The organism is Candidatus Nitrosacidococcus tergens (assembly GCF_902810445.1).
Lineage (GTDB): Bacteria > Pseudomonadota > Gammaproteobacteria > Nitrosococcales > Nitrosococcaceae > Nitrosacidococcus > Nitrosacidococcus tergens.
Genome location: NZ_LR778175.1, coordinates 1,538,173 through 1,595,843, shown reverse-complemented (window position 1 = coordinate 1,595,843; position 57,671 = coordinate 1,538,173). Strand labels below are relative to the sequence as shown.

Genomic DNA, 57,671 nt, shown 5'->3' with positions numbered 1-57,671 from the left:
AGTAGTCATTCGGACAGAAATTGAGGAAGTACTTAGTTAATTAGAATGACTAGCTTTATTTATTTCAGGTATGGAAAGGTGGGCAAAATAAAGAAAAATTTATTTTGCCCTTAGATAGAATAGTGATTATCTATTTATTATGCTCTGCACTATGGGTGTAATACCATAAGGTAGAGTTAAAAATAACCGCACCTAATATATTACCGATCGTCACTGGAATTTCATTCCATAGCCACCATTGAGCAACGGTTACTTTTGCACCTGAAAGAATACCCATGGGGAAGGCAAAGAGGTTGACCACTGCGTGTTCAAAACCTAACGCAAAAAAGGTACCAATAGCAATCCACATCATCACTACTTTACCAATCATACTATGGGATGTTTTAGCCATAATAGGTCCTAAACTCACCAACCAATTACATAGGATTCCCATACCAATAGCAGAACACCATCCAACTACTGGACCGTAATTCATATAGGCAGCTTTATGCTCAGCTACTTTGACGATTGCGGTAAGTAACAGAGGTGGCTCTTCAGATCCAAATTTTGTTAGAGATCCCCAAAGAAGCACAGCAAAAAATAGACCTCCTAAGATATTGCCTATATAAGTTAATCCCCAGTTGCGAGCTAAGCCTCTTAGGCTAACAGTACCCGCATATACCCCAATAGGCATTACTGAGAAGCTTCCTGTTGCCATTTCAAGACCTAAAACAGAAAGCATGACATAACCTACTGGAAACATAAATCCAGCAATAGTACTTGGTGCTCCTTGAGCAGTAAGTAAATAGGCAAAACAAGCACCATAGGCTAAAAAGGGTGTACATAAAAACCCACGTATTAAGATATGATGATTTGCTAGCTTATCTTTTACTGCCGCATCGGCTGCCAAATCCCGACCCATCTGAGCAGGATACACAATATCGTTAATATCTTGATGCGAGTGAGAAGCATGGTGATGCTTGTGTTTATGATGGTCGTTGTTATGACTATTATGATGTTCTTCATGATAATCGCTACTTTTGGTAGGATTATTGCCATGTATATCATCTACAGTAGTGCTCATAAACTTTTAATCTCCTTATTATTTCCTAGTAAATTAATTTTTTAAGTAGTGTAAGGTATAGTCTAGAATATGGAAAATTCCAAGAAAGAATAGGTAGAGAAAAAATTCTACTAATAAAGTCTCATTTAAAATTCAGAGATTATTTATAGAAAAGCACAATAAAAAAAGGGAGGTTAGAAAATATCTATCCCCCCTTTTTATTTAGATTAAGTAGAAATCTATTTAAATTACTGCATATTGATAGTTTCTCCTAACTTTTCTCGCTTTTCTATTTCTTGTACATGTATCCATGCTTTAATGCTAGCAATGACTAAAGGAAAGGCACCAAAAACAATAAATACTATGTCTCCGGGCAATCTCAGCCATTCTAGTAAGCGAGCACCTTCACTAGCGGTATAATCAAGACTACGAGCATGCCAATAACCATTCTCAAGTACATCCCATATTTGTAGCGCACCTCCGGGAAATAGGCTCATGATAATCATCATGGCAAGCCCTATATTACATCCCCAGAATGAAATTCTAAAATAATTTTCAAGATGCTTATCCCAAAAATCATCATCTACAGTATGACGGATTGAAAATGTCATTAAGGCAATAGCAAGCATTCCAAATACGCCCATCATTGCAGGATGACCATGGGTAGGAGTCATGATTGTGCCTACTTCATAGTAACTTATAATAGGTAAGTTTACTAAGAAGCCGAAAACTCCTGCTCCTAAGAAATTCCAAAAACCTACTGCCATCAAAAAATGAAAAGTTCGAATATGATGCACTGTAGGGGAGGTAAATTCAAATAAGGGCTCAAAGGCATCTTCACGGCGAGTAGTCTTTATAAACTTCCATGCATCTAGCGTAAGTAATGTAAGGGGTACCACCTCAAGCACAGAGAATAATCCAGAGAGTGCCATATTAAAATGAGTTTGACCATTAAAGTACCAATGGTGGCCTGTACCGATTAATCCACCAAGGAAAAATAAAATAGCGTCTAAATAAATAACCCTCAGTGCAGTATTGCGAGTTGTTAAATTCAGTCTATAGAAAATAAAAGCAACAATTGTAGTAGCAAAAAATTCAAAAAAACCTTCTACCCATAGATGAATAATCCAAAAACGCCAAGTATCTACTACAGTAAAATGGCTTCTTTCATCATAAAAAAGAGCAGGTACATAAAATACAGGAATGGCAAGAGAGGCAACTAAAAACATCCTTGCTAAAGGGCGAGCATCTGGATTATCTACATTTTTAGGACGGGCAATCCAAAAAAGTAACCCAAACCATGCAAATAACCCAATCACCATTAAATATTGCCAAATTCGTCCTAGCTCCAAGAACTCCCAACCTTGATTACCAAGTAAAAACCACCAATCTCCTAGTTGATTTTCTATCCCTAGCCACTCGCCTAACAGGCTTCCTCCAATCACAATAGCAAAAGCCACAAATAATATATTAATCATTGTGGCTAATCCTTGAGGCTCATGAATCCTTAAGGTTCTTGCTAAAAAGAGAGCTGCAGCAACAAAAGAAGTTGCAATCCAAAAAATAGCCGTTTGTAAGTGCCAGGTACGCATTAAATTACTAGGGAAAATGCTTTCTAATTGAAACCCATAGAAATCCCCAGGTTCAGCACGATAATGGGCAGTTACACCTCCTACTAAGGTTTGCATTAAAAAAAGTAATGCCACTACCACGAAAAACTTTACCAACGCTCTTTGACCAGGACTATCTTGGCTAGGCAAATAAGGAGGGCGTACTGTGGTTTTTAATCCAGTCCACCCCAGTAGATCTTCATACCGACCTGCTGCGAATAATACACAACCCGTACCGATAATAATGACAATTAAACTCATAGCACTCCATAACAGTGCACCAGAAGTGGGTATATTACCTACACTAGGATCATAGGGAAAATTATTGGTATAAGAAAAGTTTTTACCTGGCCGATTAGCTACTGATGCCCAAGCAGACCAATAAATAAAAGAGGTAAATTGACGAATCTCTTCAGTGTCAGTAATTAAATTTGGTTTAAGCCCTCCATTATCTTTAGGATCTTTAAAATAATTTGCCCAAAACTCAATTTGATGGCGATACGCTACTATCTCAGCAGCAGTTAATATGAGGACATCTTTAGCTGCATCATAAGCGTTTGTCTTTAGTACAGTAGCAGTTTCTGCTTGTATACCACTACGCTCAACATTTTCTAATTCATCGATATTTTTATCGTAGTACTCTTTAGCAAGTTCTGCGGCTACTTCCTCACCAATATGGTGTAACGCAGCAGCAGAATAGTCTGGACCAAGATAGCCTCCATGGCCCCACACACTGCCATTATCCATTAAGCCGTATTTTAAAAAAATAGTTTGGCCGTCTTTAATATCATCGCCTGTAAAAATCACCTCTCCTTGAGAGTTAACTACCTTTCCTGGGATAGGCGGAGCATTACGGTAAGCCAACCCAGTAATGATAAATAGCATTGTAAAGCCAAAAATAACTATAATAAGTAAACTGCGCATCCACCACGGAGATAAGGATGCACTTCCTTTATTTATTGTATTCATTGTTTTTAATTGCTCCTATGCTAAAAAGCAGTTTTTATAACTAATAGTCACTTATTTTGATTTAAAAAATTTTGTTAGAGAATAAGAATAAATATATATATAAAGATATATTATAAATACATTTTTATAAATGTATACTAATTCCTGAGATTTGGTACTCAAGTGATTTCATTTCGTATTTTTCTATATAGATATCATTCTGGTATTCTCATTATGAATAATATCTAAGCTATACTAATGGCATACAGAATAATAGCAATTTTAGATAGTCTTAAATAAAAATGATTGATCCCAAGCTACTTAGAAATGATCTAGAAAATACTGCTGCCCAGCTTCTAAGACGCAATTTTATTTTGGATACTGTCACCTTTTCTACACTAGAGGCTAAACGCAAACATATTCAAGCACATACTCAGGAATTACAAGCAGAACGTAATCTGAGGTCTAAAGAAATAGGTCTAGCAAAAAATCAAGGTCAAGATATTGCTCCACTTCTTGCTGAAATTGCAAATTTAGGAGATCAATTAGATCATACTAAAGCAGAGTTAGAGCAAATCCAATCACAATTAGATGTTGCAGCTATAGGTATTCCAAATATCCCAGATTCAAGTGTCCCTGAAGGGAGAAATGATCAAGATAATGTAGAAGTAAGATGTTGGGGTGGTTCACCCACCTTCCATTTCCCCCCTAAAGATCATGTGGATTTAGGTGAACATTTGGGTATGAATTTTGAAACTGCAGCAAAAATTAGTGGAGCTCGATTTTCTACACTTATTGGTCCCTTGGCTTCTCTGCATCGGGCCTTAATTCAAATGATGCTAGATACCCATATTGATGAGCATGGCTATCGTGAAGTTTATGTACCTTATATGGTAAATCAAGATTCACTATATGGCACGGGACAGTTACCTAAATTTGAAGAAGACTTATTTAAAATTGAAGGTAGTAAATATTATTTAATTCCTACTGCTGAAGTTCCTATAACCAACCTTGCGCGTGATGAAATTATCCCAGCAGAAAAGTTACCCTTAAAGTATGTAGCCCATACCCCATGTTTTCGCAGTGAAGCAGGATCCTATGGAAAAGATACTCGAGGGATGATTCGCCAACATCAATTTGAAAAAGTTGAACTAGTACAAATAGTACGTCCTGAAGATTCTTGGAAAGCCCATAAGGAACTTACTTCCCATGCAGAAGCTATTTTGCAAAAACTTGAATTGCCCTATCGGGTTATGAATCTTTGCACTGGAGATCTTGGTTTTGCCAGTAGCAAAACCTATGACTTAGAAGTCTGGCTACCTGGGCAACATGCCTATCGAGAAATTTCCTCCTGTAGTAATTTTTTAGACTTTCAAGCGCGTAGAATGCAAATTCGTTGGCGAGATCCAGAAACTCAAAAACCTACATTAGCTCATACCCTTAATGGCTCAGGTCTTGCGATTGGGCGTACTCTCGTAGCAGTTATGGAAAATTATCAACTCGCTGATGGATCTATTGAGATTCCAAAAGCGTTACGTCCTTATATGAAGGGTATTTCTAAAATTCATCCTTCTTTCTAAAAAATATATACACAGGTATTAGGATATTTCTTAGCAAAAATAGCGACTAGGTAGGATAAGTGACTGAATTATCTACAATACAATACATTGCAGTTTGGGTATTACCAGTACTTTTCGCAGTGACTGTTCATGAAGTGGCTCACGGCTGGGTAGCACTTCAGCTCGGAGATCATACCGCTCAATCCATGGGGCGCTTAACTTTAAATCCTTTACAGCATATTGATCCTGTAGGCACTTTAATTGTCCCTGGTATTTTACTTTTTCTAGGGGGGATAGCTTTTGGTTGGGCTAAACCAGTACCCGTATCATGGGATAGGTTACGTCGTCCAAAACAAGATATGGCAATTGTAGCTATCGCCGGGCCTATCGCTAATTTAATTATGGCTATTTTATGGGCTTTAATAACTCGCTTAGGAATGAGTGTAACCGAAAGCCTACCAATACTTGGTATTCCCCTTGCTTACATGGGTACTGCAGGTGTATTTATTAATACAATTTTAATGATAGTTAATTTAGTTCCGTTACCTCCTTTAGATGGTGGAAGAGTATTGGTAGGATTACTTCCAAACTCACTTGCCTATAGGGTAAGCCGAATTGAACCCTATGGTATTTTATTACTGCTAGTTCTACTCCTTACAGGAACATTATGGTTTATTCTTTGGCCTTTAGTCAGTCAATTCGTATCTATATTAGTATCTCTAGTTGGTATTCCAGAGTGGGAATTCACTAGAGGATTAGCAGCTTTACTTGGATCACATTAATTTTAATTTAAAGGAAATACTTTTGAATCCACTCCAATCTCAACGTGTTCTTTCAGGTATGCGTCCTACAGGTCAGCTACACTTAGGTCATTATCATGGAGTGCTTAAAAATTGGGTTCAATTACAACATCAATACCACTGTTTTTTCTTTGTTGCTGATTGGCATGCACTCACTACAGAATATGAAAATCCCCAAACAATTGCCCCTAATATCTGGGATATGGTAATCGATTGGCTTGCAGTAGGTATTGATCCTGAAGTAGCAACTTTATTTATTCAATCAAGAGTACCAGAACATGCAGAATTGCACTTACTCCTTTCTATGATCACTCCTTTAAGCTGGTTAGAGCGTGTACCTACTTATAAGGATCAGCAACAAAAATTAAAAGATAAGAATTTATCGACTTATGGGTTCCTAGGTTATCCTTTGTTACAAAGTGCAGATATTCTAATTTATAAAGCAACTCAAGTACCCGTAGGAGAAGATCAAGTACCTCATGTGGAGATTACTCGAGAAGTCGCTCGTCACTTTAATCATCTCTATGGTTATGAATCTAACTACGAATCACTTGTAGATTTAGCCATTAAAAAAATGGGTAAAAAAAATGCAAAAACCTATCAGCAGTTACGAAATAAATTTCAAGAGCAAGGAGATAATGCTGCGTTGGTAGGTGCAAAATATTTAGTAGAAACGCAGCAGAATCTTGCTGTTCAGGATCAAGAGCGATTAATAGATTATCTAGAGGGTACTGGTAAAACTATTCTCCCTGAACCTCAAGCCTTACTTACGCCTGCTGCTCGTATGCCTGGATTAGATGGGCAAAAAATGTCTAAATCCTATGGTAATACTATTACCTTAAGAGATTCACCGGATCAAATTTCAAGAAAAATAAAAACTATGCCTACAGATCCTGCTCGGATACGGCGAACCGATCCAGGTAATCCAGATAAATGCCCTGTATGGCAATTTCATCTTATATATTCTAACGATGAAATTAAGCAGTGGGTGCAAACTGGCTGCAGATCTGCACATATTGGTTGTATTGACTGTAAGCAGCCTGTAATTGAAGCAATGCAAGCTGAATTACAGCCTATTCGAGAACGAGGAGAAGAATACACTCGTAAAAATACAGTTCGCGAAATTATTGATGAAGGAAGTATCAGAGCACAAAAAGTTGCATACCAAACTATCTCAGAGGTTCGAGAAGCAATGGGGCTAAATAAATAGTATTCTTTTTAATACTATTTACTCTATTACTACGCCATAAAAGAGATGCATGCTCTCGAGATTCATCAGCTTTCTACAAAGATACAAGCATTTGCAATTATTCAGGGATGCCCTGTTACAGAACTTCCTAAGGATCTCTATATTCCCCCTGATGCATTAGAGATATTTCTTGAAAGTTTTGAAGGACCATTAGATTTATTACTTTACTTAATAAAAAAGCAAAATCTAAATATCTTAGATATTCCTATTGCTACTATTACTCATCAATACGTAGAATACATAGAGATTCTTCAGGGATTACGTTTAGAGCTTGCTGCAGAGTATTTAGTCATGTCCGCTTGGCTTGCAGAGATAAAATCCCAAATGTTACTCCCTCAACCCCAAAAAGATACAGAAGAAGAGATAGATCCTCGAGCAGAATTAATACGTAGACTCCAAGAATACGAACAATATAAACAGGCAGCTGAAGATTTAGATTCCTTACCTAGAGTAGGGCGGGATTTATTTGAGACTACCGCTTACTTTTCCTCAAAATATATTCCTAGACCTGAAGTAAAGCTTGAACTAAATGATCTGCTTGTTGCTTTTAAAGAAATGTTTACGCGAGTGGAAAAGTTTACCCATCACCATATTACTCAAGAATCTTTATCAGTAAGAGCACGGATGGTAGAAATTCTTGATAGAGTAAGAGTAACTCCCGATTCTTTCTGCACATTTATGGATTTATTTCACTTAAATGAAGGACGATTAGGAATCGTAGTGACTTTTCTTGCTATTTTAGAGCTTATTAAAGAATCTTTAATTGAAGTAACACAGACTGAAATTTATAGCGTAATTCATGTAAGAGCTATTGCTGCATAATAGTGATTATGGATAGAGGGTTTTTAAAAAAAATTATTGAAGCAGCCTTACTAACTGCAAATAGGCCGCTATCTATCTTTCAAATACATAGTTTATTTTATGAAGACATTTGTCCTAGTTTCGAGGAAATTCAAAGTATAATTCAAGAACTAATTACAGATTGGGAATCTCGATCTGTTGAATTAAAAGAAATAAATAGTGGGTATCGTTTCCAAGTTCGCCAAGAATTTGCTCCATGGATAGCTCGTCTTTGGGAGGAGAAACCTCCTCGTTATTCAAGAGCATTTTTAGAAACTCTTGCCTTAATTGCCTATCGCCAGCCTATTACTCGAGGAGAAATAGAGCAGATTCGAGGGGTTGCAACCAGTAGTGGAATTATAAGAGCTTTACATGAACAAGAGTGGATTAAAATCCTAGGCCATAAAGAAGTGCCGGGTAGACCTGCCCTATATGGCACTACCTCTAAGTTTTTAGATCAATTAAATCTTAAAAATTTAGATGAACTCCCTCCTTTAAAAGAAATAACAAATGTTAATGAAATTAAGACAGAACAAAAGTTATAGAGCTCATAATCCTATCTTCAAAAAAGAGAAAGATAATACTAAAGCTAAATCTAAGAGTAGGAGAGTGCAGTACTGTGACCCCTCAGAAATGGAGCGGCTTCAAAAAGTGCTTGCTCGAGGCGGAATAGCTTCTCGTCGCAGAATTGAATCGTGGATTGAAATGGGCAGGATTCGTGTAAATGGTACGATTGCTAAGTTGGGAGATAGAGTCTCAAAAAACGACTCAATTACCTTAGATGGAGAAAAAGTATCTTCTAGGCAGTTAAAACCATTTAAAGATATTCAGGTTATTCTTTATCATAAACCTCCTGGAGAAGTGTGCACTCGAAGAGATGAAAAAGAACGCCCAACGGTTTTTAGAGCATTGCCACGACCTAAACAAGGTCGCTGGATCAACGTAGGTCGTTTAGATTTAAACACTTCTGGGTTACTTTTATTTACTAACGATGGGGAATTAGCTCATCAACTCATGCATCCTAGTATGGCAGTAGAACGAGAGTACGCAGTTCGTATTTTAGGAAATGTAACCGAATCGGCACTGAACAATATGCTTAAAGGTGTTCAGCTGGAGGATGGCTTTGCTCAATTTAATAACATTTTAGATGCAGGTGGGGTAGGTGCCAATCACTGGTACCACGTTACTGTGCAGGAAGGAAGAAATCGAGAAGTACGCCGTATTTGGGAATCCCAACAAGTACAAGTGAGTCGACTCATTCGGATTCGCTTTGGATCAATTAAATTACCCTCTAGACTTAAAGTAGGTCATTGGCAATCGCTTACTTCTTCAGAGATTCAATCCTTATTAGAGATGGTTAAAGAGAAATCAATTAGCACTTTGGCGCCAACCCCCATTTTGCCCGCTTTGAAGTAAGCCAAGAAAGCCATAGTTTATGAAGAGGAGTCAAGGAGGTTTTTTTTTCTAATAATAAGTAGCCATCGTCCTTAATAGCATTTAGAGTTGCTAAACTTAGACTTATTTGGATAAGTCCTATCTGCTGAGAAATATAATCATCCTTATTTAGATGAGATAAAGAATTGCAGAAATACTGGCGAATCAAATTTACTTGGTAAGTAAAAAGATTTACTTGCCCTGTAGGATTATGTCCATTAAAAATATCCTTAGTAGATATTTTAAAAGACATAAGCTGGTCTTGTGGAACATAAAGAAACCCCTTATCAACATACTGCCTAGTATTACGTAATAGGTAGTATAGATGTAATGCAATACCTAGAGTGTTTGCATATTCTTTAGTTTCTGTATGGGTATAGCCACAGATTTTGGCTATTAACACACTAATACTGCTAGAGATACCTTCGCAGTAAGAAATAAGAGAGTCAAATGTTGGATAGAGAGACTGTGCTAGATCTAAATCATTGATAGCTGCTTCGATTACGCTAAGAAATAAAGATTGAGATAATTGATATTGTTTAGTAGCGGTTACTAGATATAGAGTAATAGGATGTCTAGGATTCCCCGAGAATAATCGATCTATTTCTTCTCGCCACCATTGGAGTTTTGTATGTGCTACTAATACTTCTGAACATTCTAAGGGAATATTAATAATTTCTCTTTGATAAGCATAGAGTGCCGTAACCACTTCCTGCTTCTCCTTAGGCAGGAATAAAAGGCTATAGTATAAATTGGTTCCAGGCTTGGCTACTCTAGCTAGGTAATCTACTTCTAGATTCACACCAATCTATACTAAGAGAAATTAAATTCGTAAACGCTCAACAGCCCGTCCATGAATGAGATGTTCATTGATAATCTCATCTATATCCTGTCGGCTATTATAAGTGTACCATACTCCTTCTGGGTATACCACAATAATAGGACCTTCAGCACATCGATTAAGGCAACCAGAAATATTAATTCGGGCTTGTCTTTGCTTTGCTAATCCTAAGTTTTTTACCTGCTCTTTAGCATAGTTGCGTAAAGTTAAAGAATTGTGATTTTGACAGCAGATCCGCTCATTACCCCTTTGATTAGTGCAAAAAAATACATGATAGCGATAATAGGGCATATTCATGAGCTAGACTTACCTAGAGAGGAAGTGAGGTACCACAGGCACAAGTACTCGTATCATTAAGATTATGGATGATAAATTTAGCTTCTTTTGAGTTATTAATATAATCTATTTCTGCCCCCTGGAGATAAGGGTAATTTGAAGGATCAAAAATAAGCTTTACCCCTTTACTTTCTATTTGCATATCCTCCTGATGGAGGTGATCATCTAGAGTAAAGCTATATTTTAAATCTGAACAGCCATGACTAGTAATCAGTACCCGAAGCATAAGATCTTTGTTATTTGCCTCTGCGATTAGATCTTTCATCTTATCAACAACAGCATCAGAGAGTTTTATATTTGAAACTGATAAATCCATAGTTTTTAGTAATCTAGTTTTTAATTCCAATAAATTATTAACTACGGCATTAAACTGATGCCAGTCAATCCAGTAGTTTCCGGTAAATCAAACATTAAATTCATATTTTGAACGGCTTGTCCTGAAGCACCTTTTACTAAATTGTCGGTTACAGATAGAATTACGATTCTATTATCTTCCTTTGAAGGGCGATGTACTGCAATACGACACATATTACTACCTCGTACACTACGAGTTTCCGGGTGGCTATTAGGAGGTAGTATATCTACAAAAGGGCTATTTGTATAACGCAGTTCAAAAAGAGCCTGCACATCTACTTCTTTCTTAAGCTGAGCATATAACGTAGCATGAATACCCCTAATCATAGGCACTAAGTGAGGTACAAAAGTTAGATTAATTGCAGTATCGCAGACTTGAGAAAGTCCTTGAACAATTTCTGGATGATGCCGATGACCTGCTACGCTATAAGCCTTAAAGTTTTCACTGGCTTCACAAAGAGAAGTTCCTATCGCTGCTTTGCGCCCTGCACCACTGACTCCTGATTTAGCATCTGCAATCAGTGTGGTTAGTTCAATAATATTTTCTTCTAATAAGGGCAAAAACCCAAGTTGGACAGTGGTAGGATAACAACCGGGACAGGCAACTAATCGTGCTTTAGATATTTTGTTTTTATTAATTTCAGGCAATCCATATACTGCTTCTGACAATAGATCTGGAGCAGTATGTGGCTGACCATACCAGCGCTCCCATAAAGCAGGATCTGAGAGTCGAAAATCGGCAGAAAGATCAATAACTCGAGTACCGTAGGATAGTAATTCTGCTACAGTATCCATAGCTACTCCATGGGGAGTTGCAAAAAATACTACTTCGCACTGATCAGCTAATAATTTAGGGGTTAGATTTGTAAAAGATAACTCTAGATGACCACGTAGATTCGAGAAGAGATCGCTTACTTTAGTACCAGTCTGACTACGAGAGGTAATTACTGTGATCTCTACCTGAGGGTGAAAAGCAAGAATTCGCAATAACTCGATACCAGTATACCCAGTTCCACCAACAATTCCTACTTTAATCATAAAATTATATTTTATAATCCTCTTATGTAATGAGAAATATTCTACTTCTATCTAAGATAATACCTAATGGCGAAAATGACGAATCCCAGTGAATATCATCGCAATATCATGCTCATTGGCTGCAGCAATAACTTCATCGTCTCGTTTAGAGCCACCTGGCTGAATTACGGCACGAATACCTAATTCTGCAGCTGTATCTAGTCCGTCTCGAAATGGAAAAAAAGCATCCGACGCTAATATAGATCCTGATATGGTAAAACCTGATTCTTTTGCTTTAAGCCCTGCAATTTGACTACTCATCACTCGGCTAGTTTGTCCTGCACCTATACCAATCGTTTGGCCTTCTTTAGCATAGACAATAGCATTGGATTTAACAAATTTCACTACTTTCCAAGCAAATAATAAATCTTTAACTTCATTAGGAGTAGGTATACGGTTTGTAACTGTATGACAGTTTTCTAAAGAAATTGAGACAATATCTTGGTTTTGGATAAGTAAACCACCCATAACTCGCTTAAAATCTAAAGAAATACTTTGATGTGACCAGTTCCCACTCGCTAATATCCGTATATTAGATTTAGCTGCTAATACTCTTTGAGCACTTTCTTCAACAGTTGGAGCAATAATTACTTCAACAAATTGCTGCTCTGTAATAGTTCTTGCTGTATCCCCATCTAAGGATTGGTTAAATGCAATAATTCCCCCAAAAGCAGAAACGGGATCTGCATGATAAGCTCTTTCATAAGCTTCTTTTAAAGAAGATCCAGTAGCTACTCCACAGGGGTTAGCATGCTTTACAATCACACAGGTAGGTTGATCGTTAAATGATTTTACACACTCTAAAGCAGTATCTGTATCTGTGATATTATTAAAGGACAATTCTTTTCCTTGCAACTGCTGAGCAGAAGCGATTATTCCTTTTGCAAGAGAGGATTCTATATAAAACCCTGCCCGCTGATGAGGATTTTCTCCATAGCGTAGATCTTGCTTCTTTTTTAATTGAATCGTGTAGCATGAGGGGAGATCTACCAGCTTTTCTTCTTCTTTTCTATTTAAAGATCCTAAATAGTTTGAAATAACGGCATCATAATTTGCAGTATGCGCAAAACCCTTTATTGCAAGATCAAATCGGGTAGTAGCAGACACAATATTATTGTTTTGATTCATTTCAGTTAATATCCTGTCATAATCTGCTGAATCTGAAATAACAGTCACTGATTCATAATTTTTGGCAGCTGCCCTCAACATGGCTGGACCACCAATATCAATATTTTCAATAATTGTAGTAAGCATAGCATTAGGATCAGCAGCCACTTGGGTAAAAGGGTATAAATTTACTACTACTAAATCAATAGGCTGAATTTCGTGCTGTGCCATGACTGCATCATCTAAAGATCTACGACCTAAAATTCCTCCATAAATCCTAGGATGCAGTGTTTTTACTCTCCCATCCATAATTTCAGGAAAATGAGTATAGTCTGAAATTTCAGTTACTGAAATATCATGTTTTCTAAGTAATGCAGCTGTTCCTCCAGTAGATAGAATATCAATTCCTTTGTTATGTAGCTGACGTACAAATTCAACAACGCCTGATTTATCTGAAACGCTAATGAGTGCACGCTTAATTGGTAACTCCATTTATTTTCCTACTTAGATTTAATATATTTTAATTACAAACGATGTCCTACCAATAAAGCCCAATCTTCCTTAAGAGAAGGGGGATCAAATGAAAACCAAGTATTATAAGTTTGAACGATAGATTTTATTTGAGATTGGAGAATTCCCGATAAGATAAGTGTACCTTTAGGAACAATAAGTTGAGCAAATTTAGGGGCAAGTTCTACGAGAGGAGCAAGCAATATATTTGCTATTAAAAAATCAGTTTTGATTGTTATTGATTCCGAAGGTAATAGAACTTGTAAGTGAGTATCTGCACCATTGCGAGTAGCATTTTCTTGAGCAGCTAGTAATGCTTGTGGATCATGATCTATACCAATTGCAGTAGTTACTCCTAGTTTTAAAGCAGCAATTGCTAAAATTCCCGATCCACATCCGTAATCAATTATATTTTTCTGATTAATATCTGTAGAAGCTAGCCATTCTAAGCAAAGTGCTGTAGTAGGATGGGATCCTGTACCAAAAGCAAGTCCTGGATCTAGTATAATATTAATAGCCTCTGGTTCTGGAATAGGCAGCCAACTTGGGCAGACCCAAAGCTGTTGCCCAAAGCGTAAAGGTTTAAAATTCTCCCTCCATACTTGATCCCAATTTTGATCCTCTAAGATTTTAGATTGATATACAGGTAAGGGGAAAGAGATAATTTGTTTTAAATGGGTTAATACTAAATTCAGATCAGTACCAATAGGGAATAGAGCATTAATATAAGTTAGTGCCCATAAAGGTATATCCCCAAGTGGGGGCTCAAATATAGGCTGCTCTATCGCATCTGTTAGAGTAACTGCTACAGCACCTACCTCGCTTAAAGCATCTGCTAATTGCTGTGCCTTATGGGAATCCTCTCTAAATTGAATTTCCAGCCATGGCATAAAAACACTTACATTCCAAGCATATTCTCTAAATAGTGAATATTAGTACCACCTACTTTAAAATTTCCATTTTTTAAAATTTCTTGATGGAGTGGTGCATTACATTTTATCCCTTCAATAATCAATTCTATAAAAGCCATTTGCATTCTGCTAATTGCTATTTCTCTTGTTTCACCGTGGGCAATTAGCTTACCAATCAGCGAATCATAATATGGAGGGACGGTATAGCCTGTATATAAGTGAGAATCTACTCTAATTCCAGGTCCGCCGGGAGCATGATACATAGTGACTTCGCCTGGGCTAGGAATAAAACTTCTTGGATCCTCTGCATTAATACGGCATTCAATAGCATGACCATGGATTTTGATATCTTTTTGGGAATAGTTTAACTTCTCTCCTGCTGCTATTCTAAGTTGTTCTCGAACAATATCTACGCCAGTAATCATTTCAGTGATTGGGTGTTCAACCTGTACCCGGGTATTCATCTCTATAAAATAAAACTGTCCATCTTGGTAGAGGAATTCAAAAGTGCCTGCACCTCGATAACCAATTCTTAAACAAGCCTCTACACAAATTGCTCCCATTTGTTGTCGTTGTTCTTCGGTAATACCAGGGGCTGGTGCTTCTTCAATAACTTTTTGATGACGGCGTTGCATAGAGCAATCCCGTTCCCCAAGATGGATTACATTTCCATAGGAGTCAGCGAGTACTTGAAATTCCACATGACGAGGATTTTCTAAATACTTCTCCATATAGACCATATCATTGCCAAAAGCAGCCCCTGCTTCAGCTTTGGTTAAAGAAATAGCACTGAGTAAATGTGCTTCTGAATGAACAACGCGCATTCCTCGACCCCCACCGCCACCAGAGGCCTTAATAATAACTGGATAACCAATTTCTCTGGCAAAGGTAAGATTTTCTTTATTATCATCTCTGAGCGGTCCTTCAGATCCAGGTACACAGGGCACTCCAGAAGATTTCATCGCTTTTATTGCAGAAACCTTATCTCCCATGAGCCGGATAGTTTCAGGACGAGGACCAATGAAGACAAAACCACTTTGTTCAACCCGCTCGGCAAAATCAGCATTTTCAGAAAGAAACCCATAACCGGGATGAATAGCAGTAGTGTCTGTAACTTCCGCTGCACTGATAACAGCTGGTATATTTAGGTAACTTTGAGCAGAAGCTGCTGGTCCAATACATACAGTCTCATCAGCAAGTAATACATGAGTAAGCTCTCGATCTGCCTCAGAGTGAACTGCAACTGTTTTAATGCCTAACTCTCGACAAGCCCGGAGTACTCGCAACGCAATCTCACCACGATTAGCAATAACAACCTTATCAATCATTAGGCTATTTTATAATAAATAAGGGTTGACCATACTCGATAGGCTGACCATTTTCTACAAGGATAGCAACTACTGTACCTGATTTATCTGCTTCGATCTGATTAAACATCTTCATCGCTTCAATGATACATAACACATCACCGGATGAAACTTGATAACCTATTTCTACAAAAGGATTTGCTCCAGGAGTTGCAGAACGATATAGTGTACCTACCATGGGAGATTTAATGACATGCCCTTCAGGTAAGCTTTCCTCTTTTTTCGAACTTATTTCTTCATTTAAATGAGACGCTTCTAAAGCAGGAGGGTGAGCTGATACAACAGGCGGTAGTGCAGAAGGGATTACCGCACTATGTTTACTAATCCGAACTGACTCTTCTCCTTCATGAATTTCTAGCTCACTAATATTAGAAGAGTCAAATAACTCAATTAGCTTTCTCAGCTTCTTTATATCCATAATCTTTTCTTAGTATGTAGAGGCATTAGTTTTTAGACTTTTGAGGAAATATAGGTTAATGCAGCCTGTAAAGCTAGCTCATAACTCATTGCTCCTAAACCACTGATCACTCCTTCTGCAATATCAGAAAAGTAAGAGTGGTGACGAAATTCTTCCCGTTTATAGATATTAGATATATGTACTTCAATGAAAGGTATGGCAGCTGCAAGTAATGAATCTCGTAATGCAACACTAGTGTGGGTAAATGCAGCAGGATTAATGATAATAAATTTTGTGTTTTTTTTAACTGCATTATGAATGTGCTCAATTAGCTCATGTTCTGCATTAGATTGAAAACACACTATATCTACACCTGCTTTAACTGCTTGATGGGCTAAAGAAGCATTAATCGTCTCTAATGTAACTACTCCATAGTGATCAGGTTCCCGAACACCTAATAAGTTAAGATTAGGTCCGTGAAGAATAAGTAATTGTGCCATCGATGGTTTAGTATTAAATGCTCAAAATATGAGGTGATTTTATGAATTAAGATTACTCATTATAATAAGGGTAATACAACACCTTCAATAGTTTTTTTATCTAACTCACCAGCATGGGTATATATTATTTTTCCATTTTGATCTATAACCACAGTATAGGGTACTACATCTAAACTATTACCGTAATTTTTAGATACGATTGCATCTGCTCCTTCATCTATAAGGATAGGGTAGTTAATATTATGTTCTTTAACAAAAGGTTTAACCGATTCTATTTTATCAATAGCTACGCCAATAAATTGGAGTCCCTTGTTTCCTAATGACTTTTGTAGTTCAATAAAATTAGGGATTTCTCGTAAACATGGAGGACACCAAGTTGCCCAGAAATTTACAATGATTACTTGCCGATCCCATTCACTAATATTATGTTGGATTCCATTTACATCGGGTAGCTGAAAATCAGGCCGGTAAGTGCCTATCATAACAGATTGTTCCTTGCCTTGATGTAGTTGGTTTACAATATAGCCACTAATTCCAGCGACCAAAGCGACTACTAAAAGTAACGGCCAACGTGCGATCTGATTCAAAACAAAACCTCTCTTTAGATTTTCTGATTAGTTTGATATATTACCTGTCGTAATTGAGATAAAAATTGTTTTGGAGATGCGATACCAATAATCCGATATTGTTTCAATTCAGTACCTGTAGGGGTGAAAAATAATATTGAGGGTGGCCCATAAAGCGAAAATTGTTTAAGTAGTGCCTTATCTTTATCATCATAATCAGTAACATCAGTTTGTAATAGCACTATATTTTTAAGTGCGGTAATTACTTTAGGGTCTTGAAAAGTAGTTACCTCCATACGCTTGCAGTCTACACACCAATCTGCATAAAAATCTAGTATAATATAGCGATCTTTATACTGATCTAGAGCCACTTGTAATTCATCAATACCCTTAACAGACTGAAATTGAATACTTTCTCTAGGGTTTGAGCTAATTACTGTTCCAGATATTCCGGCAGTAAGGCCTTTTAATGGCTGCCATTCGGTACCTTCACCACTTGCTGCACCTATAATTAGCAAAATACCATAAACTAAGGAAATTAGACCTATCCCTTTACGAAATTTACGCCAACCATTTACGTTAGCTTTTAGCACTTCTAACGCACCAAGATATACTGCACTAATTAAAAAGAGCGCACCCCAGAGTAACATAATGAGCGGGTGCGGGAGTATACGAGATAAAAGCCAAATAGCAACCACAAGTAGTAATACACCGAAAAAGTATTTAATTGGCTGCAACCAAGGTCCTGCTTTAGGCAGTAATTTTCCTCCTGAAGTACCTAAAATGAGCAAAGGTGTTCCCATTCCTATACTTAAAGAAAATAAAGCTGATCCCCCTAATAAGGCATTACCACTTTCTCCAATATAAATTAATGCCCCTGCAAGTGGTGGCGCAACACAAGGACCTACGATTAAGGCTGAAAATAACCCCATTAATCCAGACCCTAGTAGGGTTCCTCCTTTCTGTTTTTGGCTTAAGAGATTTAAGCGATTTTGAATGTATAGGGGCATTTGTAGCTGATATAAATCAAACATGGAAAGTGCTAGTAAGACAAAAACTAAGCTTGCACTCATAAGAATAGCTGGATGTTGAAATGTTGCTTGTAGATTATTACCTACCAATCCTGCAATAACACCAACAACCGTATAGGTTAATGCCATAGCAAGCACATAAGCTAGAGATAATATAAAGCTACGCTTGGTAGTAATATGCTTACCTTGGCCTACAATAATTCCAGATAAAATCGGAATCATAGGAAATACACAAGGAGTAAAGGATAGTAATAGACCAAATCCAAAAAAAGCTACTAATGTAAACCAACCCTGGTTATGAAATAGGGATTGAGCAATGCGATCTTGATCAGAAAAAGCAGAAGTAGGATCAAAAGTCTTTTCTATAGTTAAACTAGGATTTTCTGTATCGGTTGTCTTAATTTCTCTATTGGCACTGAGCGGAAGCTCTAAGAGTGTTTTTTCTGTGATCGGAGGGTAGCAAATACCATGGATTGCAGAACAGCCTTGAAATGAAGATTCCAAAGTAATTTCTTCTGCTTCTAAATTTTGACGATTTAGTTTAATTGGAATTTGAATTTCGATTTTACCAGGATAAACTTCTGCAACCCCCATAAAAGGGTCTTTTTTCGTTTTTCCCTCTGGAAGGGAAATATCAGTAATATCTATTCCTTGGGAATCTAAAATTTTAAAAGCAAATTTATCCCGATAAAGATAGTAACCCTCAACGATATTAATTTGAGCCATTAAGGTATGATCATCAATTACCTTAGGACTATAAATAAAAGCTTGTTCTGGCTTAAGTAGAGGGGGTTTTTCTGATTTTCCCAACCCTAATTGGTCCAACAAATTAGCTGTTGTCGAAGAAGTTGCTATTAGCAATAAAGCAAAAACAAGAGATAATTTTTTTATAACTACTGAGATAATGCTTTGTCTATCCATGCAAGATAACCATTTAACCCTACTTCAATAGGCACCGCAATAATCTCAGGGAGATCATAGGGGTGCTGCGTCCTAATCATTTCTTCAACTAATGAATAATAGTCTGATCTAGATTTAACCAAAAGCAAGCACTCTTCTTCGTATTTTATTTTTTCTTGCCACTTATATATTGAAATTAGTTTTGGAATAACATTCACACAAGCTGCATATTGTGCATTTACTAGGGAGATAGCCGTTTTTTTAGCTGTCTCACTATCAGGATACGTAGATAAAACTAATTGGTAACTTTTATTATTAATTACCATTTTATACTCTAGAGCGGTTGCTGAATATCTAGATACTAGGATTCAGGAGATTTACCTATTCCTGATGGCGTATGCTCCGGATTAGGCCAATCCATGTATGGGAAAGGTAATTCCTCAGTGTTATAGGTTAAATATAATAATACGTGATAAATGTAGGCAGATACCTGCCTTGCAAATTGAATCGCTCGTTCATTAGTTTTTCCAGTGACTAGATGATGAGCCAGAAGAAATGCAATGATAGTACATACTACTGCGGCAGCAAGGGTATAGGCAGCAGCAAATATAGCCATGAATAAAAAACGCTTCCAAAAGCCAGTGTTTTTTAAATTCTGTACCAAACTTTTGGTAAGATCACCTATTTTATCACTCTCATATGTCATAAATTATACTCCAAAGTTTCATACTACCAATAGTAATAGTATAACAATCCTATTAGTAAAATTTAGAAGGAAAAATAAAATATACCCCAATACTAGATTAAATATATATCAAACCGAATACTTTTACCTTGCAGGGTAAAACCCGGGCTAGGCCCTTTAATAGGAGGTGCTAATCGGGGTCGTTTCACAACTACTCGTTTTTGTGCATACTCTAATGCAACTTCTAAAAGTAAAGGATCATTTTGATCTACCCCCACTAAATCTTGTAATAGTTGCATTTCTTTTTTGACAAGTGCACTTTTACTTCGTTCCGGAAACATAGGATCCACATAGATAATTTCAGGATAATCTTGTTTATCCATATGATGCATATAATCTATAGAATCCTTATAAATATTAAAAATTCTACAGGTAATTTCAGATAATTCTGGTATTTGATTAGCACGTGTTAAACCATCTTCAAGTAGCAAGTGTACAATAGGGGATTTTTCCACCATAGAAACTTGGTATCCTAAAGATGCTAGGATAAATCCATCTTTTCCTAAGCCTGCAGTAATATCAAGTACTCTAGGATTTTTTATATTTTTAAGCTTAACAGCACGGGCTATAAGCTCTTTATTACTGCTATGTCTGCAACGATAGCCTATTATTCCATTTAAAAAATCTACTTTAATACTTGCTTTTAAGTAAGGAGAATAAAGGGTAATACCTTGAAAGCCAACAAGTAATGTTAGTGCTGTAGTTGATAGTTGCTGTGTAGAGGGTATAACTATGGAGGGATGTATTTGATTTGCTATCTTTTGAGCGAATACTATTTGTTCATGGTTTTCAGGCTGTATTTCGATAGGAAATTTACAGCCATGATTTGCCATGAATAGTGATTATTTATTATTTTAAATAAAATTGCCCTGCACTCCGTCTAAGCAAGCGTGATCAAGTACTACATTTTTGAAATTAGCTCTTTCAAGATTTGCGTTAGATAAATCACACCATACTAGATTAGCACTATTAAGGTTTGCATTTTGTAAATTAGCTTCATTTAACTTAGTACTATCCAAATTAGCCCCCTGGAGATTTGCACTAGTAAGATTAGCTCTTTTAAGCGAGGCTAAAATAAGATTAGCCCCTTTAAGATTTGTGTTTGATAGATTAGTACCTTCTAAACAAGCTAATGTTAAATCTGCCTGCTCAAGGTTGACTCCACTAAGATCTCTACCTCTAAGGATTATTCCCTCTAATTTTGCCTGTTCTCCTTCTTCTCCATTGGACTGAAGCCATTTTTCATGGTTAGTTAAAATAGATTCGAGTTTATCTTGATGGATTTGAAGATCCTCTTCCTTAATTAATGTAGAGTCCATAAACTTATCATGTATACCAAATGATTTAATGTGCTATATATACAGGCTACTATTTTATAGCGATTAACGATTATTAAGATTATTGTAAATTAAGATGGCAAGGTTCACTATTGCTACGTGGAATGTAAATTCTATTCGGGTACGCCTTTCTCAAGTATTGGATTGGTTAAAAACTAATCAGCCCGATATTCTAGCACTTCAAGAAACGAAAGTGATTGATGCAAGTTTTCCTTGGCAAGATTTCCAAAAAATAGGGTATCAAGCTTATTACGCTGGGCAGAAAACCTATAACGGAGTCGCTTTTCTAAGTAAGAATCCTTTAGGAAAAATCACCACTGATCTCCCTAATTTACAGGATCTTCAAAGAAGAATTTTAGGTGCAACCTATAAGGATATTTATATCCTCAACCTCTATGTCCCTAATGGGGAGAGGGTAGGATCAGAAAAATATTTTTATAAATTAGACTGGCTTAAGAAAATAAGAGATTATCTTGAACAATCCCTATACCAATATCCTAAGTTAATTGTTTTGGGTGACTTTAATATTGCCCCTACAGATGATGACGTATACGATCCAACACAGTGGTGTGAAAAAATTTTATGTAGCACTACAGAGAGAGAGCAACTGAAGGGAATTTTAGATCTAGGTTTTTGTGATAGTTTTCGCTTATTTAGTCAAGAGCTAAATTCTTTTAGCTGGTGGGATTATCGGAAAAATGGTTTTGTTTATAATCGTGGATTGAGGATTGATCTCATTTTAATTAGTAAAGCACTACAATCTTATTGCAATAATTGTAAGATAGACAAAACGCCTAGATCGTTAGATCGACCTTCAGATCATGCCCCTGTAGTTTGCTTATTTAATTAAGGTCTAGCGAAGAGATCGTTTATAGTACCAATATAGTTTTTTAGCACTTTTATATAAAATTCCTTCTTCTGGAACCCAGGAACGGAAAATATTTTCAGCTTGAGATTCAAATTGCTTCTTTAACCACCCAATAGGCATTCTTCTTCGATAAGCTGCCATATACTCTTTAAGCTCATCTTTTGTTTTTGCTTGTCCGTTATCTGAATATTTTGCAACATAGGGTGTAAAATCTGGATATAACCCATGTGCATCCCAATCTCCATGGAGGGTAGTTTTCATAAAATTTCCAATCAACATATCATCAAATATTTCATAGTTGATTGCAGTCATAAGAGAGCCTCGAGGAGCTTCAAATGTAATACCTTTCGTAGATTTACGATCGGATATTTTAATGTGATTGTTTCGACCTCCAACACGTAAATTGATAAAATCTACTACTGTATGTAAGTGCTCAATTTTACTGAAATATACTGTAGCTTTTTTTATATCATCAGGCTCAAGTAATTCATCCCAGTGATCACCAAACTCTCCTGGTTCACGTACCTGAATTTGATTTTCTGCCGGATTAATTTTTTCAACTCGATCGTTTAAGCAATCATAGCGAATATAAGCTGAAAGACACTCTGCTGTTTTTGACTGGAATCCATCCGCATAATCATTAATGCTAGTATGTAGTTCATTTGCCCATATTGAATCTCGACGTTGAAAACAATGCATAGAACTAAATGGGATAAAAAACTTTGCACCTATATCTTCAGTTCTCCACGCATTACGTTGCCCAAGCTTAGGCGTATTTTCGGTTCGAGGAATTCTATTTCCATCTTCATCGAAAAAATTAATCATATCGGCATCGCCAAAACGTGATGATAGTGCAAGTAAAAAGCTCTGATCATAGGTCTTAACAACTTTACGAACATAGCTTTCCCAACCATTATCATTTGCATCATTTTTGTTAAAAACAAGCTTTCCGCCAATATCAACTAAAAGGATTGCATCTTGATTACAATCAGCAATACATAATACCTTGATACGGTCGGACAACGGATACCATTTCTTATCACTTAAGACATGAATATCGAAACCCTGTTCTTTCATATCATACGCAATCCTAGATCCAACATGATCAGGAAGCAATATTTTTTTCTTTGATAAGCCTCTTAGAGATTTAGAATCCAGATGATCTGGATGCCCATGAGATAGCCATATATACTTGCTTAATTCAATAGCTTCTCTTTGTTCATCAGGAATTTTATGAGAATGCCCCCAGCTACCAAAATATGCACTATCTGATATCCACGGATCAGTTGTTAGAATAGGTTTTTTATCATAAAAAATTAATATTGCATTACCGATGGTTTCAAAACCAAGCTCCATAACTCACCTTTATATTTATATACTATTATAAAATCCGTAGGTTAAAAATCTTTTAGAAACCAAACTAGGAATGATGCACTATTTCAATGTATATATTACAAAAATGGCGGGATTATTCCCGCCATTTCTCATTTTTCAAATCTAAGAAGGATTAGCTTATAGCTGCTTCCAGATGAGTTGCAGCCTCAGCAGCTGCTTTTTTAGCTGCATCAGTATGTCCAGCTTTTGCATGATCAATAGCATCTTGTAGGCTTTTTATGCCAGCTACAGTATGTGGATTGCCGCCTCCAGCTTTGGCATGGGTCATTGCTTCTGTTGCATGGGCAGTCACTTCTTCTGAGTTAGCAGCACCAGCTGCAGCTTTAGCATGCTCAACCGCATCAGCTACGTGCCCACCAGTTGCATATACAGAAAGAGATAGCAATACACCAGCAATTAAACCGATAAGTTTCTTCATAATTTATACCTTTATTATTAGAGCCAAAAAATTCTAAACACATTTAATTTATTTTAGTATAAAAATAATGATATATCAATAAGAGATATAGTACTTTTACTGCTTATAAAAAGGTATACTGTTCTGATTATTTAAGGGATTTTCGTGATTTTCTCTATCGAAAGTAGCCTGAAGTCCAATAATTGGCAAATTGCGCTTGTTGTAGTACTCTAGTCACCTATACCAACCCAGATAATTTCCTAGATATTTACTCCGTGAAATTTCTCATCTACCATTTAAGTCGGCTGTTGTAGATGTTCAAATTCTGGATACAGCAATAAAAAACACTAACAATAACCAAAATACCAGCGTAGAGATTGATCTGGCGGTAGACAATACCAAAGCTGCGAGCTATAAACTAGTAGAAAAAAGTACCATCACTGCAGAAAATTGCATTCTTGACCAGAATAGCCCGTAAAGGTAGTTGGATTGTCTTTTTATTAGGTACATTCAATATGAAATCTGCGGTTGCATCAGAGTGATTAAATAATATTTTTTTATTAATATATATATCAAAAAAATGGCGGGATTATTCCCGCCATTTCTCATCTAAAACTAAATCAAGAAAAAATAACTATTCTTCAGCCTCTTCTAAATGGGTTACAGCCTCAGCAGCTGATTTTTTTGCCATATCAGTATGACCGGCTTTTGCATGATCAATAGCGCCTTGTAGGCCTTTTACTCCAGCCTGAACATGTGGATTAGATTGATCAGCTGCTGTAGCGTGTTTCATTGCCTCTGTTGCATGGGCAGTTACTTCTTCTGAGTTAGCAGCACCAGATGCAGCTTTAGCATGCTCGACTGCATCGCTTAAATGCCCACTTCCTGCATATACAGAAAAAGATAGTAATACACCGGCAATTAACCCAATAAGTTTCTTCATAACTTATACCCCTCTATTAGTATTGAAAATTCTCTGCCTAATTATTGCACTTTACCTAAAGTGCGAAAAATTCTATATAGGCCTAAATAAGTCTAGTATAAAAATAATGGTATATCAATAAAAGATGTAGTATTTTTACTGCTTATAAAAAGGTATACTGTTTTAGTTATCTCTAAGAATATATTAGCTTTCTTATGGTATTTTTAGGTTATGAAATATAGAGATTTTCGTGATTTTCTAAGTAAATTAGAAAAGAAAAAAGAATTAAAACGAATTCGGGTAGAAATAGACCCTTACTTAGAAATGACTGAAATTTGCAGTCGGGTTTTGAATAATGAAGGGCCAGCACTGCTTTTTGAAAATACAAAAGGCTCTTCTATACCTGTACTTGGTAATTTATTTGGTACTCCTCATAGAGTAGCACTTGGGATGGGAGAGAATTCAGTATCTGCTCTTAGGGAAATAGGAGAATTACTTGCTTTTCTAAGAGCCCCTAATCCTCCTCGAGGGATAAAAGAAGTATGGGAAAATCTACCTATCTTTAAAAAAGTGCTACATATGGCACCTAAAATCGTTAAATCAGCTCCCTGCCAAGAAGTTGTTCTTGAAGGATCAGCCGTTGATCTAGGAAAATTTCCTATTCAAACTTGTTGGCCTAAAGATATAGCCCCTTTGATTACTTGGGGTTTGGTAGTCACCAAAGGCCCCCACAAGCCTCGACAAAATATGGGTATTTATCGCCAGCAAGTAATTGCTCCTAACAAAGTGATTATGCGTTGGCTTACTCATCGAGGAGGAGCTTTAGATTATCAAGATTGGCAGCAAGTTTATCCAGGAAAATCTTTTCCTATTGTCGTTGTACTAGGTGCTGATCCTGCTACTATTTTAAGTGCAGTTACCCCAATTCCTGATACTCTATCGGAGTATGCTTTCGCAGGCTTATTACGGGGTTCAAAAACAGAACTTATCTCCTCTTTAGGCAGTGAATTACAAATCCCAGCCAGTGCAGAAATTGTATTAGAAGGTTATCTTAACCCTGGAGAAGAAGCCCCTGAAGGTCCCTTTGGAGATCATACGGGATATTACAACGAGGTGGAGTCTTTTCCCATTTTTACCATAGAGCGTATTACCCATCGGCATAACCCTATTTATCATAGCACTTACACTGGTCGCCCTCCAGATGAACCAGCTATTTTAGGCGTTGCACTTAACGAGGTTTTTATTCCTATTCTACAGCGACAATTTCCAGAGATTACTGATTTTTACCTTCCTCCAGAAGGGTGTTCCTATCGAATGGCTGTCATTACAATAAAAAAACAATATCCTGGTCATGCAAAGCGGGTTATGTTTGGAGTTTGGTCTTTTTTGCGTCAATTTATGTATACAAAATTTGTGATTGTGACTGATGATGATATTAATGCTAGAGATTGGAAAGATGTAGTGTGGGCGATGACAACTCGTATGGATCCGGCGCGAGATTGTACCATTATTGAAAATACTCCGATTGATTATTTAGATTTTGCTTCGCCTATTTCAGGATTAGGATCAAAAATTGGTTTTGATGCAACCCATAAATGGCAAGGAGAAACAACAAGAGAATGGGGAGAAACAATTACAATGAATAAAGAAGTAAAGCAAAAGATAGATAATATTTGGAATCAGCTAGGACTGTAAGAGATTCCTGTACCTGTAAAAGTTCTGTAAAAACTTTCTCTTTTGGTTTTAAATTTTATATATAGGATCTCATGTTTTCTGTTAATCCTCCTTGGGAAATACGCCTTGCAATTTTTGTTGCAAAATTATTTCACAACAGTTGGGTTATCCCTAATCATATTACGACATTACGCTTTGCTACAGGGATAGGTTCTGCATTTTTATTTAGTGGAGGAGAATATCTCTATCTTGCAGCTTGGCTATGGATTCTAACGGGATTTCTTGATCATGTAGATGGAGAGCTAGCTCGAATCAGCGGAAAACAATCCTATTTTGGGCATTTTTACGATCTAACAGTAGATACAATCACTACTACTGTTTTGTTTTTAGGTATTGGCTGGGGGCTTAGAGATTCCTACTTAGGAGAGTGGGCTCCTATCATGGGATTATTAGAAGGTATCGCAATTGCAGTAACTTTTCAAATCCGCAACATAATTGAGCAAAAAGCAGGAAAAGAGGCAATTAAACTTCCTAATTTTTTTGGTTTTGAAGCAGAAGATACTCTATATTTACTTCTCATCTTTGTTTGGTTTGACAAACTATCTTTAATAGTATGGATAGGTATTTTTTTAATGCCATGTATTCTTATAGCAGTTAGTTGGCAATACCTTAATATCAAGAAAGCCAGCAAAGCTAAGGAGTGAATTACTCTTTATAGGATTGCCCATCTACGGTAATCAATCTGTCTAAGCGAATAGATTGATTTGAGCTAAGTAATATAAATTCTTCTTTGTTTTTTGTGTAAATATCTACAATCTTATCATTTACTTCTGAGCAACCACCATTTTTCTCTTGGTAAATAATAGAGCAAAACTTGCCATAAGTAGCAAGTATTTCTAAGCGATCATGAAGATCGCAGTTAATAGGAATATAGTTTGACACCCCACCTCCAATAATACATTGGTGCCCCGAACACGATTCGAACGTGTGACCTTCCCCTTAGGAGGGGGACGCTCTATCCATCTGAGCTACCGGGGCTAACTCTCTTAATTCCCGAAAAAAATACAAATTATATGATTGAAATTCTACCCTATGCACGTTATGGAATGAAGAGGGGAATTTAATTTAAGGTAGATCTGGTTCAAGTATTCTTTAAATACCTAAATTCAGGATGGCTTAATATAATAGCTATAGCATATAAAAGGAGATGGCTATGAAACAAAAAACTATCCTACTCCTATTATTAAACTTATTTTTCTTATCTTCTGCTCAAGCAGGTAATTTTTTCTATGGTGGCTTCTTTGGTTGGGGTTATCCAGTAGGAATATATAATCCGTTTTTTTGGAGCTACCCAGGAATCATACCTTTTGGTAATCCAATGGGTTATGGTTACCAAAAACCAAGAAGATTGACCAAAAAAGAGCGTTTACAGGCACTTCAATACCAACAAACATTACTAGAGCACACTACAGCAAAAGTAAAAGCACAAGCAGCATTACTTAAAGAAACTAAGCAAGTCTATATAGAAAATACTATTTCTGAGCGTTGCATTTATCATCCTTATGATGAAACTATTACTTGCCCGCAAGGAAATCATGGCTCCATGGAAGAAGTTAGCCTAAGACAAGCACAAGCGATGAAAGACTAATTTACTTAAGAAAATAATATTGCTGCTGTATTAAGCCTTTTTTATGCTGTTTTAAAGCAACTATTTTTTGAGTTTGATTGGTATAAAATTCTCTAAGGAAGAGTGATAAGCGGTTATTTTCTGTTGCTCCTCTAAAATAGAGAGAGAATATTAAATTCTTCTAGCTAGGTTAAAGAAATATTTGACTGAACAGTTTTCTATTTTAATTCTTAGAATATTTGCTTAGATTAAATTAGATGACAAAAACCTATTGATATACTTTAGTAACCTCTGATTTTTTTAAATGAATAATTACTAATGCTTGATTTATATTAGCTGGTAGAATTTCTTTATCAACTATAGCGGTAATACCTAATGCACCTGCAATAGAAAATAAAATATTATTTTTTTGAAGCTATAAAATTAGGTTCTGGTAATCAGATCTGCAAGTTTATTTAATTTCATAGTTTTCCATACTTTCTTCATCTTTAAGTTCTGGAAATTTTTTAAATAATTCATATAGATAATAATTAGAAGATCATGAGGGAAGGAATAATAAATATTTGGTGATGCTTAAGCAATGAATAAAACACAATGACGCAGAACAACTTGAGTAGGAACCTGATCTGTGCTAGCTCACAATTTTGAGGCTTAGTTCATGACGGCAATCGAAAACCAAATCGAGCAAGATCTGATCTCCAAACTGGAAGATCTCAAGTACACCTATCGCCCAGATATCCGTGACCGTACCACACTGGAATACAACTTTCGCTAGCATTTCGAGGCACTCAACCGTGTTCATCTCACCGATAGCGAGTTTGCTCGCCTGCTCGAATCTATCGTCACTCCTGATATCTTCGCTGCTGCTAAGTACCTGCGTGAGAAAAATAGCTTTAAGCGCGACGATGGTACGCTACTCTACTACACGCTGATCAACATCAAGGATTGGTGCAAGAACAACTTCAAGGTGATCAACCAGCTACGTATCAGCACCGACTACAGCCATCATCGGTATGATGTGATCTTATTGATCAACGGTGTGCCGGTGGTGCAGATCGAACTGAAGACGCTGGCTATCAGCCCACGTCGGGCAATGCAGCAGATCGTTGACTACAAGAATGATCCCGGCAATGGCTACATCAAAACTCTACTATGCTTTTTACAATTATTCATTGTCAGCAACCGTTCAGATACTTGGTATTTCGTCAACAACAATAACCGTCACTTCAGCTTCAATGCTGATGAGCGTTTTCTGCCATTCTATCAGTTTGCTGCTGAGGACAACAGTGAAATTACGCATCTAGATAGCTTTGCTGATGCCTTCCTCGTCAAATGCACGTTGGGGCAGATGATTAGTCGATATATGGTGTTGGTAGCTAATGAACAAAAGCTGCTGATAATGCGCCCGTATCAAATCTATGCGATTAAGGCGATTGTCGGGTGCATCCTACCAGCGTTGTGGCAACGGGTACATCTGGCACACCACTGGCAGCGGCAAAACGCTTACCTCGTTCAAAGCTTCCACCCTGCTGAAAGACAATCCAGACATTGACAAGTGTCTGTTCGTGGTGGATCGCAAAGATCTTGATCGACAGACCCGGGAAGAATTCAACAAATTTCAGAAAGGCTGCGTTGAGGAAAACACCAACACCGAAACGCTAGTGCATCGCTCGCAATTTGGTGAGAACCACAAAGCCATCAAGGAATTCTTCCCCAATGCACAGTTGTTTGGCTTTACCGGTACATCAATTTTTGAAGATAATGCTAACTATCAGCAGATCGAAGGGCAGTAAGCTAACTTCAAGACCACAGCTGATATCTTCCAGCAACAGCTACACGCTTACACCATCACTCACGCCATCGAAAACCGTAATGTGTTGCGTTTACCATGTGAACTACTACAAACTAAGTGGTAACCCGGACGGAAAGAAGTTTATCGGGTATCTACACGCTCTCCTCGTGTTGTTGACAGTAGCACTATGCACATATCTCACATGTTGGTCCCGCATAGCCAATAAGGTCGAACAGTTCCTGTCCCAACTGAGACTAATAACAAGCCCAAACTACAACCGAATGAAAAAACAAAACAAGATTTTTGGAAAGGATTTAAAACATATCCACTATTCCAAACTCTCTTCCAATTAGAAGCTCATACAATAATTGAGTATAGGTGCCGATGGGTAGATGTGTGTTTACGGGCATTTAGGTTTCTAAGTGCCAATCCATAAGTAATTTATATGTTAGGCGTATAGTTTCTTTGCTCACCCCAGATATGAGCTCTGCCCAGATGGAGCCAGAGACATCGTATTTCTGACTTTGGTAGGCGGCATATCGAACCATCGTCTACATGAACTAGTAAGTACCGATTGATTGGAGTAACCCAGCAAGTTTGTTAACTGGGTTAATGGAATGTTTGTCTGTGTGAGGTAGCGTAGTGCAATTTCCCTACGTACGTTATCCCTTATGCCTTCAAATGTGGCCTTTTCATTACTTAACTTGCGTTGCATTGTGCGAGGATGTAGGAATAACGACTCAGCAACCGCTGATTTACTTCCACCTGTTGCACTGAGAGTACAGAGTAAGGCCCGTCGTACACGCTCAGCCATCGACAAGCTAGGATCGCCGTAATGTCTTTGCAGATAAATCAATAGCAATCTTTTTTAGCGAACTGTTAGCGTTTTTTAGCTTACTCGACAAAGTCTGAGGTGAAACGTGTAGCCCAGCATGCTCTTGCTCTGTATAAAGTCGTGCCTTCTCGAAAAAATGCGTATATACATCAGAATTGGGCATGGTTTTGTATGGAAATGCTACTGCAAGTAATTAATAATTATCCTCTGCAAAAGAACGAATAAGATGATGCATTCGGCCTAAACATTGATCAAATGTTTGATGGCACAGAGATACATTGGGTGCTGCCAAATTGATACGAATTTCAGAAGCGCCCTCTATCAATGAGCTTGACTCTATCACGGAAAGCTGTACGGTGGGGCTATGGACATATAGGTGATGAAAAGTTATCGACACAGCAACTCGTCTAGTGAGTGTTCACCACCTATCTGGATAAGTGTTGGGGGCAAAATGTCAACAGTCGGGGGACTACACCAAGTCCATTGCAACATGACCGGAACCCATATTAGTACTGAGAAATACGGGTAAAAAAATTAACCAGTTTAGGTTAGTTTCTCGAAAAGTGGTGGAGTCGAGGAGGATCGAACTCCCGACCTTCGCATTGCGAACGCGACGCTCTCCCAACTGAGCTACGACCCCAATATCAATGAACTAATTGGTTGGATTTTACCTTGAAACACTATTCAAGTCATCTTTGATATATATAAATTAAAGGGTAGGAAATATTACTTCCGTTCAATCAGCTCAATTCGATAACCATCTGGATCTTCTACAAAGGCAATCACTGTCGTACCATGCTTCATAGGACCTGCTTCTCGAACTACATTACCTTCTTGTTTTCTAATTTCATCACAGGCTTTTGCTGCATTATCTACCTCAATGGCTATATGACCAAAGCCATCTCCAATATTATATTTTTCTGTATCCCAGTTATAAGTCAGCTCTAATGCCGTATGATATAATTCATCTCCATAGCCTACAAAAGCAAGGGTAAAACGTCCTTCGGGGTAATCATGTTGTCTTAAGAGCTTCATCCCTAAAATTTCTGTATAGAATTTGATAGATCGCTCTAGGTTACCTATCCGTAACATAGTATGCAAAATGCGCATGGTACTTATTCTCCAGAATAATTATTTTTTAGTGCTTAACCCTAGGTTATGCCAAATAGCAAGGGTAGGTTCTGCCCGATTCAAAGTATAGAAATGCAAGCCGGGCGCCCCTGCATCTAAGAGTTTTTGGCAAAGATGACTTAATACATCTGTAGTAAAAGAAAGTAGTGCTTCGTCTTCATCTTCTTTAAAATCTTCCAGCCGCTTTCGCAGCCAACGAGGGATTTCTGCCCCGCACATATCAGAAAATCGAGCAAGTTGTGGATAATGGTGAATAGGCATAATGCCAGGAACAATAGGGATAGAGATTCCTAGGCCTAAACAGGAATCTACAAAACGAAGATAAGCATCTAGATTATAAAAATATTGAGTGACTGCACCATCTGCTCCTGCATCTACTTTACACTTAAAGTTAATAAGGTCTGCTTGAGCAGATTTTGCTTGGGGATGCACCTCTGGATAAGCACCTACTTCAATATGGAAGTAATCTCCAGTTTGCTCTCGGATAAACTCCACCAAATGGTTTGCGTAGTGGAAATCTCCATATCCAACCGTACCGGAAGGTAAATCTCCTCGTAGAGCAACTACATGACTTACCTCATGTTGCTTATAAGTAGTTAAAGTGTTTTTAATCTCATTACGACTAACACCAATGCAAGAAAGATGGGGAGCAGCTTCAATTCTGCTCCCTTGAATCTCAATAACTGTCTCAAAAGTTCGATCTCGAGTAGAACCTCCTGCCCCAAAAGTAACTGAATAGTAACGAGGGTCAATGACTGCGAGTTGTTCTCTTACTTCCTTTAGTTTAGTGATCCCTTTTTCAGTTCTAGGAGGAAAAAACTCACAACTAAAGATTAAATCTTTTTCCTTTTGAGCATTCATGCAATTTATTGTTTATTTTAATATCGATAATGTTCTGGCTTATAGGGACCATCTACAGAAATGCCAATATATTTTGCTTGCTCTGCAGTTAGCGTAGTCAAATGTGCACCCACTTTTTGTAAATGCAAGCGAGCGACTTTCTCGTCTAACTTCTTTGGTAATACATAGACTTTATGTTCATATTTACCATGGTGATTCCATAGTTCAATTTGAGCAAGTACTTGGTTTGTAAAAGAATTAGACATAACAAAGCTAGGATGACCAGTAGCACAACCTAAGTTGACCAATCGACCTTCAGCAAGGAGAATAATCCGCTTTCCATTAGGGAAAATAATATGATCAACTTGAGGCTTAATATTTTCCCAAGTGTATTGCTCAAGACTTGCTACATCAATTTCATTATCAAAATGACCGATATTACATACAATAGCTTGGTTTTTCATTGCCTGCATATGCTGCAAATTAATAACATGGTAATTACCGGTAGCAGCAATAAAAATATCAGCTTTGCTAGCAGCTTCTTCCATAGTGACTACCCGATAACCTTCCATCGCTGCTTGTAAAGCACAAATAGGATCAATTTCCGTAATCCAAACTGTAGCCCCTTGTCCTCTTAAGGACTGGGCACAACCTTTACCCACATCTCCATAGCCAAGCACTACCGTAATTTTACCGGCGATCATCACATCAGTAGCCCGCTTGATACCGTCAAGAAGAGATTCCCGGCAACCATAAAGATTATCAAACTTAGATTTGGTTACTGAATCATTTACATTAAACGCAGGTATTTTTAGGGTGCCTGCTTTCATCATTTCATATAAACGATGTACCCCTGTAGTAGTTTCCTCAGAAAGTCCACGAATATCCTTTAATAGCTCTGGATATTTATTATGCATTACCCCGGTAAGATCACCGCCATCATCTAAAACCATATTAGGTCGCCAATTATTGAGGCCAAAGATAGTTTGATCAATACACCACCAATACTCTTCTTCAGTTTCTCCTTTCCAAGCAAAAACAGGGATTCCTTTATCGGCAATAGCAGCAGCTGCATGATCTTGGGTAGAAAAAATGTTACAAGAAGACCAACGCACTTCTGCACCTAATGCTACTAGAGTATCGATAAGCACTGCGGTTTGAATAGTCATATGAAGGCAGCCAGCGATTCTTGCACCAGTAAGAGGTTTTTTGTGCTTATATTCTTCTCTTAATGCCATCAATCCTGGCATTTCTGTTTCTGCAATCGCAATTTCTTTATGACCCCAACCTGCTAAATTAATATCGGCTACTTTATGATCTTGGGGTAAATTATTTGTAATTTGTGTACTCACTAAATTCATTCTCCTAAATTGGGTAAAACATAAACAGCATATGCAGAGCTTAAGGTAAGCTAGAAATTAATGTAGTCCTGCAGCTTGCTTAAGCTCTTGTGCTTTATCGGTTCTCTCCCAAGTAATTTCTGCTTCTTTTCGCCCAAAGTGACCATAGGATGCAGTAGTTTGATAGATAGGTTGTAGTAAATTCAACATCCGCAGAATTCCTACAGGTCTTAAATCAAAATGAGCACGAACAATTTCTACTAAGCGAGATTCAGCGAGTTGCCCTGTGCCAAAAGTATCAATACTTACAGAGGTAGGTTGTGCTACTCCGATAGCATAGGAGATTTGTACTTCACAGCGTTTTGCTAGCCCTGCTGCCACAATATTTTTAGCCACATAACGACCCGCATAGGCAGCAGAGCGATCTACTTTAGAAGGATCTTTTCCTGAAAAAGCACCTCCTCCATGGCGGGCCATTCCCCCATAGGTATCTACAATAATCTTTCGCCCAGTAAGGCCACAGTCACCCATTGGACCACCGATGACAAAGCTTCCTGTAGGATTGACATGAATATTTTCAGATTTACAGCGAGTAAACCAATCACTAGGAAGAATAGGTTTAATAATAGTTTCAATTACTGCTTCTCGAAGGGCTTCTTGACTGATTCCAGGGCTATGTTGAGTAGATAGCACTACCGCATCAATACCTACAGGCTTACCGTTTTGATATATAAGGGTAACTTGACTTTTAGCATCAGGACGCAGCCAAGGAAGCTCCCCTTTACGCCGCACCTCAGCTTGACGCTGTACAAGACGATGAGCATAAGTAATAGGGGCAGGCATGAGTACATCGGTTTCATCACTAGCATAACCAAACATCATGCCCTGATCCCCAGCTCCTTGATCTTCTTCTGTTTTCCGATCTACCCCTTGGGCAATATCTGGGGATTGTTTACCAATTGCATTAATGACTGCACAAGTATGACCATCAAAGCCCATCTCAGAGTTATTATAGCCAATATGATTTATGGTATTACGGATGATTCCTTCATAGTCAATTTGAGCTGTAGTAGTAATTTCTCCTGCAACTAATACCATTCCTGTTTTTACTAAGGTTTCACAAGCAACCCGAGCTTTTTTATCTTGAGCTAGAATAGCATCTAGAATAGCATCTGATATTTGATCTGCAATTTTATCCGGATGTCCCTCAGATACCGACTCTGAAGTAAATTGCCTTGTTTCTGACATAAATATATTTAGATTCCTTTAATTTTTAGATTTAAGTTAAGTAAAGTGGTTTTTTAGTAAAAAAAGATAATTGTTTAAGAATAAATCAGAGGATTTTAGTATAGAACCACAATTCTAGTGTTATTAGCAAATACTTTTATTCATAATAAAGCTGTTTGAATATTATTTGCTAAAACATTTAAAAATCTTGATCTGGAGGAATTTCTCTTGCTTCCTCTTCTAACATTACAGGTATATCATCCCGAATAGGATAGGCTAAACGGCAGGGTTTGCAGATGAGTTCTTTATCTTCTTTTTTATAGCTTAACGAGCTTTTACATACAGGGCAGACAAGAATTTCAAGTAACTTTCTATCCATAGTGATTCCTATTATTTTTACTGATTTTCTTTTTTTTAAAGGCCTCTTGTACTAAATCTAATACCTTTTCTTTAAAAGAATTAGGTAACGAAGCATTTACAGGCAGATACCAGTAATGATCCTCTGCAAATGAAATACATTTTACGGCATCTTTCTCTGTCATCACTATTGGAATCTTATCCCGAAAATTTAATTCTTGAGGATTAAAATTATGATGATCAGGAAAAGAGCGGCGATAAATAGATAAATTTTGAGCTTCTAATTGAGTAAAAAATCGCTCTGGATGCCCAATACCTGCTATTGCATGAATTTTGCTTTGTTTAAATGCTTCTAGAGAACATATTTCTTGAGTTTTTAAATTGTAAACATTTTGGAAACGTAACGTCATTAAATATTCATTATCTTCGGCTTTACCTCCATTTACTACAGTTAAATCCACTATATTTTCTTTGTTAGGTGGCTCTCTTAGAGGGCCCGCAGGAAGGCAATGATTATTTCCAAATCTTCTGATCCCGTCAATGATTAAAATTTCTATATCTCGCCCTAAATTATAGTGCTGTAACCCATCATCAGAGAGCAAAATGTTACACTGTGTATGGGCAAGTAGAGTTTTTGCCCCATTTACCCGATTAGGGCTTACTACAATAGGGCATCCTGTACGTTTTGCTAGCAATACTGATTCATCTCCAACGAATTTTGGATCACTAGTGGAAGAAACCCATTGCGGATAATGTAGCGCATGACCACCATAGCCTCGGCTAATAATCCCAGGGCAATAACCTTGTTGTTTCAGAAACAAAGCAAGCCAAATAATAAGAGGGGTTTTTCCCGTCCCGCCTACAGTAAGATTTCCCACTACAAGCACTGGTATTGGAAGAGTATGTGTAGGTAAAATTCCTTTAAGATAAGCCCATCTACGTATTTTTATAATTAGTTTATATAAGAGACTTAGAGGTATAAGTAATCGATAAGATCGATATTTATGATACCAATAGCGAGTAATAATATTGGTTAAAAAAAGCACAAAAAGCTATTTAAATTATGTGCAGTTACGAAACTGTAATCGATAAAGTTCAGCATAGTGATTATCTTGCTCAAGCAGCTGACTATGAGTACCCATTTCAATAATTCTTCCTTGTTGTAGTACAACAATTTTATCTGCATTTTCTACGGTAGAAAGTCGATGCGCAATCACTACAGTAGTGCGATGATACATTAAAGCCTCTAGAGCAGCTTGAATATGCCGCTCAGATTCAGTATCTAAAGAAGCGGTTGCTTCATCTAAAATGAGCAAAGGGGCATTTTTAAGTAATGCTCTAGCGATAGCAAGCCGTTGCCGTTGCCCTCCAGAGAGTAGCACCCCATTGTCTCCAATTATAGTATCGAGGCCTTGAGGGAGTCGATCAATAAATTCCATGGCATGTGCAGTTTTGGCTGCGTGGACAATATCTTCTCTGCTTACTTCAGCATCATCACTGCCATAGGCAATGTTTCTTGCAATAGTGTCATTAAATAGAACAATCTGCTGGCTAACTAAAGAGATTTGTTTTCTAAGTTCAGCTAAGCGAAGTTCTCTAGTATCTATTCCATCAAAGGTAATTTTACCTGAATTAATTTCATAAAAACGAGCTAGTAACCCAACTAAGGTAGATTTACCACTACCCGAGTGACCTACTAAAGCAACTATTTGTCCCGGCATAACTTCTAAATTTATATTTTTTAATACAGTATGATCCTTATAGCCGAAGCAAAGATTTTCAATTTTAATTGCTCCTTTAAATTCTTTAAGAGCACTTTTCCCATGGTCCACCTCTGATGGTTCTTCTAGCAGATGAAAAACACTCTGAGCAGCAGCAATACCTCGCTGTAAAGATCCATTTATTTTAGTAATTCGTTTAATAGGACCCATCAGCATCATCATGGCAGTAATAAAAGAAATAAAAGTACCAATACTAACTCGGGTTAACATAAAATCTTCAGTAGATAAATGAATCACTTCAGCTAACCCTAAAATAGCAACAATTTGAATAATAGGTTGGCTAATAGAATCCACAACTACCATTTTCATAGCTTGTTCACGATTTTGTTTGTTAGCTTCTTTGAATCGCTGTAATTCATAGGATTGCCCACCAAATACCTTAACTTCTAAATGCCCTTCAATACTCTCTTGAGCAAGATGGCATACACTTCCCATAGAAGTTTGGATTTTTTGGCTAATCCTACGAAATCGATGACTTACAAACCAAACAATGCCACTAATAATGGGGGCAGTAATTAATATTATCAGCGCAAGTAATCCATTTAAGTAGACCATCCAAGCCAATAAACCAACAATAGTTAAAGAATCTCTAATTAAAGTTAATACCGCATCAGTAGCTGCGTTTGATACTTGCTCAACATCATAAATAAGTTTAGAAAGAATTTGTCCTGAAGAATTTATATCGTAAAAATGAGCGGGCAAAGTAAGTAAGTGGGAGAACATTTTTTCTCTCAGATCCTCAACAACTCTCCTTGCAATCCATCGTAATCCATAATCGGTAGTGAAGTTTGCAATACCCCGAATCACAAATAAGCTCACTAGAAAAATAGGAATACGGTGAATTGATACTGGATCATGGCGTACAAAACTGCCATCCATTAATGGCTTCATCAAAGCCGCTAACCCTGTTTCAGTAAGTGCGTATATACCCATCGCTATTACTGAAATAATAAAAACCCAGCGATAGGGGCGAGTATAGCTTAGAAGTTTCTGATAAGCAGCCCTACCAGATGTTGTAGAGAAGGATAGTAATGAGGGCATAAAAAATTTTTAATTAAAACAATTAAATATAATTTTTTTTATTTGTAATACTTTAACTAAGGTATAAGAATAAGCTATTTTTTAATTTTCAGTCCAGTAATGACCATAAGTTTGTCTAAAAGATTCAGGTTTTTTTATTGTATCTGCTGTCATATGAATAGTGATGGCCCCATAGTACGCTGTATCCCATATTTCAGCATCTTGATTTAAGTAGCGCTGGACTACCTCTGGTTTAGGAAAATGCCATTGATTCTGATAACCTACAGGGAATAACACATATTTAGGATGAGTAGCTGCGATAAATTCTAAGCTTGATGAGCTTGCACTTCCATGATGAGGAGCTACTAAAATTGTGGTTGCTAACTTGTCTTTATACTGGCTAATTAATTTCTGCTCTATTAGCTTGCCAATATCCCCTGTCAGTAAGATATATTGAGATCCAATAGTGATTTGTAATACGCAGGATTGGTTATTTCCTTGATAGGAAGATTGAATCTGCGGATGGAGAATCTCAAAACCTACCCCATCCCAATGCCAATGTTGCCCTTGAACGCAAGAGCGTATATTTATTTCAGAGAATTCACTTGGCGTACCAGTTAAAATTTTTTTAGCTGGAATGCGTTGCAGCAACCTTACCATACCTCCTGCATGATCATTATCTCCATGACTAATAATTAACGTATCAATTTGTTGAATTCCTTGATTGTAAAGAAAGGGGGCAATTATTCCATCGCCTGCATTAAATTTTTCACTATACTTAGGTCCAGTATCAAATACTAAGGTATGGGATTGAGTGCTTACTACCGAGGCAAGCCCTTGTCCTACATCAAGTAGAGTAAATTGCAAAGATCCGTATTCAATCTGTTTCTGGGATGGTGTTAATAAAGGGATAATCCCGATAATACCTAACCATCGTCCTGGTATGCCCTTAGGGACAAGAATAAGTAATATCCCTAATATTGCCAATAATAATGTTCCTAGGGTGGGTGCTATCAAAGTCCATTGAGCTAATGAAAAATGGGAACACCAAATCAAAAAATACCAAAGAGGGGTAAATAAATAACTGCCTATAGTTAAAAGTGTTTTTCCCAATATCGGAAAAGGAGCTAGCAATAAAACTCCTAAGAGTAATAGAGGTACAATAAAAAACTCCATCCAAGGAATGGCAATTAAATTCGCAATAGGAGAGATGAGAGAAAATTTTTGAAACTGATAAATAAGTAAAGGCATCAATCCAAGAGTAACAACCCACTGAGCATGTCCCCACCGCCAAAATTGATAGATAGCATTAAATATTGGACTATTCATAGTAGGTTTAGTTTTCATTAAAGGTCTATGAATTCCAAAAACTAACAAACTAACTGCACCGAATGAGAGCCAAAACCCTGAAGTAAGTACTGCTAAAGGATCCCAAATCAATATTAAAAAAAGAGCGATAGATAGAGTACGGATAATAGAGATGGGACGTCTAATTAGTAAACCCAGCATTACAAGGGCTACCATAATGAGTGCTCGTTGAGTAGGAATAGAAAATCCTGCAAGGGCCGCATAAATAAACGCAGCAACTAATGCACTCATTGCTGCAACACTTTGCGCAGGAAATATCAGTAACCAAGTCGGTCGTAATGACCATAAATACTTTCCTAAAAAGTAAACTAATCCAGCTAATAAACCAATATGTAGTCCGGAAATTGCAACTAAATGTATTGTTCCAGTACGTTGAAAAACTTGCCATTGCTCAGAGGTAATATGATTGGTTTCTCCTAAAGTAAGTGCTTGAATAATACCTTTATAGGGATCGTCTATTAAGGTATGATCTAGTTTCTCGAGTAACACTTGGCGAGTTCGATCAATGGGGTAAGCACTTTTAGGAGAAATTATAAAATGGTTATCCCCTTTAGGACGCACATAGCCTACTGCTTGAATTTTTTGGTGAAAAAGCCACTTTTCATAATCAAATCCTCCAGGATTCATAAATCCTCTTGGACGTTTCAATCGTACTGTAAGTTGATACTTATCACCTACCCTAAGATCCAGTAAAGGGGTATGGTACCAACTAAGTTTAATTAGGTTTGGTTTCCATATTTTCTCCTTTAAGAAAATATTTTCAGGATCCATCAGAAACTGTACTCTATGATGGTCTTTAGTAGGAATAGAAACAATTGTTCCACTAATAGGTAGATCCTCATTTTCAATCTCTAAAGGCAATCTTTGAGATAGTAGTAAGCTGGCTTGAATAAAAGCCCAAAGAAACCCAATAATAATTAGCGATAGGGTTTTGGGAGTTCTAAAAAAGATAAGAAGGCAGAGGATTCCAATTAATATGAAAATCCATTTAAATTGAGGAAGATCAGGTAGGCACTGAAATATAGAAATACCTAAAAGAAAAGCAAGTGCATTTAAAGCAATCATAATTTTAAGTGCTTATATAGCTATCTTTTATATTTTAGAATTGATAATAACTCGCTATAATAGCGATGGAAATTAAATCTAAATCAGGCTATGTATATGTAAAGTATGTCACGCCGAATCCTTAAACGTTATTTATCACGACCGGAGCAATTAAAAAAAACTAGATATTTTAAATACTTAGAAAAGTGGATTTTTGCTCCTAATTTATGGCACTTCAATCGTCGTACAACAGCTAGAGCTATAGGAATAGGTTTATTTATTGCGTTCATCCCTATTCCAGCCCATATGTTATTGGCTGTACTTGCTGCTATATGGACACGAGCTAATCTACCCATGTGTATCTCAGCGGTTTGGTTCAATAATCCATTGACTATGGTACCCATTTATTTTTTTAACTATAAAGTAGGTGCTTGGCTACTTGGGAGTCCAATGAGTACCGTTGGATTCCAAGTTACATGGCAATGGTTAAGAATAGAGTTATTAGCTGTTTGGCAGCCATTTTTACTGGGTTCTGTGATAATGGGGACACTAGCCGGTTTTTTTGGTGCTATTTTAACTTATCTTTTATGGTGTTTAGATGTGTATCAGAGTTGGAGATCACGCAAGCGTAAAAGAGCAGTCATTTAAGGGATTAAGCCCTGTATTAATCCACCATCTACTAAAGTTAAGACTCGATCCATCTGAATAGCAATATGAGAATCGTGAGTTACTACCACAAGGGCAATATTTAAATCCCGATTAAGCTCTAACATAAGCTTGAAAACTTCTTCAGCATTTTCCCGATCTAGGTTTCCTGTAGGTTCATCGGCAAGGATGCAATGAGGATTAGTTACTAATGCCCTTGCAACTGCTGCTCTCTGTCGTTCTCCCCCAGAGAGTTTACTCGGCTTAAAATTAAGCCGAGCACCTAATCCAACTCGTTTTAATAGCTGAGTAGCTTTTTTCTGAGCATCGGTAATTTTTTCCCCTGCAATAAGTAAAGGTAGTGCTACATTTTCTAGAGCGGTAAATTCAGGTAATAAGTGATGTAATTGATAAACAAACCCTAGAGAGCGATTGCGTAATCTTGCTCGCTTAGTTGCACTTAGTTTTGAAATATTTTGCCCTGCAACCCAAATTTCTCCTTCAGTAGGTTGATCTAGTCCTCCTAGTAAATGAAGTAGGGTACTTTTCCCAGAACCAGAAGCACCTACAATGGCAATCCGTTCACCATAGGCGATAGATAAATTAATTTCCTTTAATACCTCTACAATTAATGCACCGTCAACATAACTACGGGTTAGGTGATGGCAGCTTAAAACATGTTCTTCTGAAGGAGGATTAGGCATAACGTAAGGCATCTGCAGGTTGTACTCGAGTAGCTCGCCAAGCAGGATAGATAGTTGCTAAAGTACAGAGAATAAAGGATGAGCTACATATAGTGTATACATCAGACCAGCTCAATTTAGATGGTAATTCACTAATATAATAGACTTCCGGAGATAAAAATTGCACCTCAAATAAGGATTCAATATAAGGAACAATTGTCTCTACATTCAAAGCGAGGACAACACCTCCGATTGTTCCTAGTAAAGTACCGATAAACCCAATCACAATTCCTTGTATCATAAAAATACGCATGATACTTCCTGATGAAACACCTAGGGTTTGTAAAATAGCAATATCAGCTTGTTTATCTGTAACTACCATAATTAGAGTGGAAATAATGTTAAATGCTGCGACAGCTACAATTAGGAATAAAATGACAAACATGACTGTCTTTTCAGTTTTTAACGCTCGAAAAAAATTTGCATGCTGATAAGCCCAATCGGAAATCCAATAGTTACCAGATAAGGATTTTTGTAGTTCCTGTGCCATGTAAGGTGCAGAAAATAAGTCATTGAGTTTTAATCTTAACCCACTGACTTTGCCAGGAATACGAAAAAGAGTAGCCGCATCTGCTATATTCATAATAGCTAGAGCACTATCATATTCGTACATACCTACTTGAAAAATTCCACCTACAGTCACCTGCTTAATTCTAGGAATAATCCCTACTGGGGTGGTGGTTGCCTGAGGTGTGACTAAAATTAGTTTATCATGAAGAAAAACTCCTAAATTATGAGCTAAATCTGCTCCTAAAATAATTTTATAGCTCCCCGGCTGAAGTTTGTCTATGCTGCCAATCTTTATTTTGCTATGAATATCATCGGCTTGAGCTTCTCGACTCAAATCAATACCTCGAATTAAAGTTCCTTGTACCTTATTACTGTGGCTAAGCATGGCTTGACCTTCTACAAAAGGAGCAATGCCTACTACTCTAGAATCCGTTTTCATTTCGTCTTCTAATTTTTTCCAATCCTTAAGAGTACCATCAGGTCCTGTGATAGTAATGTGAGCAACCATATCGAGCATACGGCTGCGTAATTCTTCTTCAAAACCATTCATTACCGAAAGTACTACAATTAATGCAGCAACTCCTAGTGCAACTCCTAGTACGGAAGTCAAGGAAATGAAAGAAATAAAGTTATTATGTTTTTCAGCCCGAGTATAACGCAGACCTATATAGCAAGATAGAGGTTTAAACATGACTATTTATATCAAGAGGCTACTTATTTTTATTTTGGATAGATAGTTTTAGCACCTTCAGGGGTACCTAGAATAAGTACATTAGCTGGCTTCATCGCAAAAAGACCATTAGTCACCACGCCAGTGATATTATTGAGTTGGGCTTCTAACTTAGCTGACTCCATAATTTCAAGCCCATGAATATCAAGTATTTGATTACCATTATCTGTAATAAAATTTTCCCGATAAACAGGTTCTCCACCCATTTTAACAATCTCTCTGGCTACATAACTACGTGCCATTGGGATGACTTCTACGGGTAGAGGAAATTTGCCGAGTATATCTACTAATTTTGATTGATCTGCGATACAAACAAATTTTTTACTTACAGCAGTAATAATTTTCTCTCGAGTAAGTGCACCCCCACCTCCTTTAATGAGCTGTAAATAATGATTAGACTCATCTGCTCCATCTATATAAACAGGGAGATCACTGACCGTATTTAAATCATATACAGGGATATTAAGTGCTTTTAATCGTGCTGTAGAAGATTCAGAGCTAGAAACAGCACCTTCAATTTTACCTTTTATTGTGCCTAAGAAATTAATAAAATGATTAATAGTAGATCCGGTGCCCACACCAACGACAGCACCCGACTCCACATATTCAAGGGCTGCTTTAGCAGCTGTTTTTTTCATTTCATCTGGATTCATTAATACTGCTCCTTAAAACTAAATATTAGCTATAGATTATAGGTGAATAGGCAAATTACTCATAATATCTAAATTATATGTTACATAACTATGTAGAGCAGATTTTAAAAGCGCGCATTTATGATCTTGTAAGGGAAACTCCTTTAGATCCCATGCTTCGTCTTTCTCAGCGATTTAAAAATAATATTCTATTAAAGCGAGAAGATCTCCAATCCGTATTTTCATTTAAGCTGAGAGGTGCTCATAATAAACTGATTCATCTTCCAGAATCAGCAAGACAAAAAGGAGTCATTGCAGCATCTGCGGGTAATCATGCTCAAGGAGTAGCCCTATCTGCACGAAAACTAGGTATTCAAGCCCAAATTGTCATGCCTACCACCACCCCTTCAATAAAAACTCAGGCGGTACAAGCTTTAGGTGCTAGAACTATCTTAGTAGGGGATACTTACGATGAAGCTTATACTCATGCCCGCAATTTAGCTGAAATTGAAAACCAAACCTTTATTCATCCCTACGATGATCCTGACGTGATTGCCGGTCAAGGAACCATTGCTATGGAGATTTTACGCCAATATCCTAAATTGCTGCACGCTTTATTTGTTCCTGTAGGCGGAGGAGGATTAATTGCTGGAATAACTGCCTATGTTAAAGCTATTTTTCCAGAAACTAAAATCATTGGAGTAGAGCCTGAAGATACTCCTACTCTTTATCAAGCATTAAAAGCAAAAAAAAGGGTGATACTGGATCAAGTGGGAATCTTTGCCGATGGGGTAGCCGTACGGCAAATTGGTGCCGAGCCTTTTCGTATTCTTCAAAACACAGTGGATGAAGTAATTTTAGTTGATAGTGATGCTATTTGTGCTGCAATTATGGATATTTTTGAAGATACTCGATCTATTGCAGAACCTGCTGGAGCACTTGCTGTTGCTGGGTTAAAGTACTATATAGAGCGAGAGAATATTTCAAATCAACACCTAGCTGCTATTAATAGTGGTGCCAATATTAATTTTGATCGCTTAAGGTATGTGGCAGAACGAGCTGAGCTAGGTGAAAAGCGAGAAGCTTTATTTTGCGTTACTATTCCTGAGGAGAAGGGCAGTTTTCTTAAATTTTGTAGTACTATTGGCGATCGAAGTATTACAGAATTTAGCTACCGCTATACACCAAATACCAAGAATGCCTATATATTTGTAGGTATCAAAACGAGCAATAATGTTCAAGTTAAAAACCAAATAACCCTAGCCCTTCAATCACAGGGTTATATGGTGATGGATATGACGGGAAATGAAATTGCAAAGCTCCACATTCGCTATATGATAGGAGGTAAAGTAGCTATTTTAGAAGACGAACTACTCTACCAGTTTGAATTTCCAGAACGTCCAAAAGCACTATTAGATTTTCTTATTAACATGGGAAGTCGATGGAATATCAGCCTATTTCATTATCGGAACCAAGGAGACATTTATGGCTACGTTTTAGTAGGAATCCAAGTACCAAAAACAGAGCGAGAAAATTTTCAGCAATTTTTAGATAACCTAAAGTATGCTTATCAGAATGAAAGTAATAATCCAGCATATCAGCTCTTTTTAGGTACATCACTCACTTTTAAATAAAATAGAGTAATTATTTTTTTACAACGGTTTATCCATGGACGATCACTATCAGCCTAAAAAAATAGAATCAGAAGCCCAATCCTATTGGGAACAACATCAAAGTTTTCAAGCGACTGAAGATTCGGATCGAGAAAAATTTTACTGCCTCTCTATGTTCCCTTATCCAAGCGGACGGCTCCACATGGGCCATGTACGTAACTATACCATCGGGGATGTGATTACTCGTTATCAACGGATGAATGGTAGAAATGTACTTCAACCCATGGGGTGGGATGCTTTTGGATTACCTGCAGAAAATGCAGCTATTAAAAATCAAGTACCCCCAAGCCAATGGACCTATCAAAATATTGACTATATGCGAGGGCAACTCAAACAGTTAGGGTTTGGCTATGATTGGTCCAGAGAATTAGCTACTTGCCACCCAGAATACTATCGTTGGGAGCAATGGTTATTTATTAAACTTTTTGAGAAGGGATTAGTTTATAAAAAAACGGCTGCAGTTAACTGGGATCCTGTGGATCAAACCGTATTAGCCAATGAACAAGTCATTGATGGTCGAGGCTGGCGATCAGGGGCGTTAGTAGAACGTCGAGAAATTCCCCAGTGGTTTCTTAAAATTACTGCGTATAGCGAAGAACTACTCAATGGGCTAGATAATCTTACCGGTTGGCCAGATCAAGTGCGTACCATGCAGCGTAACTGGATCGGTCGTTCTGAAGGAGTTGAGATTCGGTTTCAGGTGGAAGGAAGTGAATCGCTTTCAGTATTTACTACTCGCCCAGATACCTTAATGGGAGTTACGTTTGTTTCAATTGCTGCAGAGCACCCTCTAGCTAAATTAGCAGGAGAAAAACAACCAGAAGTTAAGCAATTCATTGAGCAATGTCTGCAAACAGCGACCTCAGAGGCAGCACTTGAAACCTTAGAAAAAAAAGGAATAGATACGGGCTATAGGGGTATTCACCCTATTACTGGTGAGTTGGTACCTATTTGGATTGGAAACTTTGTACTTATGGGATATGGGACCGGTGCAGTGATGGCAGTACCTGCCCATGACCAAAGAGATTATGAATTTGCAAAAACTTATGGACTCTCTATAAAACAGGTCATTGCTCCCAATCAAGATAATCAAGTCTGTGACTTATCCCAGCAAGCATTTACTGAAAAAGGAGTATTAATTAATTCAGATAAATTTACTGGGCTCAATTTTGATCAAGCATTTAATGCTATTGCAGAATACTTAGAAGGATCAGGAAAAGGCAAACGAGTAATCAATTACCGCTTACGAGATTGGGGAGTTTCTCGCCAACGCTATTGGGGTACGCCTATTCCCATGATTAATTGCCAAAACTGTGGATCAGTGCCGGTTCCAGAGAAAGACTTACCTGTTGTGCTTCCTGAAAATGCTCAAGTAGATGGAGTGAAATCTCCTTTAAAACAGATGTCAACGTTTTATCAAACTACTTGCCCTCACTGCCACCAACCAGCGGAACGGGAAACAGATACCTTTGATACTTTCTTTGAATCTTCTTGGTATTACACCCGTTACTGTTGCCCAGATAATAACTCTGCCATGGTGGATCAAAGAGGAAATTATTGGCTTCCTGTAGATCAATATATTGGCGGAATTGAACATGCAGTACTGCACCTTTTATATGCACGATTTTTCTTTAAACTCATGAGGGATTTAGGCTTAGCAAAAGGCAATGAGCCCTTTACTCAGTTACTTACCCAAGGTATGGTGCTTAAAGATGGGGTAAAGATGTCCAAATCTAAAGGCAATACGGTAGATCCCCAATCCCTGATTGATACCTATGGGGCAGATACTGCCCGTTTATTTATTATGTTTACTGCTCCTCCTGAGCAATCTTTAGAATGGTCAGATAGTGGTGTGGAGGGTGCTTATCGATTTCTTAATCGCCTTTGGCGTATGGTAGCTAGCCATCTCACTCAAAATAAAAGCATGATTTCAGATTTTGATAAACAGTTACTTACGGCAGAACAAAAAGAAATCCGCACTAAAGTCCATGAAACCATTGCTAAAGTAACTGATGATATTGGTCGACGTTATACTTTTAACACTGCTATTGCGACTGTGATGGAATTAATGAATGCTTTAGGAAAATATGAAGATACTTCTTCTCAACGCCAGGGTATTTACCAAGAAGCGTTAGAGTCTATCGTATTACTACTCTCACCCATTGTGCCTCATATTTGTCATAAACTGTGGCAAAAATTAGGTCACTCAGAATCTATTGTGAATGCTTCTTGGCCCAAACCTGATCCAGCAGCACTGATTAAAGAAGAAATCGAGCTAATTATTCAAATTAATGGAAAGCGCCGTGGGCAAATAACTGTGCCTGTTAATGCAACTGAGGAAATCATCAAAGCTGAAACTCTAAATGAAGCAAATGTACAGCGATTTATTCAAGACAAACAAATAATAAAAACTATTATTGTGCCTCATCGCCTTGTCAATCTAGTAATTCGATAATTTTTACTATGAAAAAATGGCTTGTTTATCTTATTTTTCCACTACTAATGAGTTGCGGCTTTCGTCAGCATGGCAGGGCTAATTTTCCTCCCGTGCTTAAGAAAACTTACTTACAAGGGGTGCTTCCCTACAGTCATGTTGGATCACAGCTGCAACGAAGCCTTGAAGAAAATGGGGTAGAGGTCATTACTGATCCTAAAAAAATTAAAGATGCGACCGCTATTTTAAATATAGGTTCTAATCACTTAGAGCGTGAAGTACTCTCTGTGGGTGGGGGAACAGCTAAGGTGCAGGAATACACTCTAAAATATGTATTAGTCTTTAATCTCCTTGATGCAAATGGAGATGTATTATTACCATTACAGGAAATTGATCTCTCTAGACAATACCGATTTGATCCTCTTAATCCACTCTCAGCAGGGGATCAAGAGGTTTTACTTCAAGAAACTATGGAAGAAGATGCAATACAGCAAATTATTTGGCGTATGGAATCTTTATCTACCCCCTCTAATAAAAAGTGAAGATAAAGTTAGGACAATTAACTACTCATCTTAAAAAAGGGTTAGTACCTATATATTTCGTATTAGGTGAAGAACTTTTATTAATAGAAGAAGCAGCAACAACAATCCGTGATTACGGGAAAATTAAGGGGTTTAGTGAGCGTACTATTACATATATCGAGCATAATAGCGATTGGAATCAATTGTCTCAAACACTAGAGAGTTTTTCCTTATTTACCACTCATCGACTTATTGAATTGCGAATCTCAGGAACAAGTATTAACCAACAGGGAGTTAAACTACTACAAACTTATAGTAAAAATACCCATCCTGATATTTTGTTACTAATTATAGGTCAGAATCTGGGAAATACCATTCAAAAAAATAAATGGTTTTTAGAATTTGAGCGATTAAGTACTATCGTTCAAATCCCTAAAATTGATGCCCATTTACTACCTCAATGGATTGAACAAAGAATGAATGCTAAAGGATTGTATCCCACCTCTGAGGCGGTGCAAATGCTTTCATTTCTTTTTGAAGGAAATTTACTTGCTTGTGCTCAGGAAATTGAGCGATTAGTACTACTTTATCCAAAAGGAAGAATTGATACTCAAGAGATAGAGAAGGTAGTAACAAATTGTGCTCGTTACCATGCTTTCCGCTTAATACACGGTACGCTTGCAGGAAAAATAGGTGAAATTAATCCAATATTAGAAGGATTACGAGCCGAAGGGATAGATATTCTCGTTATTTTAGGTGCTTTTGCTTGGGAATTACGGCGGTTAGCTAGAATAAGTCAAGCAATTAACTATCAAGGAATTTCTTTAGAGCAAGCCCTTGAGGCTGAGAAAGTATGGGTACAGCAAAAATTACTCGTGAAACAAGCGTTAAATCGCCATTCCCTTCACAGCTGGCTGATGTTTTTACAGCAATTAAGTAGAATTGATCTAATGGTAAAAGGAGCAGTGTTAGGTAATATATGGGATGAATTACTGCAACTATGTTTAGCGATCGCAGGTACCCAATTATTTCCTTATCAAAATCAGAGTTTAATTTTTCCTGGAGCACCTCATAAAGCTATAAATTAGGTTACAGTAAAGTTTTGTATGAATATAAAGAATTACATAGAAGATTTAGCTCATAAGGCACAACAATCATCCAGAATATTAGCTAAAAGTAGCACCCATGAAAGGAATAATGCACTAAAAATAGCAGCAAATATTCTTGAGCAGGAAGAACAAATGCTGGTTAATGCTAACTTAAAAGATTTGCTAGAAAGTCAAGCTAAGGGATTAGCTGAAACGGCTTTAGATCGGCTAGAGCTGACTAAATCAAGAATTAGAGCTATGGCTGAGGGATTACGGCAGATAGTAACACTGCCTGATCCTATCGGGGTAATTAGCAATCTTAATTTTCAGCCTTCAGGAATTCAAGTGGGACAAATGCGTGTTCCTCTTGGCGTTATCGGTATTGTTTATGAATCACGCCCAAATGTAACTGCGGATGCTGCAGGTCTATGTATTAAATCTGGTAATGGGGTAATTCTTCGTGGGGGATCGGAGGCAACTCACTCTAATCAAGCCATCACTCACTGTATTCATTTAGGCCTTGAACAAGCTAGATTGCCTAAAGAAGCGGTACAAATGATTGAAGTTACGGATCGGGCTTCAGTAGGAGAGTTAATTACCCAAGAAAAGTATGTGGATGTAATTATTCCTCGAGGTGGAAAAGGTCTAATTGAGCGAATTAGCCGAGAATCTAAACTACCAGTAATTAAGCATTTAGATGGTATTTGCCATGTGTATCTTGATAATCAAATAGATTTTGAGAAAGCCATTGCTATTGCTATTAATGCGAAATGCCAACGCTATGGGGTATGCAATGCTATGGAAACGCTACTCATTGCTCGAGATGTTGCAGAAAATATTCTTCCTAGGTTAGCAAAACATTATCAAGAACATAATGTAGAGTTACGAGGCTGCATAGAAACTAAAAAAATATTGTCAACTATTAAATTAGCTACAGAAGAAGATTGGTATGAGGAGTATTTAGCCCCTATTTTAGCAATTAAAATTGTAACAGGATTAGATGAAGCTATTTGGCACATTAACCATTATGGATCTCATCATACGGATGCTATTGTGACTGAAAACTTTACTCGAGCAAGACAATTTTTAACTGAAGTAGATTCTAGCTCAGTAATGATCAACGCTTCTACTCGTTTTGCTGATGGTTTTGAGTACGGATTAGGAGCTGAAATTGGTATTTCTACAGATAAACTCCATGCCCGAGGTCCAGTAGGACTTGAAGGGTTAACTTCCCAAAAATGGATTGTGTTAGGGAACGGTCATATTAGACAGTAGGATTTTATGTCTCTAAAAAATAGAGATCTAAGGACTCCTATTGGTATTTTTGGCGGTACTTTTGATCCAATTCATTTCGGTCATCTTAGGATTGCCTTAGAGTTATTAGAACAAACGCCTCTAGCAGAAATTCGCTTTATTCTCTGTCCTTACCCACCACATCGGCAAATACCTATAGTTAGCCCAGAAACACGGTTAGCTATGTTGAAATTAGCAACAATCACAGAGAGTAGATTTATTATAGATTCCCGTGAATTTAATCGGTCTGCTCCTTCCTATACGTTTGATACTTTAATCTCTTTAAGAGAAGAGATTGGGGAAAAAACGCCTTTATGCCTTATTTTAGGTACTGATGCATTTCAAGGATTATCAAAGTGGTACCAATGGAAAGAGTTAATTAACTTAACTCATTTTATTGTAGTAAAGCGTCCCAAAGAAAATCTTTATTTAGAAAGTGAGTTAAAATGTCTTGTAGCAGGAAAAACAATTAATGATCCACTTTGGCTTATGGAAAAACCCATAGGATATATTTTATTTACCGAATTGACTCAGTTGGATATATCAGCTAGCCAAATTCGGAATTTAATAAAAAAAGGGAAAAACCCCCGTTACTTACTACCAAACTCGGTTTGGGAATATATTCAACAAAGAAAATTATACTCTTCATAAGAAGAGTAAGTAGGGAGAAAAAGTGCAAATTAACTATCTTAAAGAGATCGTCATTGCTGCCTTAGAAGAGATAAAAGGTCAAAATATTAAAATTTTAGATGTAACAAATCTAACAGACATTGCTGACTATATGATCATTTCTAGTGGTACTTCTCATCGGCAAGTAAGGGCTTTAGCAAATGAAATTGTTGAAAAATGTAAAGCTGCAGGGTGTCCGCCTATTAGTGTTGAGGGAGAACAACATGGGGAATGGGTATTAGTAGATATAGGAGCGATCATTACTCATATTATGCTCCCCGAAGTACGAAATTTTTATTGCTTAGAAAAACTTTGGGATAATTCCTTGCTTGTTGAAATAGAGAACATTAGCTAATAATGCATATTCATATTTTGGCTATAGGTCAGCGGATGCCGCAATGGATATCTGAAGGATATAACTACTATGCTAAACGATTATCTAATCAGTTTATTTCTCTTCATTTGATTGAAATTCCTACGGCAAAGCGAACTAAAAATAGTAATACTACTAAATGGCAACGGGAAGAATCTGAGAGATTGTTAGCAGCAACTCCTATAAATAGTATAGTTATCGCTTGTGATATGCGTGGTATTGCTTGGTCTACAGAAGAAGTAGCAAGCTATATTCAGAAATGGATTAATGAGAGGCAGGACATTGCTATTTTTATTGGTGGACCTGATGGATTAGCACCCCTCTGTTTAAGCCATGCAGATTATCAGTGGTCTCTATCCCCTTTAACATTACCCCACGGTTTAGTTCGTATTGTATTAGCTGAGCAAATTTATCGAGTGTCAACTTTACTCAGTGGTCACCCTTACCATAGGGGGTAATTATTATGAGCGAGGAAATTTTAGTCAATGTAACTCCTAATGAAACCCGTGTTGCAGTAGTAGAAAACGGCATCGCTCAAGAATTATATATTGAGCGGGGTAATCGCCGTGGTTGGGTAGGTAATATCTATAAAGGTAAAGTACATAGAATCCTTCCCGGAATGCAGGCCGCATTCATAGATATAGGTTTAGAAAGAGCGGCTTTTCTCCATGCTTCAGACATTAAAATTCCTACTGGTCAGCTAGGTAATTTAGAGAGTGGAACAGGAAGTATAGAAACACCACCAATTGCTTCTATGCTCTCAGAAGGGCAAGAAATTTTGGTGCAAGTCATTAAAGATCCTATAGGGAGTAAAGGAGCAAGACTCACTACTCAAATCTCTATTGCTTCTCGCTACTTAGTATATATCCCAGAAATGTCGGGGATTGGCGTATCTTTAAAAATAGATAATGAGGAAGAGCGTCAACGACTTAAAAATATATTACTTAGTTTTAGTGATAAGCAAATTGAAGGTGGGTATATTATCCGAACTGTAGCGGAAACCGCTAGTGAAGCAGCTATTTATGCTGATGTGAAATTTCTCCATAAGATTTGGAATCTTATAGAGGAAAAATCTAAAGTGACACAGGCAGGTCATGTGGTTCATGAAGATCTCCCTTTAGTGATGAGAACCATGCGGGATTTAGTTCATGAAAGAATTGAGCGAGTACGGGTTGACTCAAGGGAGACTTACTTCAAAATTACTGATTTTGCTGAGCGATTTATTCCTAATTTTTTAGCCACTATTGAATACTATCAAGGAGAGCGACCTATCTTTGATTTATATAATATTGAGGATGAGATCCAAAAATCCTTAAGCCGCAAAGTACAGCTTAAGTCTGGAGGCTATTTAATTATTGATCAAACAGAGGCCATGACTACTATTGATGTGAATACAGGGGCATTTGTAGGTCATCGTAATCTGGAAGAAACTATTTTTAAAACTAATTTAGAGGCCACTCAAGCTATTTGCCGTCAGCTTAGGCTACGTAATCTTGGTGGAATCATTATTGTAGATTTTATTGATATGAAAGAAGAAGAGCACAAACAGCAGGTATTGCGTGCTTTAGGAAAGGGACTAGAAAAGGATCATGTAAAAACTCATGTTAGTGAAGTTTCCTCCTTAGGATTAGTGGAAATGACAAGAAAGCGTACTCGGGAAAGCTTAGAGCAAACCTTATGTGAATCTTGCCCTACTTGTAATGGACGAGGCACAGTAAAAACTGTTGAAACTATATGTTATGAAATCTTTCGTGAAGTACTTAGGGAATTTAGGCAATTTGAAGCAAGCCAATATTTAGTCATTGCCGCTCAAGAGATTGTAGATCGTCTTATGGATGAAGAATCAGCAAATGTAGCTGAATTAGAGGCCTTTATTGGAAAACCTATAAAATTTCATCCAGAATTGCTCTACATACGAGAGCAGTTTGATGTAGTGATGATTTAACTTAAAGGTTTTATTATTTACATAATTTATTAAGTTTATATTTCTAGTGTTTACAGTTTGTTCTGTCAGAATCTTAAAGTCATTACGCTCAAAGAACGAACAATTTTGCAGTTTTGCTCATATTGGAAGTTAAATATAATTGTTCTAGTTGTTTTGCTTCAACCTCAATATTAATAAGTAATTTGCTTACAACGCCCTGTCGTTGATAATCTTTATGAATATACAAGAGATCAATATAATTTCTATGATCAAGAGCTGAAAAACCAACAATTTTATTTGCATGTTGAATAACTAAAATAAATTGTTTCTCTAAGATTTGGGTCCAACACTACCTGTTTTTGACACTAAATACCCACGCTTTAATTTGTTATTTATTGCAATCTTTACTATAGATTGTTGTTATAGTTTCTAGACATAGCTTTCTTAATTCAATCAAATCGCTTTATTATCCTTTTCTTATTATAAAGAAGCTACATATTTCTAGTAAGTTAATATCTTTTTTAGTATTTTAGGATAATAAAAAATTTGTTGGCTTTGTTAATGCTTCTATAAGAAAAGATTATGTAAATGGTGGTAATCATAGTCCTATTGTTTATTTGGAGGGCATGATTATTAGGTTTAGCTAGTTTATTGCTAAGTGAGGTAGAAAAATGGAGAAAATTAAATAGTTGTTTAGAGTTAGCCTCAGATACGTCTATATCTATCAATAATAAGATATCGCAAAATATGCACCGTAAAACGGGTGTTGATGCTACAGAAACAGTTATGTTTTTTAAAAAACTTTAGTTAGCTTTACCTCGATTTTCAATATTAATCTTCATCTATCAGAAGTTTATATTCTTTTTAATATGACAAAGGGTTCCAAATTGAAGTACGAGTTTTATAATTTACTAAAGAGGGTCATCTTTTCTTGGTTCCTAGAAAATAAAATATTTAAAATATATATTCTGTAAAATACAAAAGTACAAGTAAAAATTTCTCAATACATAGATATTTTTAGCTATACTAGCGATGCCATAAGAAGTGCCGTTTTAATTTTTCTAAAACTTAGGTTTTTTTGGCTAAATCAATCTGAAATAGGAGTATACATGTGAAAAAAGTTGCAGCTATTCAAATGGCGTCTGGATCAAATGTAGCTGCTAATCTATTAGAAGCAGAGCGCTTAATTACTCAAGCAGCTGCAGAGAAAGCAAATTTAATTGTACTTCCAGAAAATTTTGCTTTAATTGACAAAGAAGATCATGCTTTATTAAACATTGCTGAGTCCTATAGTTCAGGGCCTCTTCAAAAATTTTTATCTCAGCAAGCAGCTAAGCATAAATTGTGGATTGTAGGCGGAACTATTCCGTTAAAGTCTAATAATCCTAAAAAAATTAGAGCTGCCTCTTTGCTATTTAATGATGAAGGTCAATGTATCGCTCGGTATGATAAGTTGCATTTATTTGATGTCTCTCTTCCTAGCGGGAATGAAAAATACTGTGAATCTTCTGCAATAGAATCTGGGGAAAAGACAGTAGTAGTAGATACACCTATTGGTCGATTAGGGCTTGCTGTTTGCTATGATCTTAGATTCCCAGAGCTTTTTCGTTGCCTGATTGATGAAGGTATGGAGGTTTTAGTATTACCCTCAGCGTTTACTGCAATTACAGGTAAAGCACATTGGGAGTCCCTATTAAGAGCAAGAGCAATAGAAAATTTATGTTATGTAATTGCTGCAGGTCAAGGAGGATTTCATACTAGCGGAAGAACGACCCATGGAGATAGTATGATCGTCGATCCATGGGGTACTATCCTAACACGTCTTCCTAGAGGTTCTGGTGTGATCACTGCAGAATTAGATCCCGAACGATTAAATAGTACTCGTCGTAATTTTCCAACGATTAACCACCGACGAATTGATTGTAAATTAGCACCTAAATACCCTACTTAATCAACAGTAGTATTTATTCCTTTTATGGATAAAAAATATAAAGCAGTTGCTCTCATTTCAGGAGGGCTTGATTCAATGCTGGCAGTGAAAGTGATTCAAGCCCAAGGTATTCATGTGGAAGGAATAAATTTTTTCACTGGCTTTTGTGTGGAGGGTCACACTCATGCTATTCGTAATAAGGACAAAAATAGGGCCAAACGTAATAATGCCCTATGGGTTGCAGAGCAGCTTGGGATTAAACTACATATTATTGATGTAATTGAAGAGTATAAAGGCGTAGTTTTAAATCCGAAGCATGGCTATGGAGCACATCTTAATCCTTGCTTAGACTGTAAAAGCTTTATGGTGGCTAAAGCATTAAAGTGGATGAAGGAGCATGGATTTGATTTTATTATTACAGGTGAAGTTATAGGGCAACGTCCAAAATCACAAAAAGCCTATGCTATGCCTATTGTAGCTAGGGAATCTGGTGCCCACGATTTATTATTACGCCCTTTATGTGCTAAAAATTTACCTCCTACTTTACCTGAGCAGCAAGGATGGGTAAATCGGGATCAGCTCCATGATTTTAGTGGCCGATCTCGTAAACCACAAATAACACTAGCTGAATCTTTCGAATTTGAGGGCTATGCACAACCTGCTGGAGGATGCTGCTTTCTTACAGACTCAAGCTATTCATCTAAGTTAAGTGATTTATGGAAAGCGCGACAAGCTAGGGATTATGAATTAGACGATATTATGCTACTTAAGGTAGGTCGTCATTTACGTCCTAGGTCACACTTTAAGCTTATTATCGCCCGAGATGAAGGAGAGAGTAATTATTTAGAAGGGTATACAAGAGAATATATTCATATACGTACTACTAACCATAAAGGTCCTTTGGTTTTAGTGGATGGAGAATTAAGAGCAGAGGATTTTACTCTGGCTAGTCAGGTAGTTGCTCGCTTTAGCCAAGGAAGGGATACCTCTAATGTAGAGGTTGAAATTACTCATCCTAATGGGGAAATACAAACACTATCAGTTGTCCCTATAACCAGCGAAGCAATACCTAAAGCATGGTATATATAGCAAAAAAATTTAATGAGCACTTATTTATTAGATGCACGTAATTTATTATGCCCTTTGCCCGTCATTAGAACTCAGCAGAAAATAGCCAGCCTTACTCCAAAAGATCTCTTAGAAGTAATTTGTACTGATCCGGGGGTACGCCATGATATTCCTGCATGGTGCCGAATCAATGGTCACTATGTACATAATATTATAGAAAAAGATAATGAAATAAGAGTATATATAGAGGTAGGTAATAATACATAAAAACAATATTTGTTCATAATACTAAACTATTTTTTAACTACTTAGAGCTCTAGAATCTGGAGGAAAAATTTGATGTCTATTCAGGACGTACT

62 protein-coding genes and 2 tRNA genes (1 of these 64 running past the window's edge) are annotated in these 57,671 nt (G+C 37.1%); 26 read left to right on the top strand and 38 right to left on the bottom strand.

The window, feature by feature from the left end; genetic code table 11:
- Positions 1–130: 130 nt before the first annotated feature.
- On the bottom strand, positions 131–1,063 hold the full coding sequence (locus NSCAC_RS07685) for a formate/nitrite transporter family protein (RefSeq protein WP_197744225.1): 933 nt from the start codon (positions 1,061–1,063) through the stop codon (positions 131–133).
- 227 nt (positions 1,064–1,290) lie between these two features.
- Positions 1,291–3,621, bottom strand: coding sequence for a nitric-oxide reductase large subunit (locus NSCAC_RS07680; RefSeq protein WP_197744224.1), 2,331 nt, complete (start codon positions 3,619–3,621; stop codon positions 1,291–1,293).
- 281 nt (positions 3,622–3,902) lie between these two features.
- Between NSCAC_RS07680 and serS the strand changes: the two genes are divergently transcribed.
- From serS to rluB, 6 genes are read left to right on the top strand one after another with little or no spacing between them, the layout of a single operon-like run.
- A complete protein-coding gene (serS, locus tag NSCAC_RS07675; protein ID WP_197744223.1) occupies positions 3,903–5,180 on the top strand; it encodes a serine--tRNA ligase in 1,278 nt (425 codons plus the stop codon).
- A gap of 59 nt (positions 5,181–5,239) precedes the next feature.
- Positions 5,240–5,941 (top strand): site-2 protease family protein, encoded by a 702-nt coding sequence (locus NSCAC_RS07670; protein ID WP_197744222.1) that lies wholly within the window; start codon positions 5,240–5,242, stop codon positions 5,939–5,941.
- Between the two features lie 16 nt (positions 5,942–5,957).
- Positions 5,958–7,169, top strand: a complete 1,212-nt coding sequence (locus NSCAC_RS07665; RefSeq protein ID WP_197745355.1) for a tryptophan--tRNA ligase — start codon at positions 5,958–5,960, stop codon at positions 7,167–7,169.
- A 45-nt stretch (positions 7,170–7,214) separates the two neighbouring features.
- Positions 7,215–8,030 carry a segregation and condensation protein A gene (locus NSCAC_RS07660; RefSeq protein WP_197744221.1) on the top strand — a complete coding sequence of 272 codons (816 nt, stop codon included), beginning with the start codon at positions 7,215–7,217 and terminating at the stop codon, positions 8,028–8,030.
- 8 nt (positions 8,031–8,038) lie between these two features.
- Complete coding sequence (scpB, locus tag NSCAC_RS07655; protein WP_197744220.1) at positions 8,039–8,593, top strand: SMC-Scp complex subunit ScpB; 555 nt, start codon at positions 8,039–8,041, stop codon at positions 8,591–8,593.
- Positions 8,565–9,464 carry a 23S rRNA pseudouridine(2605) synthase RluB gene (rluB, locus tag NSCAC_RS07650; protein WP_332087607.1) on the top strand — a complete coding sequence of 300 codons (900 nt, stop codon included), beginning with the start codon at positions 8,565–8,567 and terminating at the stop codon, positions 9,462–9,464. Before scpB ends, rluB begins: the two co-directional genes overlap by 29 nt.
- On the opposite strand, the gene NSCAC_RS07645 is transcribed toward rluB, so the two are convergent.
- From NSCAC_RS07645 to NSCAC_RS07575, 15 genes are all read right to left on the bottom strand, one after another.
- Positions 9,421–10,284, bottom strand: coding sequence for a squalene/phytoene synthase family protein (locus NSCAC_RS07645; RefSeq protein ID WP_197744219.1), 864 nt, complete (start codon positions 10,282–10,284; stop codon positions 9,421–9,423). The genes rluB and NSCAC_RS07645 overlap by 44 nt on opposite strands.
- A gap of 21 nt (positions 10,285–10,305) precedes the next feature.
- A complete protein-coding gene (locus tag NSCAC_RS07640; protein ID WP_197745353.1) occupies positions 10,306–10,614 on the bottom strand; it encodes a (2Fe-2S) ferredoxin domain-containing protein in 309 nt (102 codons plus the stop codon).
- 19 nt (positions 10,615–10,633) lie between these two features.
- The gene (locus NSCAC_RS07635; protein ID WP_197744218.1) at positions 10,634–10,975 is read right to left on the bottom strand and encodes an iron-sulfur cluster assembly accessory protein; all 342 of its coding nucleotides are present in this window, start codon (positions 10,973–10,975) and stop codon (positions 10,634–10,636) included.
- Between the two features lie 41 nt (positions 10,976–11,016).
- On the bottom strand, positions 11,017–12,051 hold the full coding sequence (gene argC, locus NSCAC_RS07630) for an N-acetyl-gamma-glutamyl-phosphate reductase (RefSeq protein WP_197744217.1): 1,035 nt from the start codon (positions 12,049–12,051) through the stop codon (positions 11,017–11,019).
- Positions 12,052–12,114: 63 nt separating this feature from the next.
- Positions 12,115–13,689 (bottom strand): bifunctional phosphoribosylaminoimidazolecarboxamide formyltransferase/IMP cyclohydrolase, encoded by a 1,575-nt coding sequence (gene purH / locus NSCAC_RS07625; protein WP_197744216.1) that lies wholly within the window; start codon positions 13,687–13,689, stop codon positions 12,115–12,117.
- A 32-nt stretch (positions 13,690–13,721) separates the two neighbouring features.
- On the bottom strand, positions 13,722–14,597 hold the full coding sequence (gene prmA, locus NSCAC_RS07620) for a 50S ribosomal protein L11 methyltransferase (protein WP_197744215.1): 876 nt from the start codon (positions 14,595–14,597) through the stop codon (positions 13,722–13,724).
- Positions 14,598–14,605: 8 nt separating this feature from the next.
- Complete coding sequence (accC, locus tag NSCAC_RS07615) at positions 14,606–15,946, bottom strand: acetyl-CoA carboxylase biotin carboxylase subunit (RefSeq protein WP_197744214.1); 1,341 nt, start codon at positions 15,944–15,946, stop codon at positions 14,606–14,608.
- Positions 15,947–15,950: 4 nt separating this feature from the next.
- Complete coding sequence (gene accB / locus NSCAC_RS07610; protein ID WP_197744213.1) at positions 15,951–16,403, bottom strand: acetyl-CoA carboxylase biotin carboxyl carrier protein; 453 nt, start codon at positions 16,401–16,403, stop codon at positions 15,951–15,953.
- Between the two features lie 32 nt (positions 16,404–16,435).
- Positions 16,436–16,882 (bottom strand): type II 3-dehydroquinate dehydratase, encoded by a 447-nt coding sequence (gene aroQ, locus NSCAC_RS07605; protein WP_197744212.1) that lies wholly within the window; start codon positions 16,880–16,882, stop codon positions 16,436–16,438.
- 59 nt (positions 16,883–16,941) lie between these two features.
- The gene (locus NSCAC_RS07600; protein ID WP_197744211.1) at positions 16,942–17,469 is read right to left on the bottom strand and encodes a TlpA family protein disulfide reductase; all 528 of its coding nucleotides are present in this window, start codon (positions 17,467–17,469) and stop codon (positions 16,942–16,944) included.
- A gap of 14 nt (positions 17,470–17,483) precedes the next feature.
- A complete protein-coding gene (gene dsbD / locus NSCAC_RS07595; protein ID WP_197744210.1) occupies positions 17,484–19,400 on the bottom strand; it encodes a protein-disulfide reductase DsbD in 1,917 nt (638 codons plus the stop codon).
- Positions 19,373–19,705, bottom strand: a complete 333-nt coding sequence (gene cutA / locus NSCAC_RS07590; RefSeq protein ID WP_197744209.1) for a divalent-cation tolerance protein CutA — start codon at positions 19,703–19,705, stop codon at positions 19,373–19,375. The genes dsbD and cutA overlap by 28 nt, the downstream gene beginning before the upstream one ends.
- Before the next feature lie 35 nt (positions 19,706–19,740).
- On the bottom strand, positions 19,741–20,085 hold the full coding sequence (locus NSCAC_RS07585) for a DUF4389 domain-containing protein (protein ID WP_197744208.1): 345 nt from the start codon (positions 20,083–20,085) through the stop codon (positions 19,741–19,743).
- 92 nt (positions 20,086–20,177) lie between these two features.
- The gene (locus tag NSCAC_RS07580; RefSeq protein WP_197744207.1) at positions 20,178–20,957 is read right to left on the bottom strand and encodes a class I SAM-dependent methyltransferase; all 780 of its coding nucleotides are present in this window, start codon (positions 20,955–20,957) and stop codon (positions 20,178–20,180) included.
- Positions 20,958–20,978: 21 nt separating this feature from the next.
- Complete coding sequence (locus tag NSCAC_RS07575; RefSeq protein WP_197744206.1) at positions 20,979–21,443, bottom strand: pentapeptide repeat-containing protein; 465 nt, start codon at positions 21,441–21,443, stop codon at positions 20,979–20,981.
- 94 nt (positions 21,444–21,537) lie between these two features.
- Between NSCAC_RS07575 and xth the strand changes: the two genes are divergently transcribed.
- A complete protein-coding gene (xth, locus tag NSCAC_RS07570) occupies positions 21,538–22,311 on the top strand; it encodes an exodeoxyribonuclease III (protein WP_197744205.1) in 774 nt (257 codons plus the stop codon).
- 3 nt (positions 22,312–22,314) lie between these two features.
- On the opposite strand, the gene NSCAC_RS07565 is transcribed toward xth, so the two are convergent.
- The 3 genes from NSCAC_RS07565 to smbP (NSCAC_RS07555) form a co-directional block, all read right to left on the bottom strand.
- Complete coding sequence (locus NSCAC_RS07565; RefSeq protein WP_197744204.1) at positions 22,315–23,685, bottom strand: MBL fold metallo-hydrolase; 1,371 nt, start codon at positions 23,683–23,685, stop codon at positions 22,315–22,317.
- A gap of 151 nt (positions 23,686–23,836) precedes the next feature.
- On the bottom strand, positions 23,837–24,142 hold the full coding sequence (smbP, locus tag NSCAC_RS07560) for a small metal-binding protein SmbP (protein WP_197744203.1): 306 nt from the start codon (positions 24,140–24,142) through the stop codon (positions 23,837–23,839).
- A 613-nt stretch (positions 24,143–24,755) separates the two neighbouring features.
- Positions 24,756–25,064, bottom strand: coding sequence for a small metal-binding protein SmbP (smbP, locus tag NSCAC_RS07555; RefSeq protein ID WP_197744202.1), 309 nt, complete (start codon positions 25,062–25,064; stop codon positions 24,756–24,758).
- 210 nt (positions 25,065–25,274) lie between these two features.
- On the opposite strand from smbP (NSCAC_RS07555), the gene ubiD reads away from it, so the two are divergent.
- Both ubiD and NSCAC_RS07545 read left to right on the top strand, forming a co-directional pair.
- Entirely contained in the window at positions 25,275–26,738 is a 1,464-nt protein-coding gene (ubiD, locus tag NSCAC_RS07550; protein ID WP_197744201.1) for a 4-hydroxy-3-polyprenylbenzoate decarboxylase, read from the top strand.
- 71 nt (positions 26,739–26,809) lie between these two features.
- On the top strand, positions 26,810–27,421 hold the full coding sequence (locus NSCAC_RS07545) for a CDP-alcohol phosphatidyltransferase family protein (RefSeq protein WP_197744200.1): 612 nt from the start codon (positions 26,810–26,812) through the stop codon (positions 27,419–27,421).
- A gap of 1 nt (position 27,422) precedes the next feature.
- On the opposite strand, the gene NSCAC_RS07540 is transcribed toward NSCAC_RS07545, so the two are convergent.
- Complete coding sequence (locus tag NSCAC_RS07540) at positions 27,423–27,659, bottom strand: hypothetical protein (RefSeq protein WP_197744199.1); 237 nt, start codon at positions 27,657–27,659, stop codon at positions 27,423–27,425.
- Positions 27,660–27,678: 19 nt separating this feature from the next.
- Positions 27,679–27,755 (bottom strand) — tRNA-Arg (locus NSCAC_RS07535).
- Positions 27,756–27,930: 175 nt separating this feature from the next.
- Between NSCAC_RS07535 and NSCAC_RS07530 the strand changes: the two genes are divergently transcribed.
- From NSCAC_RS07530 to NSCAC_RS08830, 3 genes are all read left to right on the top strand, one after another.
- Complete coding sequence (locus NSCAC_RS07530) at positions 27,931–28,365, top strand: hypothetical protein (RefSeq protein ID WP_197744198.1); 435 nt, start codon at positions 27,931–27,933, stop codon at positions 28,363–28,365.
- Positions 28,366–29,170: 805 nt separating this feature from the next.
- Positions 29,171–29,896 (top strand): type I restriction endonuclease, encoded by a 726-nt coding sequence (locus NSCAC_RS08835; protein ID WP_332087846.1) that lies wholly within the window; start codon positions 29,171–29,173, stop codon positions 29,894–29,896.
- Entirely contained in the window at positions 29,778–30,137 is a 360-nt protein-coding gene (locus NSCAC_RS08830) for a DEAD/DEAH box helicase family protein (protein ID WP_232085919.1), read from the top strand. The genes NSCAC_RS08835 and NSCAC_RS08830 overlap by 119 nt, the downstream gene beginning before the upstream one ends.
- Positions 30,138–30,605: 468 nt before the next feature.
- On the opposite strand, the gene NSCAC_RS08965 is transcribed toward NSCAC_RS08830, so the two are convergent.
- From NSCAC_RS08965 to NSCAC_RS07465, 12 genes are all read right to left on the bottom strand, one after another.
- On the bottom strand, positions 30,606–30,950 hold the full coding sequence (locus tag NSCAC_RS08965; protein ID WP_197744197.1) for a helix-turn-helix domain-containing protein: 345 nt from the start codon (positions 30,948–30,950) through the stop codon (positions 30,606–30,608).
- 7 nt (positions 30,951–30,957) lie between these two features.
- Complete coding sequence (locus NSCAC_RS07515) at positions 30,958–31,134, bottom strand: hypothetical protein (protein ID WP_197744196.1); 177 nt, start codon at positions 31,132–31,134, stop codon at positions 30,958–30,960.
- Positions 31,135–31,164: 30 nt separating this feature from the next.
- Positions 31,165–31,368 (bottom strand): hypothetical protein, encoded by a 204-nt coding sequence (locus NSCAC_RS07510; protein WP_197744195.1) that lies wholly within the window; start codon positions 31,366–31,368, stop codon positions 31,165–31,167.
- A 167-nt stretch (positions 31,369–31,535) separates the two neighbouring features.
- Positions 31,536–31,611, bottom strand: a tRNA-Ala gene (locus NSCAC_RS07505).
- A gap of 86 nt (positions 31,612–31,697) precedes the next feature.
- Positions 31,698–32,081, bottom strand: coding sequence for a lactoylglutathione lyase (gloA, locus tag NSCAC_RS07500; protein WP_197744194.1), 384 nt, complete (start codon positions 32,079–32,081; stop codon positions 31,698–31,700).
- 21 nt (positions 32,082–32,102) lie between these two features.
- Complete coding sequence (gene metF, locus NSCAC_RS07495; RefSeq protein WP_197744193.1) at positions 32,103–32,963, bottom strand: methylenetetrahydrofolate reductase [NAD(P)H]; 861 nt, start codon at positions 32,961–32,963, stop codon at positions 32,103–32,105.
- Between the two features lie 17 nt (positions 32,964–32,980).
- On the bottom strand, positions 32,981–34,303 hold the full coding sequence (ahcY, locus tag NSCAC_RS07490; protein WP_197744192.1) for an adenosylhomocysteinase: 1,323 nt from the start codon (positions 34,301–34,303) through the stop codon (positions 32,981–32,983).
- A gap of 57 nt (positions 34,304–34,360) precedes the next feature.
- A complete protein-coding gene (metK, locus tag NSCAC_RS07485) occupies positions 34,361–35,530 on the bottom strand; it encodes a methionine adenosyltransferase (protein WP_197744191.1) in 1,170 nt (389 codons plus the stop codon).
- Between the two features lie 178 nt (positions 35,531–35,708).
- A complete protein-coding gene (locus NSCAC_RS07480) occupies positions 35,709–35,888 on the bottom strand; it encodes a Trm112 family protein (RefSeq protein ID WP_197744190.1) in 180 nt (59 codons plus the stop codon).
- The gene (lpxK, locus tag NSCAC_RS07475; protein ID WP_197744189.1) at positions 35,881–36,912 is read right to left on the bottom strand and encodes a tetraacyldisaccharide 4'-kinase; all 1,032 of its coding nucleotides are present in this window, start codon (positions 36,910–36,912) and stop codon (positions 35,881–35,883) included. Before lpxK ends, NSCAC_RS07480 begins: the two co-directional genes overlap by 8 nt.
- A gap of 15 nt (positions 36,913–36,927) precedes the next feature.
- A complete protein-coding gene (msbA, locus tag NSCAC_RS07470; RefSeq protein WP_197744188.1) occupies positions 36,928–38,688 on the bottom strand; it encodes a lipid A export permease/ATP-binding protein MsbA in 1,761 nt (586 codons plus the stop codon).
- Between the two features lie 81 nt (positions 38,689–38,769).
- On the bottom strand, positions 38,770–41,100 hold the full coding sequence (locus NSCAC_RS07465; protein WP_197744187.1) for a DNA internalization-related competence protein ComEC/Rec2: 2,331 nt from the start codon (positions 41,098–41,100) through the stop codon (positions 38,770–38,772).
- A gap of 105 nt (positions 41,101–41,205) precedes the next feature.
- Here NSCAC_RS07465 and NSCAC_RS07460 point away from each other — a divergent pair, with 105 nt between their 5' ends.
- Positions 41,206–41,727, top strand: a complete 522-nt coding sequence (locus tag NSCAC_RS07460) for a DUF2062 domain-containing protein (RefSeq protein WP_197744186.1) — start codon at positions 41,206–41,208, stop codon at positions 41,725–41,727.
- On the opposite strand, the gene lolD is transcribed toward NSCAC_RS07460, so the two are convergent.
- The 3 genes from lolD to rpiA are packed head-to-tail and all read right to left on the bottom strand — an operon-like array spanning position 41,724 to position 44,360.
- On the bottom strand, positions 41,724–42,428 hold the full coding sequence (lolD, locus tag NSCAC_RS07455) for a lipoprotein-releasing ABC transporter ATP-binding protein LolD (RefSeq protein WP_197744185.1): 705 nt from the start codon (positions 42,426–42,428) through the stop codon (positions 41,724–41,726). The genes NSCAC_RS07460 and lolD overlap by 4 nt on opposite strands.
- Positions 42,421–43,668: a lipoprotein-releasing ABC transporter permease subunit gene (locus NSCAC_RS07450; protein WP_197744184.1), complete on the bottom strand. Its 1,248-nt coding sequence runs from the start codon at positions 43,666–43,668 to the stop codon at positions 42,421–42,423. Before NSCAC_RS07450 ends, lolD begins: the two co-directional genes overlap by 8 nt.
- A 29-nt stretch (positions 43,669–43,697) precedes the next feature.
- On the bottom strand, positions 43,698–44,360 hold the full coding sequence (rpiA, locus tag NSCAC_RS07445) for a ribose-5-phosphate isomerase RpiA (protein ID WP_197744183.1): 663 nt from the start codon (positions 44,358–44,360) through the stop codon (positions 43,698–43,700).
- Between the two features lie 77 nt (positions 44,361–44,437).
- Between rpiA and ilvA the strand changes: the two genes are divergently transcribed.
- The 9 genes from ilvA to rng are packed head-to-tail and all read left to right on the top strand — an operon-like array spanning position 44,438 to position 54,335.
- On the top strand, positions 44,438–45,973 hold the full coding sequence (ilvA, locus tag NSCAC_RS07440; protein WP_197744182.1) for a threonine ammonia-lyase, biosynthetic: 1,536 nt from the start codon (positions 44,438–44,440) through the stop codon (positions 45,971–45,973).
- A gap of 34 nt (positions 45,974–46,007) precedes the next feature.
- Complete coding sequence (gene leuS / locus NSCAC_RS07435) at positions 46,008–48,467, top strand: leucine--tRNA ligase (RefSeq protein ID WP_197744181.1); 2,460 nt, start codon at positions 46,008–46,010, stop codon at positions 48,465–48,467.
- An 8-nt stretch (positions 48,468–48,475) separates the two neighbouring features.
- Positions 48,476–48,988: an LPS-assembly lipoprotein LptE gene (locus NSCAC_RS07430; protein WP_197744180.1), complete on the top strand. Its 513-nt coding sequence runs from the start codon at positions 48,476–48,478 to the stop codon at positions 48,986–48,988.
- The gene (gene holA, locus NSCAC_RS07425) at positions 48,985–50,055 is read left to right on the top strand and encodes a DNA polymerase III subunit delta (protein WP_197744179.1); all 1,071 of its coding nucleotides are present in this window, start codon (positions 48,985–48,987) and stop codon (positions 50,053–50,055) included. Before NSCAC_RS07430 ends, holA begins: the two co-directional genes overlap by 4 nt.
- Before the next feature lie 18 nt (positions 50,056–50,073).
- Positions 50,074–51,330 carry a glutamate-5-semialdehyde dehydrogenase gene (locus NSCAC_RS07420; RefSeq protein WP_197744178.1) on the top strand — a complete coding sequence of 419 codons (1,257 nt, stop codon included), beginning with the start codon at positions 50,074–50,076 and terminating at the stop codon, positions 51,328–51,330.
- 6 nt (positions 51,331–51,336) lie between these two features.
- Positions 51,337–51,999, top strand: coding sequence for a nicotinate-nucleotide adenylyltransferase (gene nadD / locus NSCAC_RS07415; RefSeq protein WP_197744177.1), 663 nt, complete (start codon positions 51,337–51,339; stop codon positions 51,997–51,999).
- A 22-nt stretch (positions 52,000–52,021) separates the two neighbouring features.
- Complete coding sequence (rsfS, locus tag NSCAC_RS07410; protein ID WP_197744176.1) at positions 52,022–52,372, top strand: ribosome silencing factor; 351 nt, start codon at positions 52,022–52,024, stop codon at positions 52,370–52,372.
- A 2-nt stretch (positions 52,373–52,374) separates the two neighbouring features.
- The gene (gene rlmH, locus NSCAC_RS07405; protein WP_197744175.1) at positions 52,375–52,848 is read left to right on the top strand and encodes a 23S rRNA (pseudouridine(1915)-N(3))-methyltransferase RlmH; all 474 of its coding nucleotides are present in this window, start codon (positions 52,375–52,377) and stop codon (positions 52,846–52,848) included.
- 5 nt (positions 52,849–52,853) lie between these two features.
- Positions 52,854–54,335: a ribonuclease G gene (rng, locus tag NSCAC_RS07400; RefSeq protein ID WP_197744174.1), complete on the top strand. Its 1,482-nt coding sequence runs from the start codon at positions 52,854–52,856 to the stop codon at positions 54,333–54,335.
- Between the two features lie 88 nt (positions 54,336–54,423).
- Here the strand turns inward: rng and NSCAC_RS08960 are convergent, their stop codons facing one another.
- Positions 54,424–54,633, bottom strand: coding sequence for a GNAT family N-acetyltransferase (locus NSCAC_RS08960; protein ID WP_456298421.1), 210 nt, complete (start codon positions 54,631–54,633; stop codon positions 54,424–54,426).
- A 792-nt stretch (positions 54,634–55,425) separates the two neighbouring features.
- Here NSCAC_RS08960 and NSCAC_RS07390 point away from each other — a divergent pair.
- From NSCAC_RS07390 to glnA, 4 genes are all read left to right on the top strand, one after another.
- Complete coding sequence (locus NSCAC_RS07390) at positions 55,426–56,265, top strand: carbon-nitrogen hydrolase family protein (RefSeq protein WP_197744173.1); 840 nt, start codon at positions 55,426–55,428, stop codon at positions 56,263–56,265.
- A gap of 24 nt (positions 56,266–56,289) precedes the next feature.
- Positions 56,290–57,333, top strand: a complete 1,044-nt coding sequence (locus tag NSCAC_RS07385; protein WP_197744172.1) for a tRNA (5-methylaminomethyl-2-thiouridylate)-methyltransferase — start codon at positions 56,290–56,292, stop codon at positions 57,331–57,333.
- Positions 57,334–57,345: 12 nt separating this feature from the next.
- The gene (locus NSCAC_RS07380) at positions 57,346–57,579 is read left to right on the top strand and encodes a sulfurtransferase TusA family protein (protein ID WP_197744171.1); all 234 of its coding nucleotides are present in this window, start codon (positions 57,346–57,348) and stop codon (positions 57,577–57,579) included.
- A 72-nt stretch (positions 57,580–57,651) separates the two neighbouring features.
- Positions 57,652–57,671: the 5' portion of a glutamate--ammonia ligase gene (gene glnA / locus NSCAC_RS07375; protein WP_197745351.1), read on the top strand. Its footprint extends 1,390 nt past the window's final position; 20 of the gene's 1,410 nt are visible here — the first part of the coding sequence; the start codon lies at positions 57,652–57,654; the stop codon falls past the right edge of the window.

Excerpts from the sequence above, each read along its gene's own strand:
- ubiD (WP_197744201.1), top strand. The coding sequence starts at position 25,275 with ATGAAATATAGAGATTTTCGTGATTTTCTAAGTAAATTAGAAAAGAAA.
- NSCAC_RS07450 (WP_197744184.1), bottom strand. The coding sequence starts at position 43,668 with ATGTTTAAACCTCTATCTTGCTATATAGGTCTGCGTTATACTCGGGCT.
- NSCAC_RS07585 (WP_197744208.1), bottom strand. The coding sequence starts at position 20,085 with ATGACATATGAGAGTGATAAAATAGGTGATCTTACCAAAAGTTTGGTA.
- accC (WP_197744214.1), bottom strand. The coding sequence starts at position 15,946 with ATGATTGATAAGGTTGTTATTGCTAATCGTGGTGAGATTGCGTTGCGA.
- metF (WP_197744193.1), bottom strand. The coding sequence starts at position 32,963 with ATGAATGCTCAAAAGGAAAAAGATTTAATCTTTAGTTGTGAGTTTTTT.
- rlmH (WP_197744175.1), top strand. The coding sequence starts at position 52,375 with ATGCATATTCATATTTTGGCTATAGGTCAGCGGATGCCGCAATGGATA.
- rluB (WP_332087607.1), top strand. The coding sequence starts at position 8,565 with ATGAAATTAAGACAGAACAAAAGTTATAGAGCTCATAATCCTATCTTC.
- NSCAC_RS07685 (WP_197744225.1), bottom strand. The coding sequence starts at position 1,063 with ATGAGCACTACTGTAGATGATATACATGGCAATAATCCTACCAAAAGT.
- NSCAC_RS07385 (WP_197744172.1), top strand. The coding sequence starts at position 56,290 with ATGGATAAAAAATATAAAGCAGTTGCTCTCATTTCAGGAGGGCTTGAT.
- dsbD (WP_197744210.1), bottom strand. The coding sequence starts at position 19,400 with ATGGATAGACAAAGCATTATCTCAGTAGTTATAAAAAAATTATCTCTT.
- cutA (WP_197744209.1), bottom strand. The coding sequence starts at position 19,705 with ATGGTAATTAATAATAAAAGTTACCAATTAGTTTTATCTACGTATCCT.
- NSCAC_RS07530 (WP_197744198.1), top strand. The coding sequence starts at position 27,931 with ATGAAACAAAAAACTATCCTACTCCTATTATTAAACTTATTTTTCTTA.
- msbA (WP_197744188.1), bottom strand. The coding sequence starts at position 38,688 with ATGCCCTCATTACTATCCTTCTCTACAACATCTGGTAGGGCTGCTTAT.
- NSCAC_RS07380 (WP_197744171.1), top strand. The coding sequence starts at position 57,346 with ATGAGCACTTATTTATTAGATGCACGTAATTTATTATGCCCTTTGCCC.
- NSCAC_RS08965 (WP_197744197.1), bottom strand. The coding sequence starts at position 30,950 with ATGGCTGAGCGTGTACGACGGGCCTTACTCTGTACTCTCAGTGCAACA.
- scpB (WP_197744220.1), top strand. The coding sequence starts at position 8,039 with ATGGATAGAGGGTTTTTAAAAAAAATTATTGAAGCAGCCTTACTAACT.
- serS (WP_197744223.1), top strand. The coding sequence starts at position 3,903 with ATGATTGATCCCAAGCTACTTAGAAATGATCTAGAAAATACTGCTGCC.
- NSCAC_RS07515 (WP_197744196.1), bottom strand. The coding sequence starts at position 31,134 with ATGCCCAATTCTGATGTATATACGCATTTTTTCGAGAAGGCACGACTT.
- ilvA (WP_197744182.1), top strand. The coding sequence starts at position 44,438 with ATGTTACATAACTATGTAGAGCAGATTTTAAAAGCGCGCATTTATGAT.
- ahcY (WP_197744192.1), bottom strand. The coding sequence starts at position 34,303 with ATGAATTTAGTGAGTACACAAATTACAAATAATTTACCCCAAGATCAT.
- rng (WP_197744174.1), top strand. The coding sequence starts at position 52,854 with ATGAGCGAGGAAATTTTAGTCAATGTAACTCCTAATGAAACCCGTGTT.
- NSCAC_RS07635 (WP_197744218.1), bottom strand. The coding sequence starts at position 10,975 with ATGGATTTATCAGTTTCAAATATAAAACTCTCTGATGCTGTTGTTGAT.
- NSCAC_RS07580 (WP_197744207.1), bottom strand. The coding sequence starts at position 20,957 with ATGGCAAATCATGGCTGTAAATTTCCTATCGAAATACAGCCTGAAAAC.
- nadD (WP_197744177.1), top strand. The coding sequence starts at position 51,337 with ATGTCTCTAAAAAATAGAGATCTAAGGACTCCTATTGGTATTTTTGGC.
- accB (WP_197744213.1), bottom strand. The coding sequence starts at position 16,403 with ATGGATATAAAGAAGCTGAGAAAGCTAATTGAGTTATTTGACTCTTCT.
- xth (WP_197744205.1), top strand. The coding sequence starts at position 21,538 with ATGGCAAGGTTCACTATTGCTACGTGGAATGTAAATTCTATTCGGGTA.
- NSCAC_RS07660 (WP_197744221.1), top strand. The coding sequence starts at position 7,215 with ATGCATGCTCTCGAGATTCATCAGCTTTCTACAAAGATACAAGCATTT.
- NSCAC_RS07480 (WP_197744190.1), bottom strand. The coding sequence starts at position 35,888 with ATGGATAGAAAGTTACTTGAAATTCTTGTCTGCCCTGTATGTAAAAGC.
- NSCAC_RS07545 (WP_197744200.1), top strand. The coding sequence starts at position 26,810 with ATGTTTTCTGTTAATCCTCCTTGGGAAATACGCCTTGCAATTTTTGTT.
- prmA (WP_197744215.1), bottom strand. The coding sequence starts at position 14,597 with ATGCCATGGCTGGAAATTCAATTTAGAGAGGATTCCCATAAGGCACAG.
- aroQ (WP_197744212.1), bottom strand. The coding sequence starts at position 16,882 with ATGGCACAATTACTTATTCTTCACGGACCTAATCTTAACTTATTAGGT.
- NSCAC_RS07565 (WP_197744204.1), bottom strand. The coding sequence starts at position 23,685 with ATGGAGCTTGGTTTTGAAACCATCGGTAATGCAATATTAATTTTTTAT.
- gloA (WP_197744194.1), bottom strand. The coding sequence starts at position 32,081 with ATGCGCATTTTGCATACTATGTTACGGATAGGTAACCTAGAGCGATCT.
- NSCAC_RS07680 (WP_197744224.1), bottom strand. The coding sequence starts at position 3,621 with ATGAATACAATAAATAAAGGAAGTGCATCCTTATCTCCGTGGTGGATG.
- smbP (WP_197744202.1), bottom strand. The coding sequence starts at position 25,064 with ATGAAGAAACTTATTGGGTTAATTGCCGGTGTATTACTATCTTTTTCT.
- purH (WP_197744216.1), bottom strand. The coding sequence starts at position 13,689 with ATGGAGTTACCAATTAAGCGTGCACTCATTAGCGTTTCAGATAAATCA.
- rpiA (WP_197744183.1), bottom strand. The coding sequence starts at position 44,360 with ATGAATCCAGATGAAATGAAAAAAACAGCTGCTAAAGCAGCCCTTGAA.
- lolD (WP_197744185.1), bottom strand. The coding sequence starts at position 42,428 with ATGCCTAATCCTCCTTCAGAAGAACATGTTTTAAGCTGCCATCACCTA.
- NSCAC_RS07640 (WP_197745353.1), bottom strand. The coding sequence starts at position 10,614 with ATGCCCTATTATCGCTATCATGTATTTTTTTGCACTAATCAAAGGGGT.
- NSCAC_RS07420 (WP_197744178.1), top strand. The coding sequence starts at position 50,074 with ATGAATATAAAGAATTACATAGAAGATTTAGCTCATAAGGCACAACAA.
- smbP (WP_197744203.1), bottom strand. The coding sequence starts at position 24,142 with ATGAAGAAACTTATCGGTTTAATTGCTGGTGTATTGCTATCTCTTTCT.
- NSCAC_RS07430 (WP_197744180.1), top strand. The coding sequence starts at position 48,476 with ATGAAAAAATGGCTTGTTTATCTTATTTTTCCACTACTAATGAGTTGC.
- NSCAC_RS07465 (WP_197744187.1), bottom strand. The coding sequence starts at position 41,100 with ATGATTGCTTTAAATGCACTTGCTTTTCTTTTAGGTATTTCTATATTT.
- argC (WP_197744217.1), bottom strand. The coding sequence starts at position 12,051 with ATGATTAAAGTAGGAATTGTTGGTGGAACTGGGTATACTGGTATCGAG.
- NSCAC_RS07575 (WP_197744206.1), bottom strand. The coding sequence starts at position 21,443 with ATGGACTCTACATTAATTAAGGAAGAGGATCTTCAAATCCATCAAGAT.
- leuS (WP_197744181.1), top strand. The coding sequence starts at position 46,008 with ATGGACGATCACTATCAGCCTAAAAAAATAGAATCAGAAGCCCAATCC.
- NSCAC_RS07460 (WP_197744186.1), top strand. The coding sequence starts at position 41,206 with ATGTCACGCCGAATCCTTAAACGTTATTTATCACGACCGGAGCAATTA.
- metK (WP_197744191.1), bottom strand. The coding sequence starts at position 35,530 with ATGTCAGAAACAAGGCAATTTACTTCAGAGTCGGTATCTGAGGGACAT.